The 56,541-nt window shown below is 74.8% G+C and carries 52 protein-coding genes (1 of these 52 only partly in view); 27 read left to right on the top strand and 25 right to left on the bottom strand.

Annotated elements, in window-relative coordinates:
* Positions 1-722: 722 nt before the first annotated feature.
* Entirely contained in the window at positions 723-1,061 is a 339-nt protein-coding gene (locus EV189_RS17795; RefSeq protein WP_130494339.1) for an ArsR/SmtB family transcription factor, read from the bottom strand.
* Positions 1,062-1,157: 96 nt separating this feature from the next.
* On the opposite strand from EV189_RS17795, the gene arsM reads away from it, so the two are divergent.
* Genes arsM through EV189_RS17780 form a run of 3 tightly spaced genes read left to right on the top strand, consistent with a single transcriptional unit; the run spans position 1,158 to position 3,210 of the window.
* A complete protein-coding gene (arsM, locus tag EV189_RS17790; RefSeq protein ID WP_130494338.1) occupies positions 1,158-2,069 on the top strand; it encodes an arsenite methyltransferase in 912 nt (303 codons plus the stop codon).
* Positions 2,066-2,806, top strand: a complete 741-nt coding sequence (locus EV189_RS17785) for an aquaporin (RefSeq protein ID WP_231116535.1) — start codon at positions 2,066-2,068, stop codon at positions 2,804-2,806. Before arsM ends, EV189_RS17785 begins: the two co-directional genes overlap by 4 nt.
* A complete protein-coding gene (locus tag EV189_RS17780) occupies positions 2,803-3,210 on the top strand; it encodes an arsenate reductase ArsC (protein ID WP_130494337.1) in 408 nt (135 codons plus the stop codon). Before EV189_RS17785 ends, EV189_RS17780 begins: the two co-directional genes overlap by 4 nt.
* Positions 3,211-3,216: 6 nt before the next feature.
* Here the strand turns inward: EV189_RS17780 and EV189_RS17775 are convergent, their stop codons facing one another.
* A complete protein-coding gene (locus tag EV189_RS17775; protein WP_130494336.1) occupies positions 3,217-3,978 on the bottom strand; it encodes a phosphotransferase in 762 nt (253 codons plus the stop codon).
* Between the two features lie 85 nt (positions 3,979-4,063).
* Between EV189_RS17775 and EV189_RS17770 the strand changes: the two genes are divergently transcribed.
* Positions 4,064-4,459 carry a hypothetical protein gene (locus EV189_RS17770; RefSeq protein WP_130494335.1) on the top strand — a complete coding sequence of 132 codons (396 nt, stop codon included), beginning with the start codon at positions 4,064-4,066 and terminating at the stop codon, positions 4,457-4,459.
* 1 nt (position 4,460) lies between these two features.
* On the top strand, positions 4,461-5,330 hold the full coding sequence (locus EV189_RS17765; RefSeq protein ID WP_130494334.1) for a fructosamine kinase family protein: 870 nt from the start codon (positions 4,461-4,463) through the stop codon (positions 5,328-5,330).
* Positions 5,331-5,533: 203 nt separating this feature from the next.
* On the opposite strand, the gene EV189_RS17760 is transcribed toward EV189_RS17765, so the two are convergent.
* On the bottom strand, positions 5,534-6,022 hold the full coding sequence (locus EV189_RS17760; protein ID WP_165400370.1) for a signal peptidase II: 489 nt from the start codon (positions 6,020-6,022) through the stop codon (positions 5,534-5,536).
* A 117-nt stretch (positions 6,023-6,139) separates the two neighbouring features.
* On the opposite strand from EV189_RS17760, the gene EV189_RS17755 reads away from it, so the two are divergent.
* Complete coding sequence (locus tag EV189_RS17755; protein ID WP_130494332.1) at positions 6,140-6,880, top strand: VOC family protein; 741 nt, start codon at positions 6,140-6,142, stop codon at positions 6,878-6,880.
* Here the strand turns inward: EV189_RS17755 and EV189_RS17750 are convergent.
* On the bottom strand, positions 6,838-7,353 hold the full coding sequence (locus EV189_RS17750; protein ID WP_130494331.1) for a GNAT family N-acetyltransferase: 516 nt from the start codon (positions 7,351-7,353) through the stop codon (positions 6,838-6,840). The genes EV189_RS17755 and EV189_RS17750 overlap by 43 nt on opposite strands.
* 58 nt (positions 7,354-7,411) lie before the next feature.
* Complete coding sequence (locus tag EV189_RS17745; protein WP_165400369.1) at positions 7,412-7,744, bottom strand: DUF2568 domain-containing protein; 333 nt, start codon at positions 7,742-7,744, stop codon at positions 7,412-7,414.
* A gap of 124 nt (positions 7,745-7,868) precedes the next feature.
* On the opposite strand from EV189_RS17745, the gene argG reads away from it, so the two are divergent.
* The gene (argG, locus tag EV189_RS17740; RefSeq protein ID WP_130494329.1) at positions 7,869-9,308 is read left to right on the top strand and encodes an argininosuccinate synthase; all 1,440 of its coding nucleotides are present in this window, start codon (positions 7,869-7,871) and stop codon (positions 9,306-9,308) included.
* A 16-nt stretch (positions 9,309-9,324) separates the two neighbouring features.
* On the opposite strand, the gene EV189_RS17735 is transcribed toward argG, so the two are convergent.
* Positions 9,325-9,753 (bottom strand): helix-turn-helix transcriptional regulator, encoded by a 429-nt coding sequence (locus EV189_RS17735; protein WP_130494328.1) that lies wholly within the window; start codon positions 9,751-9,753, stop codon positions 9,325-9,327.
* A gap of 99 nt (positions 9,754-9,852) precedes the next feature.
* On the opposite strand from EV189_RS17735, the gene EV189_RS17730 reads away from it, so the two are divergent.
* Positions 9,853-10,338 carry a pyridoxamine 5'-phosphate oxidase family protein gene (locus tag EV189_RS17730; RefSeq protein WP_130494327.1) on the top strand — a complete coding sequence of 162 codons (486 nt, stop codon included), beginning with the start codon at positions 9,853-9,855 and terminating at the stop codon, positions 10,336-10,338.
* Positions 10,339-10,350: 12 nt separating this feature from the next.
* Here EV189_RS17730 and EV189_RS17725 read toward each other — a convergent pair whose 3' ends face one another.
* Together EV189_RS17725 and EV189_RS17720 are read right to left on the bottom strand one after the other, a co-directional pair.
* Positions 10,351-12,705: an ATP-binding cassette domain-containing protein gene (locus EV189_RS17725; protein ID WP_130494326.1), complete on the bottom strand. Its 2,355-nt coding sequence runs from the start codon at positions 12,703-12,705 to the stop codon at positions 10,351-10,353.
* Between the two features lie 3 nt (positions 12,706-12,708).
* On the bottom strand, positions 12,709-13,149 hold the full coding sequence (locus EV189_RS17720) for a VOC family protein (protein WP_130494325.1): 441 nt from the start codon (positions 13,147-13,149) through the stop codon (positions 12,709-12,711).
* A 140-nt stretch (positions 13,150-13,289) separates the two neighbouring features.
* Here EV189_RS17720 and EV189_RS17715 point away from each other — a divergent pair, with 140 nt between their 5' ends.
* Positions 13,290-15,071, top strand: a complete 1,782-nt coding sequence (locus tag EV189_RS17715; protein ID WP_231116534.1) for a peroxidase family protein — start codon at positions 13,290-13,292, stop codon at positions 15,069-15,071.
* Between the two features lie 122 nt (positions 15,072-15,193).
* On the opposite strand, the gene EV189_RS17710 is transcribed toward EV189_RS17715, so the two are convergent.
* The gene (locus tag EV189_RS17710; RefSeq protein ID WP_231116533.1) at positions 15,194-15,565 is read right to left on the bottom strand and encodes a hypothetical protein; all 372 of its coding nucleotides are present in this window, start codon (positions 15,563-15,565) and stop codon (positions 15,194-15,196) included.
* 102 nt (positions 15,566-15,667) lie between these two features.
* Here EV189_RS17710 and EV189_RS17705 point away from each other — a divergent pair, with 102 nt between their 5' ends.
* The 4 genes from EV189_RS17705 to EV189_RS17690 are packed head-to-tail and all read left to right on the top strand — an operon-like array spanning position 15,668 to position 20,214.
* A complete protein-coding gene (locus EV189_RS17705; RefSeq protein WP_231116532.1) occupies positions 15,668-17,146 on the top strand; it encodes an FAD-binding oxidoreductase in 1,479 nt (492 codons plus the stop codon).
* A complete protein-coding gene (locus EV189_RS17700) occupies positions 17,133-17,564 on the top strand; it encodes an ester cyclase (RefSeq protein ID WP_130494324.1) in 432 nt (143 codons plus the stop codon). Before EV189_RS17705 ends, EV189_RS17700 begins: the two co-directional genes overlap by 14 nt.
* Before the next feature lie 8 nt (positions 17,565-17,572).
* Entirely contained in the window at positions 17,573-18,814 is a 1,242-nt protein-coding gene (locus tag EV189_RS17695) for a hypothetical protein (protein ID WP_130494323.1), read from the top strand.
* Entirely contained in the window at positions 18,796-20,214 is a 1,419-nt protein-coding gene (locus tag EV189_RS17690; RefSeq protein WP_231116531.1) for a Dyp-type peroxidase, read from the top strand. The genes EV189_RS17695 and EV189_RS17690 overlap by 19 nt, the downstream gene beginning before the upstream one ends.
* Here the strand turns inward: EV189_RS17690 and EV189_RS17685 are convergent.
* From EV189_RS17685 to ligD, 3 genes are all read right to left on the bottom strand, one after another.
* On the bottom strand, positions 20,186-21,016 hold the full coding sequence (locus tag EV189_RS17685; RefSeq protein WP_130494321.1) for an oxidoreductase: 831 nt from the start codon (positions 21,014-21,016) through the stop codon (positions 20,186-20,188). The genes EV189_RS17690 and EV189_RS17685 overlap by 29 nt on opposite strands.
* 102 nt (positions 21,017-21,118) lie before the next feature.
* The gene (locus EV189_RS17680; RefSeq protein ID WP_130494320.1) at positions 21,119-22,468 is read right to left on the bottom strand and encodes an HNH endonuclease signature motif containing protein; all 1,350 of its coding nucleotides are present in this window, start codon (positions 22,466-22,468) and stop codon (positions 21,119-21,121) included.
* A 226-nt stretch (positions 22,469-22,694) separates the two neighbouring features.
* Positions 22,695-24,281 (bottom strand): non-homologous end-joining DNA ligase LigD, encoded by a 1,587-nt coding sequence (ligD, locus tag EV189_RS17675; RefSeq protein WP_130494319.1) that lies wholly within the window; start codon positions 24,279-24,281, stop codon positions 22,695-22,697.
* A 96-nt stretch (positions 24,282-24,377) separates the two neighbouring features.
* On the opposite strand from ligD, the gene EV189_RS17670 reads away from it, so the two are divergent.
* The 4 genes from EV189_RS17670 to EV189_RS17655 all read left to right on the top strand — a co-directional run bounded on the left by EV189_RS17670 (position 24,378) and on the right by EV189_RS17655 (position 31,445).
* The gene (locus EV189_RS17670; RefSeq protein ID WP_130494318.1) at positions 24,378-25,367 is read left to right on the top strand and encodes a PP2C family protein-serine/threonine phosphatase; all 990 of its coding nucleotides are present in this window, start codon (positions 24,378-24,380) and stop codon (positions 25,365-25,367) included.
* The gene (locus EV189_RS17665; protein ID WP_165400368.1) at positions 25,325-26,464 is read left to right on the top strand and encodes an amidohydrolase family protein; all 1,140 of its coding nucleotides are present in this window, start codon (positions 25,325-25,327) and stop codon (positions 26,462-26,464) included. Before EV189_RS17670 ends, EV189_RS17665 begins: the two co-directional genes overlap by 43 nt.
* A 94-nt stretch (positions 26,465-26,558) precedes the next feature.
* Positions 26,559-29,507, top strand: a complete 2,949-nt coding sequence (locus EV189_RS17660) for a S8 family serine peptidase (RefSeq protein ID WP_130494316.1) — start codon at positions 26,559-26,561, stop codon at positions 29,505-29,507.
* 24 nt (positions 29,508-29,531) lie between these two features.
* A complete protein-coding gene (locus EV189_RS17655; RefSeq protein ID WP_231116530.1) occupies positions 29,532-31,445 on the top strand; it encodes an alpha-amylase family protein in 1,914 nt (637 codons plus the stop codon).
* A gap of 4 nt (positions 31,446-31,449) precedes the next feature.
* On the opposite strand, the gene EV189_RS17650 is transcribed toward EV189_RS17655, so the two are convergent.
* The gene (locus tag EV189_RS17650) at positions 31,450-32,697 is read right to left on the bottom strand and encodes an EAL and HDOD domain-containing protein (protein ID WP_130494315.1); all 1,248 of its coding nucleotides are present in this window, start codon (positions 32,695-32,697) and stop codon (positions 31,450-31,452) included.
* 165 nt (positions 32,698-32,862) lie between these two features.
* Between EV189_RS17650 and EV189_RS17645 the strand changes: the two genes are divergently transcribed.
* From EV189_RS17645 to EV189_RS17635, 3 genes are read left to right on the top strand one after another with little or no spacing between them, the layout of a single operon-like run.
* Positions 32,863-33,915, top strand: a complete 1,053-nt coding sequence (locus EV189_RS17645) for an aldo/keto reductase (protein WP_130494314.1) — start codon at positions 32,863-32,865, stop codon at positions 33,913-33,915.
* Positions 33,916-33,933: 18 nt separating this feature from the next.
* The gene (gene gndA / locus EV189_RS17640) at positions 33,934-35,400 is read left to right on the top strand and encodes an NADP-dependent phosphogluconate dehydrogenase (protein ID WP_130494313.1); all 1,467 of its coding nucleotides are present in this window, start codon (positions 33,934-33,936) and stop codon (positions 35,398-35,400) included.
* The gene (locus EV189_RS17635) at positions 35,349-35,933 is read left to right on the top strand and encodes an arsinothricin resistance N-acetyltransferase ArsN1 family B (RefSeq protein ID WP_231116553.1); all 585 of its coding nucleotides are present in this window, start codon (positions 35,349-35,351) and stop codon (positions 35,931-35,933) included. Before gndA ends, EV189_RS17635 begins: the two co-directional genes overlap by 52 nt.
* Here EV189_RS17635 and EV189_RS17630 read toward each other — a convergent pair.
* Complete coding sequence (locus EV189_RS17630) at positions 35,930-36,421, bottom strand: DUF4395 domain-containing protein (protein WP_130494312.1); 492 nt, start codon at positions 36,419-36,421, stop codon at positions 35,930-35,932. The genes EV189_RS17635 and EV189_RS17630 overlap by 4 nt on opposite strands.
* An 87-nt stretch (positions 36,422-36,508) precedes the next feature.
* Between EV189_RS17630 and EV189_RS17625 the strand changes: the two genes are divergently transcribed.
* Positions 36,509-36,718 (top strand): hypervirulence associated TUDOR domain-containing protein, encoded by a 210-nt coding sequence (locus EV189_RS17625; protein ID WP_130494311.1) that lies wholly within the window; start codon positions 36,509-36,511, stop codon positions 36,716-36,718.
* Between the two features lie 41 nt (positions 36,719-36,759).
* Here the strand turns inward: EV189_RS17625 and EV189_RS17620 are convergent, their stop codons facing one another.
* The gene (locus EV189_RS17620; protein WP_130494310.1) at positions 36,760-37,551 is read right to left on the bottom strand and encodes an SDR family NAD(P)-dependent oxidoreductase; all 792 of its coding nucleotides are present in this window, start codon (positions 37,549-37,551) and stop codon (positions 36,760-36,762) included.
* Between the two features lie 107 nt (positions 37,552-37,658).
* On the opposite strand from EV189_RS17620, the gene EV189_RS17615 reads away from it, so the two are divergent.
* Positions 37,659-38,129, top strand: a complete 471-nt coding sequence (locus EV189_RS17615; RefSeq protein WP_130494309.1) for a MarR family winged helix-turn-helix transcriptional regulator — start codon at positions 37,659-37,661, stop codon at positions 38,127-38,129.
* Here the strand turns inward: EV189_RS17615 and EV189_RS17610 are convergent.
* A complete protein-coding gene (locus EV189_RS17610) occupies positions 38,083-39,603 on the bottom strand; it encodes an MFS transporter (RefSeq protein ID WP_231116529.1) in 1,521 nt (506 codons plus the stop codon). The genes EV189_RS17615 and EV189_RS17610 overlap by 47 nt on opposite strands.
* 81 nt (positions 39,604-39,684) lie before the next feature.
* Between EV189_RS17610 and EV189_RS17605 the strand changes: the two genes are divergently transcribed.
* The gene (locus tag EV189_RS17605) at positions 39,685-40,422 is read left to right on the top strand and encodes a TetR/AcrR family transcriptional regulator (RefSeq protein ID WP_165400367.1); all 738 of its coding nucleotides are present in this window, start codon (positions 39,685-39,687) and stop codon (positions 40,420-40,422) included.
* Here the strand turns inward: EV189_RS17605 and EV189_RS17600 are convergent.
* The gene (locus EV189_RS17600; protein WP_130494306.1) at positions 40,419-41,888 is read right to left on the bottom strand and encodes an NAD-dependent succinate-semialdehyde dehydrogenase; all 1,470 of its coding nucleotides are present in this window, start codon (positions 41,886-41,888) and stop codon (positions 40,419-40,421) included. The genes EV189_RS17605 and EV189_RS17600 overlap by 4 nt on opposite strands.
* A complete protein-coding gene (locus EV189_RS17595; protein ID WP_130494305.1) occupies positions 41,885-43,102 on the bottom strand; it encodes a saccharopine dehydrogenase family protein in 1,218 nt (405 codons plus the stop codon). The genes EV189_RS17600 and EV189_RS17595 overlap by 4 nt, the downstream gene beginning before the upstream one ends.
* A gap of 181 nt (positions 43,103-43,283) precedes the next feature.
* On the opposite strand from EV189_RS17595, the gene EV189_RS17590 reads away from it, so the two are divergent.
* Both EV189_RS17590 and EV189_RS17585 read left to right on the top strand, forming a co-directional pair.
* The gene (locus EV189_RS17590) at positions 43,284-44,465 is read left to right on the top strand and encodes a lycopene cyclase family protein (protein ID WP_130494304.1); all 1,182 of its coding nucleotides are present in this window, start codon (positions 43,284-43,286) and stop codon (positions 44,463-44,465) included.
* A 123-nt stretch (positions 44,466-44,588) separates the two neighbouring features.
* Complete coding sequence (locus EV189_RS17585) at positions 44,589-44,945, top strand: RNA polymerase-binding protein RbpA (protein ID WP_130494303.1); 357 nt, start codon at positions 44,589-44,591, stop codon at positions 44,943-44,945.
* 60 nt (positions 44,946-45,005) lie between these two features.
* Here the strand turns inward: EV189_RS17585 and EV189_RS17580 are convergent, their stop codons facing one another.
* The 3 genes from EV189_RS17580 to lnt are packed head-to-tail and all read right to left on the bottom strand — an operon-like array spanning position 45,006 to position 47,871.
* Positions 45,006-45,527: an FxsA family protein gene (locus tag EV189_RS17580; RefSeq protein ID WP_130494302.1), complete on the bottom strand. Its 522-nt coding sequence runs from the start codon at positions 45,525-45,527 to the stop codon at positions 45,006-45,008.
* Complete coding sequence (locus tag EV189_RS17575) at positions 45,527-46,297, bottom strand: polyprenol monophosphomannose synthase (protein ID WP_130494301.1); 771 nt, start codon at positions 46,295-46,297, stop codon at positions 45,527-45,529. Before EV189_RS17575 ends, EV189_RS17580 begins: the two co-directional genes overlap by 1 nt.
* Entirely contained in the window at positions 46,294-47,871 is a 1,578-nt protein-coding gene (lnt, locus tag EV189_RS17570; protein WP_130494300.1) for an apolipoprotein N-acyltransferase, read from the bottom strand. Before lnt ends, EV189_RS17575 begins: the two co-directional genes overlap by 4 nt.
* A 570-nt stretch (positions 47,872-48,441) precedes the next feature.
* Between lnt and EV189_RS17565 the strand changes: the two genes are divergently transcribed.
* Positions 48,442-51,012, top strand: a complete 2,571-nt coding sequence (locus EV189_RS17565; protein ID WP_130494299.1) for an FG-GAP repeat domain-containing protein — start codon at positions 48,442-48,444, stop codon at positions 51,010-51,012.
* A gap of 7 nt (positions 51,013-51,019) precedes the next feature.
* On the opposite strand, the gene EV189_RS17560 is transcribed toward EV189_RS17565, so the two are convergent.
* The 3 genes from EV189_RS17560 to EV189_RS17550 form a co-directional block, all read right to left on the bottom strand.
* The gene (locus EV189_RS17560; protein WP_130494298.1) at positions 51,020-52,630 is read right to left on the bottom strand and encodes an amidohydrolase; all 1,611 of its coding nucleotides are present in this window, start codon (positions 52,628-52,630) and stop codon (positions 51,020-51,022) included.
* Between the two features lie 36 nt (positions 52,631-52,666).
* Positions 52,667-53,218 carry a CAP domain-containing protein gene (locus EV189_RS17555; RefSeq protein WP_130494297.1) on the bottom strand — a complete coding sequence of 184 codons (552 nt, stop codon included), beginning with the start codon at positions 53,216-53,218 and terminating at the stop codon, positions 52,667-52,669.
* A gap of 176 nt (positions 53,219-53,394) precedes the next feature.
* Positions 53,395-54,513, bottom strand: a complete 1,119-nt coding sequence (locus tag EV189_RS17550) for a M24 family metallopeptidase (protein WP_231116528.1) — start codon at positions 54,511-54,513, stop codon at positions 53,395-53,397.
* Here EV189_RS17550 and EV189_RS17545 point away from each other — a divergent pair.
* Positions 54,494-55,471 carry a 5'-3' exonuclease gene (locus tag EV189_RS17545; protein WP_130494296.1) on the top strand — a complete coding sequence of 326 codons (978 nt, stop codon included), beginning with the start codon at positions 54,494-54,496 and terminating at the stop codon, positions 55,469-55,471. The two genes, EV189_RS17550 and EV189_RS17545, sit on opposite strands and share 20 nt — an antisense overlap.
* Here the strand turns inward: EV189_RS17545 and EV189_RS17540 are convergent.
* Positions 55,468-56,541, bottom strand: the final stretch of a protein-coding gene (locus EV189_RS17540) for a DEAD/DEAH box helicase (protein ID WP_130494295.1). It continues 1,641 nt past the right edge of the window; only the last 1,074 of its 2,715 coding nucleotides appear in the window; its start codon lies off the right edge, out of view; the stop codon is at positions 55,468-55,470. The two genes, EV189_RS17545 and EV189_RS17540, sit on opposite strands and share 4 nt — an antisense overlap.

The raw sequence follows: 56,541 nt of genomic DNA, 5'->3' as shown, positions 1-56,541 counted from the left end.
CGTACAGATCACCAGCGCAGTCCCCGACACTCGTCACTTCGCCGCGCACGCGGATAGCTACCGGCGGGCCGCAGGTGCTGTACGCCCCTGGTGACACGCCGGGCAAGCTGCTCAGCCACCACGGCTGGGCGACTCGCGACGGTGAGGAGGTGGACGACGAACTCGGGTGCAGGTGCTGTGCATGTGAGCACCCTGCGGACCCCAGGAGTGCAGCTGCTGCGACTGCCACCGGGACGACCCTGAGCCCATCCTTCACGACCATCAGACGCAGCCGGCCTCGTGCTGGTTCCATCGCGTCAGAGTACGAACCTGTGACGTCGGGACCGACGCCTCCCTGCCCAGAGGAGACCCCGGCCACGGCTGGAGCCTCTCCGAGGGGACACCAGAGGCTCCCTTTCGATGTCGACTACCGGAGCACACGGTGCAAGGCACCGCGGGAAGCTCTGCCAGGCCTGCGCGCGGCCCCATAGCCGAGACCACTGTCCAACCGCGCCAACCAGTGGCGCCCGTCAAGCGCGACCGGCACGGAGGGCAGCATGTCTCGGTCCTCGACGAGCTCGACGCCCCTCGGGGATGGGGGCGTGCAGCCAAAGCAGAGTGCTCCTGGGCGCCGACGCGAGACGCGCTGGACCCGCTGCGGGCTCCGGGCAGTGCCCACCGGCCACGGACACGACATAATGCACATTATCGGCGCTTCACAGCGGAGCAGAGAGGGGCTGAGCTCACCCAAGCAGCAGCGCCCGCGCGACGTCCTCGAGCCGCCCCGGCACCAGTCGGTAGTAGGCCCACACCCCGCGCTTCTCGCGCTCGAGCAGCCCGGCGTCGACGAGCACCTTCAGGTGGTGCGACACCGTGGGCTGGGACAGTCCGACGGGCTCGGTGAGGTCGCACACGCACGCCTCCTGGCCCTCATGAGCAGCGACGAGCGAGATCAGTCGCAGCCGCGTGGGCTCGGCCACCGCCTTGAGCAGGACCGCCAGCCGTTCTGCCTCCTCGGCCGACAGCGCCGCCGCGGTCAGTGGGGCCGTCGCATCGTCGGCCAGTGGCAGGACGGTCGTCATGAGGTCAGCATGCACGGGATATTGACGAGTGTCGATCCGTAGGCCACAGTCTGAGCAGGCATCGACGGTCGTCGATGCCCCAAGGAGGGAGCCGGCATGGACCAGGACGTGCGGGAGCAGGTGCGCGAGCGCTACGCCGCAGCGGCTCGCGTGGTCGCCGCGGGTGGGCACGGGTCTTGCGGCAGCGCGGATGCTCTCGACCAGACGGACGCCTTCGGCGCTGCGCGCTACGCGACCGACGAGCTCGACGGGCTGCCCGCGGAGGCTGTCGCGGCCTCCCTCGGCTGTGGCAACCCGCTCGTGGTCGCTGACCTGCAGCCTGGCGAGCGTGTCCTCGACCTCGGCTCGGGCGGCGGGATCGACGTGCTGCTGTCGGCGAAGCGGGTCGGTGCCACCGGCAAGGCGTACGGCCTGGACATGACAGACGAGATGCTGGCTCTCGCCCTGGCCAACAAGGAGAAGGCCGGCGCCACGAACGTCGAGTTCCTCAAGGGCCATATCGAGGAGATCCCGCTGCCCGCGGGGACAATCGACGTCATCATCTCCAACTGCGTCATCAACCTCTCTACCGACAAGACCGCTGTCCTCGCGGAGATGTTCAGGGTCCTCGCCCCCGGCGGTCGCATCGGGATCTCGGACGTCGTCGCCGAGGACCACGTCACTCCGGCTCAGCGCGCCGAGCGGGGCAGCTACGCCGGATGCATCGCCGGAGCCCTGTCCCGCAGGGAGTACCTCGAGGGCCTCGCCGCCGCCGGGTTCGTCGACGCGACCGTCGAGTTCACCCACGAAGCCGCCGAGGGCCTGCACGGCGCGATCGTCCGTGCCACGAAGCCCACCGCAGCCACCACCGAGGCGAGGGCGACGGCTCCCGCGTCCGGGCTGACGTCCGCCGGCGACGTGGAGGGAGCCTGCTGCTCCACCGGGGCCGAGGCTTCGTGCTGCGCGCCAGCGGCGAAGGCGGAGTGCTGCAGCGCCGGGCACCCGTCCGGGTCGTGCGGCTGCCGGTGAGAGTCCCGCTCCCCCGGAGGCTGCTCGCGGAAGGGCTCGGCAGTTGCCTGCTCGTCGCCGTCGTGGTCGGGTCCGGCATCGCCGCGCAGCAGCTCTCGCCGAACGACATCGGCCTGCAGCTGCTGGAGAACTCCACGGCCACCGTCCTGGGGCTCACCGTGCTGATCCTGCTGGTCGGACCCGTCTCCGGCGCTCATCTCAACCCCGTCGTCAGCATCGTCGACTGGGCTCTTGGCCGCCGTACGCGCACGGGGATAGCTGCCCGCGACCTCCTGCCCTACGTCGGGGCGCAGGCTGTCGGGGCGGTCGCGGGCAGCCTGCTCGCCAATGCCATGTACGGGCTGCGGGCGCTGGAGATCTCGCACACCCACCGCGCGACGGGTGGGCACCTGCTCGGCGAGGCCGTCGCCACCTGCGTGCTCGTCACGCTCGTCTTCGCCCTCGCCCGCACCGGGCGTGGGGCCCTGGCCGCTCCGGTGGTCGCCGCGTACGTCGGTGCGGCCTACTGGTTCACCAGCTCAACCTCGTTCGCCAACCCCGCTGTCACCCTCGGCCGGGTCTTCACCGACACGTTCGCAGGCATCGCCCCCGCGTCCACGCCACCCTTCATCGCCGCACAGCTGGTCGGCGGACTGCTCGGAACCGCCCTCGTCCTCGCTCTCTACCCTGACGCCGGCAGCACCGCCGACGACGTCCTCGTCCCCCACCCCGCTACGCCGTTGGAGATCCCGCGATGACCGGCAGCAAGCCCAGCGTCCTGTTCGTCTGCGTGCACAACGCCGGCCGCTCCCAGATGGCCGCCGGGTGGCTCACCGCCCTCGCCGGCGACACCGTCGAGGTCCGCTCCGCGGGCTCGGCACCCAAGGACGCCGTGAACCCCTCCGCGGTCCAGGCCATGGCCGAGGTCGGGATCGACATCTCCACGCAGGTCCCGAAGGTCCTGACGACCGACGCGGTCCAGGCCTCCGACGTCGTCATCACGATGGGCTGCGGCGACGCCTGCCCCGTCTTCCCCGGCAAGCGCTACCTCGACTGGGAGCTCGAGGATCCTGTCGGCAAGGGCGTCGACGCCGTACGCCCGATCCGCGACGAGATCAAGCGCCGTGTCCAGACGCTGCTCGGCGAGCTGGGCGCCGGCTGAGCGTCGTCAGTCCATCCTGCGCAGGAGCTCGGCCTCCGGGAGGCTCGCGGGGTCGCCGTACCCGTTCTCGCTCAACCAGCGGATCGCCGTGAGGCAGCGGTAGGCCCACCAGCCACGCACGACGTCCAAGTCGACGTCCCGACCGTATCCGGACAGGAGGTCGTCGAGGTGCTGCTCCTGCGACAGCGTCAGCGTCGCGATGTCCTGCAGCGCATCTCCCTGCCCCGCTTCGGACCAGTCGAGGATGCCCGTCACCTCGTCGCCGTCGACGAACACGTGCGAGACGTGCAGGTCCCCGTGGACGAAGACCGGCTCCCACGGTCGCAGGACGCTCTCCGCCTGCCGGCGCCGACGGGCGAGCAGGTCGTACGGCAGCGCCGCTTCCGCGCGCAGCCAGTCGCACTCAGCGGCCAGCCGCCTCGCGAGGTCCTCCGCACTCGGCCCCGTACGCGGTGGCAGCGGCGCGTCGTGGAGCCGGCGGACTGCAGCGCCGGCAGCCGTCCAGGCGCGCGCGGACGCGGTCGAGGGGTGTCCCACGCGCCCGAGCGGTGTCCCGCGTACGGCGGCGAGCGCGAGGACCGGAGGCTCGTGCCAGAGCACCTGCGGTGTGGGCACGGGCGCCAGGCGCATCGCGGCGACCTCGGCCTCCGCCCGCGCCCGATCCGAGTCGATCTTGACGAACGTGCTGCCACAGCGCACCGTCGCTCGGTCCGCGGACGCGGCGACGACCTCGACCTCCTGCGCCGGCGCAGGATCTGGCGCGCTCATGCCCCCAGGATCGCAGCAGGTCCCCCGGACACGTCCAGCCGCTAGCCTCGGGGCGCCAGCTGCCGTTCGCCCGCCGGAGGTCCTCGTGCCACTGCCCGAGCTCACACCCGGCGGCGCGCTCTGCGGGGCAGCAGCGGGCAGTGTGCTCCTCGGCGTCGCCGCCTCCCCGTTCTTGGGCGTCTTCGGCCCCGCGCTGGGCATGGGCGCGTTCCTCGTCAGCGCGCTCGTCGGCGTCCCCGTCGCGCTGCTGATCGAGCGCGTCGTCCCGCGCCGTCACGCACTTCCGGTCCTGGCGGCGTACGCGCTCGCCGGCACGCTCCTGGGACTGCTGCTCTTCCGGCTCTGGTCCGGGTCCTGGTCCTGGTCCTGGTCCTCCGCTGCGGTCGTGTGCGCACCGCTCGCCGTCACCTGCCGGCTCACCGGTCCGTACGTCGCGGCAGTCGTCGCCCGGCGCACCGGTGGTCTCGGGCAGGGGGTCTGACGTGTCGACAGACCTGCTGCTGGCACGGCTGTCCGCGGCCGGCCTCTCCCCCGCAGCCGTCCGTACGGCCGATGAGGGCTTCGCCGCCGTCTCCGGCTTCGCCACGCTGGCCGACGGCCGCGAGGTCTTCGCGAAGACCTTGCCGGAGCCGGCGTCAGGACTCTTCGCCAGCGAGGCGGAGGGTCTCGGTGCGCTGCGTGGCGCCGCCCTGGGGACCCCCGACGTGCTGCACGTCAGCGACGAGCTGCTGGTGCTGTCCCTGCTCGCCCCGCGCCCCGACACGACGGCGTTCTGGGAACGCCTCGCCGGGGATGTGGCATCCCTGCACACCTCGACGACGCACGAGCGCTTCGGCTGGCCCCACGACGGCTGGCTGGGCGCGGAGCGGCAGGACAACGCCTGGCACGACGACGGTTTCGCGTTCTTCGCGGAGTGCCGCGTGCTGCGCTGGCTGCCGGAGCCCCGTGTGCAGGCCAAGCTCGAGCCCGTCGACCAGGACGCGCTGGAGCGGCTCTGCGCCGCTCTCCCCCAGCTGCTGCCGGTACGGCCCGCCTGCCTCACGCACGGCGACTTCTGGATGCAGAACATCCTCGCCACAGCAGCCGGTCTGCCGGCGGTCATCGACCCCGCCGTGTCGTACGCCTGGGCGGACGTCGACCTCGCCCACCTGTGGTCCACGCCCCGACCGCCTGCGGCCGAGCGCTTCTTCGCGGTCTACGCGGAGATCACCGGGGAGCAGCCCGGCTGGACGGACCGCCTCGCGTACGTGCAGCTGCGCCAGCACCTGGCGCTCATGGCGATGTTCGACGACGACTGGGGCTCCACCGACGCCGTACGCGACCTGGTGCGTTCGTTCCGACGGCGCCCCTGACGTCGCGAGGACCCCAACTCAGCCCAGGCGGGAGCGTCGCCCCGGGATGAGCGCGGCGCCGGCGAGGCACGCCAGCTCCAGGGCGTACTCAGCGGTGAGGACGGCGGTGCGCGTGGCAGTCGAGCGGGTCATGGCACCGCTATCGACCGGCCAGGACCTGGCCTGAGCACTTCGGCAGGACGACTCGTCCGGCCTCCGGGACGTCAGGCCTGGTGCCCGCTCAGCGCCCGGCCGTCGCGCGCCCCTCGCGACGATGCCACGACCGCGACCGCGACCGCGGTCATGAGTGCGGAATCGGCGAGGTTGAAGGTGGGCCACGACCCGATGTCGATCCAGTCGACGACGTGCCCGCGCAGCGGCCCGGGCGCACGGAAGAGCCGGTCCCCCGCGTTGCCCGCGGCGCCACCGATGCCGAGACCGAGCGCGACCGCGACGGGGAGCGCCTGCGGGCGGCGGGCGGCGTACGCCATGGCGAGGACCGCGGCGATCGCGAGCACGGCCAGCAGCGGGGTCAGCGAGGTCCCGACCTCGAACGCGGCGCCCGCGTTGCGCCCCTCGGTCAGCACCACGTCGTCCCCGACCAGGCGGACCGGGTGCGCGGCCAGGACCTGTGTGGCCCACACCTTCGTCGCGAGGTCGGCGGCGATGACGGCGACGGCGATCCCCGCGACGAGGCCCCGGCGACGCTGCACCCGTCCCCGACCGTCCACTGCCACCCTCGACTCCCCTCCGTAGGTCCGCCGGCGACGCTACCGGACAGCACCCGTTGCTCGTGGCGCAGCAGGGCCGGGAGTGCCTAGCGTGGAGCCATGCCGCTGCGCCTGTCCGCCCTGGCCCTGGACTCGCGGGACCCCGTGCTGCGCGCCCGGTTCTGGGGCGCGCTGCTCCCCCGCGAGGTCGTCCGTGAGAGGACGACAGCGCTCCTGCCGGGGACCGAGCGCCAGGTGGGCCTGCGCTTCGTGCCCGGTGACGCCCCTGCACCGGAACCGGCGCGCGTGCACCTGCATGTGACGAGCACCAGCGAGGAGCAGCGCGACGTGCTGGTCACCACGGCGCTCGACCTCGGTGGCCGCCACCTCGACGTGGGCCAGCTCCCCGAGGAGCGGCACATCGTCCTCGCGGACCCGGAGGGCGCGGCCTTCTGCGTCATCGAGCCGGAGAACTCCTTCCTCGCCGGCTGCGGCCCGCTGGGCGAGCTCGCCTGCGACGGGACGCGCGAGGTGGGCGTCTTCTGGTCCCGCGCGCTGAACTGGCCGCTCGTGTGGGACTCCGACGGCGAGACCGCGGTGCAGTCGCCGGCGGGCGGCACGAAGGTCGCGTGGGGAGGCCCGCCGGTGGCGCCGAAGCACGGCCGCAGCCGCCAGCGCCTCGAGCTCGTCGCGGACGACCTGGCCGGGGAGGTCGAGCGGCTGGTCGCGGACGGTGCCGTACGCCTCGGGACCCTCCCCGGTGGTGCCGTCGAGCTGGCCGACCCCGACGGCAACGAGTTCGTCGTGGCCGACGAGGACTACTGGGCCGCCGGGTCGAGCCGCTCGAACGCCGGGGCGTAGCGGAACGCTCCCCTGAGCGTGCCGTCCCACCCGGACAGCGGGCGGAGCTGGAAGTACCTGCCCCACGAGGGAACCGGAGGGTCCACGCCGTACGCCGCGGCGGGCTCGAAGCCGAAGCGGGCGTAGAGGTCGGGACTGCCGAGCAGCACCACCGCCTGCAGGTCCAGGGCGTCCGCCGCGCCGAGCACGTCGTGCACGAGCGCGTTGCCGATGCCGCGGCCCTGCCGGTCGGGCAGCACTGCCACCGGACCCAGCCCGACCACGCGGTCAGCCCCGGCGATGGTGGCGCGGCTGCACACGACCGAGCCGACGACCAGCCCGGCGGCGACGGCGACGCGGCACAGCGGCCGCACGAGGTCGCCCTCCGCGCGGAGTGCGGCGAGCAGGTCGGCCTCCGCGTCGCGGTCGAAGGCGGCGCGGTGGAGCGCGTCGACGGCAGTGACGTCGGCATGGGCCTCGCGGCGTACCAGCACGTCCACGCACGCTAGCGGCGGACCGCGACTCGCGGCACGCGGCACGCGGCACGCGGTATCAGACGGCGGCCTCGACGGCGGCGCAGGCGACCCAGCCGACGACCAGGGCCACGGCGAGGGAGGGCCATCCGCTCACGGCGCCCCCGAGCGCGGCCGCGCCGACCATCGCAGCCCGGCCGGCGGTCGCCGCCGCGCGAGGGATCGCGACCTGGGCGCGGGGCGAGAGGAACGTGCCCCACACGCCTGCCCAGACGAGGACCGCGACGACGGCGAGGACGGCTCCGGGGGCGCTCCCGGGCGCGAGGTGCCAGCCCCAGCGGCCCACGCACGCCAGCGCCAGCAGCTCCAGGCCGAAGATCGCGGCCAGCACGCCGGCGCGGACCACCTGCACGTCGCTCTCCTCCCCTCGTCGAGCCCCTGCCCGAGCATGCCGTGCCGACCTGCTCGGCGGGGCGCTCCGCTCATGATCAACCCGCTTTGCATGACCATGCAGGGTTGCGCATAGGATGTGGGCCATGTCCAAGGTGCTCGCCTCGCTCCCCGTCGGCTCCCGCGTCGGCATCGCCTTCTCCGGTGGTCTCGACACCTCCGTCGCAGTGGCGTGGATGCGCGAGAAGGGCGCGGTGCCCTGCACCTACACCGCCGACCTCGGGCAGTACGACGAGCCGGACATCGGCTCGGTCCCGGGCCGCGCCCACGCGTACGGTGCGGAGGTCGCGCGGCTCGTCGACTGCCGTGCCGCGCTCGTCGAGGAGGGCCTGGCGGCGCTGGCGTGCGGCGCGTTCCACATCAAGTCGGGCGGCCGGGCGTACTTCAACACCACGCCGCTCGGCCGCGCCGTCACCGGCACCCTGCTCGTCCGCGCGATGCTCGAGGACGACGTGCAGATCTGGGGCGACGGGTCGACCTTCAAGGGCAACGACATCGAGCGCTTCTACCGCTACGGCCTGCTGGCCAACCCGGCGCTGCGCATCTACAAGCCCTGGCTGGACGCGCAGTTCGTCTCCGAGCTCGGTGGGCGCACGGAGATGTCGCAGTGGCTCGCCGCGCGCGACCTGCCCTACCGCGACAGCGTCGAGAAGGCCTACTCGACCGACGCCAACATCTGGGGCGCTACGCACGAGGCGAAGTCCCTGGAGCACCTCAGCACCGGCATCGAGATCGTCGAGCCCATCATGGGCGTCCGCTTCTGGGACCCGGCCGTCGAGGTGGCGACCGAGGACGTCACCATCGCCTTCGAGCAGGGCCGACCGGTGAGCATCAACGGCCGGACCTTCGACACCGCCGTGGACCTCGTGCTCGAGGCCAACGCGATCGGCGGGCGGCACGGGCTCGGCATGTCCGACCAGATCGAGAACCGCATCATCGAGGCCAAGAGCCGCGGGATCTACGAGGCGCCGGGCATGGCGCTGCTGCACGCAGCCTACGAGCGGCTCGTCAACGCCATCCACAACGAGGACACGATCGCGATCTACCACGCGGAGGGGCGCCGCCTCGGGCGGCTGCTCTACGAGGGCCGCTGGCTCGACCCGCAGTCCCTCATGCTGCGCGAGTCGCTGCAGCGCTGGGTCTCCGCCGCCGTCACGGGCACGGTGACCCTGCGGCTGCGCCGCGGAGAGGACTACTCGCTGCTCGACACCACGGGCCCGGCGCTGAGCTACCACCCCGACAAGCTGTCGATGGAGCGCACCGAGGACGCGGCGTTCGGCCCGGTCGACCGCATCGGCCAGCTGACGATGCGCAACCTCGACATCGCCGACTCGCGCGCCAAGCTCGAGCAGTACGCCCGCATCGGGCTCGTCGGGGGCGGCCAGGCCGCGCTCGTCGGCGGCGCGTCGACGGACCTCATCGGCCCGCTGGCCGAGGGCGGCGCGACCGCCATCGCCGCCGGCTCCCCCGAGTCGCCGGCCGCCGGTCTGCTCGACGCCGCGGCGATCGAGTCGGGCACCGACTGAGCGACCGGCTGGTCGGCTACCTGCCGCGGACGGGCCGGGTCACCTGCTTCGCGACGCACGCAGGCAGTCCGACCGTCGCGTCCGCGGCGAGCGTGCGGTAGGTGCTCGGCGGCATCCCGACCAGCTCGGTGAACCGCGTGCTGAACGTCCCGAGCGACGAGCAGCCCACCGCGAAGCAGACCTCGGTGACGCTGAGGTCGCCGCGGCGCAGCAGGGCCATCGCGCGCTCGACCCGCCGGGTCATGAGGTACGCGTACGGCGACTCCCCGAACGCCTGCCGGAACTCCCGGCTGAGGTAGCCCGCCGACATGTGCACCCCGCGGGCGAGCGCCTCGACGTCGAGCGGCTCCGCGTAGTCGCGGTCGATCCGGTCGCGCACCTTGCGCAGCAGGGCGAGGTGGCGCAGTCGCTGGGGCGCCACGGTCTCCGCAGCCTGCGTCGTCACGCGTCCATCCTCCCCCGCGCGCTCCGGCGCCGTCGAGTCATCGCGCCGGTGGCGGGTAGGCAGGGGGGGACGGATGGTCCCAACGGGAAAGGCACGGAGATGGCGGACGAGCAGACGGGCGCGGACAAGGTCACCGAGCTCGCGAAGGACATCCGGGTCGGGATGCTGACGACGGTCGACCCGTCCGGCACGCTCGTCGCCCGGCCGATGGCGCAGCAGGACATCGAGTCCGCCGGCGAGCTGTGGTTCTTCGCCGAGCGGGACTCCCGCAAGGTCGCGCACCTCACGGCCAACCCGACGGCGATGGTGACGCTGACCTCCTCGGACGCGTGGATCTCGCTCACCGGCACGGGCTCCGTCGTCGACGACGTGGCGAAGAAGCGCGAGCTGTGGAACCCGTACGCGGCGGCGTGGCTCCCGCAGGGCCCCGAGGACGACAGCGTCGTGCTCATCCGCTTCGACGCCGACACCGCGGAGTACTGGGACACGCCCGGCGGCCGGATCGCGTCGGTGCTGAGCTTCGCGAAGGCGAAGGTGACCGGGCAGCGCTACGAGGGCGGCGAGAACGAGAGGGTCGAGCTCTAGCCACGGCGGCCCTCACCGGGCGAGGTACGCCGCGAGGTGCTGCCCCGTCAGCGTCCCTGCGGCCACGAGCTCGGCCGGCGTCCCCTCGAACACGACGCGCCCCCCGTCGTGCCCGGCGCCCGGCCCGAGGTCGACGACCCAGTCGGCGTGGGCGACGACGGCCTGGTGGTGCTCCACGACGATCACGCTCGTGCCCGAGTCGACGAGGCGGTCGAGCAGGCCGAGCAGCTGCGCGACGTCGGCGAGGTGGAGCCCGGCCGTCGGCTCGTCCAGCACGTAGGTCCCGCCCTCCTCCGCCATGTGCGTCGCCAGCTTGAGCCGCTGGCGCTCGCCGCCGGACAGCGTCGTGAGCGGCTGGCCGACGGTGAGGTAGCCGAGCCCGACGTCGGCGAGGCGGCGCAGGACCGTCGCAGCGGCGGGCGTCCGTGCCTCGCCGGCGCTGAAGAACGCGAGCGCCTCGTCGACCGGGAGGGCGAGCACCTCGCTGATGTCCTTGCCCCCGAGGTGGTACTCGAGCACCGCGGGCTGGAACCGCTTGCCCTCGCAGTCCTCGCACACCGTGGAGACGCCGGCCATCATCGCCAGGTCGGTGTAGATCACGCCGGCGCCGTTGCACGTGGGGCAGGCACCCTCGGAGTTGGCGCTGAACAGCGCCGGCTTCACGCCGTTCGCCTTGGCGAACGCCTTGCGCACCGGCTCGAGCAGGCCGGTGTACGTCGCCGGGTTGCTGCGCCGCGAGCCGCGGATCGGGCTCTGGTCGACCGCGATGACGCCGGCCTCCGCCGGCATGCAGCCGTGCACCAGCGAGCTCTTCCCCGACCCGGCCACCCCGGTCACGACCGTGAGCACGCCGAGCGGCAGGTCGACGTCGACGTCGCGGAGGTTGTGCTCGCGGGCGCCGCGGATCTCGATGCGGCCGGTCGGGGTGCGTACCGACTCCTTGAGGCCGACCCTGTCTCCGAGGTGCCGCCCGGTGACCGTCCCGCTCGCCAGCAGCCCCTCGACCGTGCCCGCGAAGCAGACCGTCCCGCCCGCCGCGCCGGCCCCCGGACCGAGGTCGACGACGTGGTCGGCCACCGCGATCGTCTCGGGCTTGTGCTCGACGACGAGGACGGTGTTCCCCTTGTCCCGCAGGCGGACCAGCAGGTCGTTCATCCGGGCGATGTCGTGCGGGTGCAGGCCGGTCGTGGGCTCGTCGAAGACGTACGTCACGTCCGTGAGCGACGACCCGAGCTGCCGGATCATCTTGACCCGCTGCGCCTCGCCGCCCGAGAGCGTGCCGGACGGCCGGTCGAGCGAGAGGTAGCCGAGCCCGATCTCGACGAACGAGTCCAGCGTCTGGCGGAGCGCGGCGAGCAGCGGAGCGACCGACGGCTCGTCGAGCTCGCCCAGCCAGCTGGCGAGGTCGCTCACCTGCATCGCGGAGACCTCGGCGATGTTGAGCCCGCGGATGCGCGAGCTCCGCGCGCCCTCCGCCAGCCGCGTGCCGTCGCACTCCGGGCAGGTCTGGTAGGTCACCGCCCGGTCCACGAAGGCCCGGACGTGCGGCTGCAGCGACTCCTTGTCCTTGCCGAGGATCGACCCGCGGACGCGCTCCACGAGGCCCTCGTAGGTCATCGTGATGCCCGCGATCCTCATCCGCACCGGCTCGTGGTGCAGGAAGTCCTGCCGCTCGCGCTCCGTGTAGTCGCGGATGGGCTTGGCGGGGTCCACGAAGCCGGACGCGGCGTAGAGCCGGTGGTTCCAGCCGCCCGGCTGGTAGCCCGGGATCGTCAGCGCGCCCTCGTCGAGCGACTTGGTGTCGTCGAAGAGCTGGTCGAGCGCGAGGTCGGTGACCGTGCCGAGCCCCTCGCAGCGCGGGCACATCCCTCCGGTGCGGCTGTAGGTCACCCGCGTCGCCTTGGCCGCACGCTTCTCGACGGTCATCGCGCCGCTCGCGCGCACCGACGGCACGTTGGCGGAGTACGCGCCGGGCGGCCCGATCTGCGGGTCGCCCAGCCGGCTGAAGACGATGCGCAGCATGGCGTTCGCATCGGTGACGGTGCCCACGGTGGAGCGGGCGTCACCGCCGAGCCGGCTCTGGTCCACGACGATCGCCGTCGTGAGGCCCTCGAGCAGGTCGACGTCGGGGCGCGCCAGCGTCGGCATGAAGCCCTGAACGAAGGCGCTGTAGGTCTCGTTGATGAGCCGCTGGGACTCCGCCGCGACCGTGCCGAACACCAGCGAGCTCTTGCCCGAGCCGGAGACGCCGGTGAACACCGTGAGGCGGCGCTTCGGGATCTCGACGCTCACGTCGCGCAGGTTGTTCTCGCGCGCCCCCTGCACGCGGATCACCTCGTGGCGGTCGGCCGCCGGCGGAGTCCCCACCCGCTAGCCCACCCGGTCCGACGGCGTGCGGTCGGTCGGCACGTGGTTGATCCGGACCAGATTGCCGGCGGGGTCGCGCACCGCGGCGTCGCGGATGCCGTACGGCTGGTCGGTCGGCTCCTGCACCACGTCCGCGCCGGCGGCCTGGAGCTGGTCGAAGGTCTTCTCGAGGTCCGGGGTCGCGAGCACGACGATGGCGTAGGTCCCCTTCGCCATCATCTCGGCGATGGTGCGCTGCTCGTCCTCGGTGAGCCCGGGGTACGCCATCGGCGGGTGCAGCACGATCGAGGTGCCCGGCTGCTCGGGCGAGCCGACGGTGATCCAGCGCATGTCGCCGTAGCCGACGTCGCCGCGGACCTCGAAGCCGAGGACGTCGCGGTAGAACGCGAGGGAGGCCTCCGGGTCGGAGTGCGGGAGGAAGCTGGAGGCGATGGTGAGGTCCATGCCGCTCACGCTAGGACGCGCGGGACCCGTACGGCTTCTCGGATCCTGACCAGCTCGCCGGCCTGTCGCCGCCGCACCTTCGGGCAGGGCTCGGCACCTCCCCCTGCCGCCCGGGCGTGCGCCTCCCTAGCGTCGGGCGGGTGGCGTACCGCTCGGGGATCGGCTGGCGACTGTTCGACGCGGCATCGACGCGGCTGGACCGCCGCTACGGCTGGGACCGGCTGCCGCGACCAGTCGCGCTCGGCGTGCTCATCGGCCTGCGCAACGAGCTGCGCCGGCACAACCTCCACGACACCGGCATCGTGCCCCAGCTGCCGCGCCCGGTGCCGCCTCCGGGCGACCCGGAGGCGCGCTCGGCGGACGGGACGCGCAACGACCCCTCCGACCCGTGGATGGGAGCGGCGGGTACGCGGTTCGGCCGCAACGTCCCGCTCGCCGCAGTGGACCCCCGGCCCGAGGACCACCTGCTGCACCCGAACCCGCGCGAGGTGTCGCGCCGGCTGCTGACCCGCACGGAGTTCCAGCCCGCTACGACGGTCAACGTCCTGGTCGCCGCGTGGCTGCAGTTCATGGTCAAGGACTGGTTCAGCCACGGCAGCGGGGACGCCGACGCGGGCTACCGCGTCCCCCTCTCGGCGGACGACCCCTTCCCGCAGCAGCCGATGGTCGTGCCGCGCACGATCCCCGACCCGACCCGTCCGCCCGGCACCGAGGGGACGCCGACCTTCGTCAACACGCTCACGCACTGGTGGGACCTCTCCTCGGTCTACGGCACGACCGAAGCGCAGCAGCAGCGGATCCGCACTCACCAGGGCGGCCGGCTCGCCATCGCGCCCGGATCGGTGATGCCGCTGCCCGACGACGATCCGGAGGCGGACGTCACCCGGGTCCCCGGCTGGTGGGTCGGCCTCGGGATGATGGCCAGCCTGTTCGCCCTGGAGCACAACGCCATCTGCGACGGCCTGCGGGCCGAGCACCCGTCGTGGACCGACCAGCAGCTGTTCGACAAGGCCCGGCTCATCAACGCGGCCGTCGCCGCCAAGATCCACACCATCGAGTGGACGCCGGCCGTCATCGCGCACCCCACGACGGAGTACGCCATGCGCGCCAACTGGTTCGGCGTGGCGGGCGAGCGCCTGCACCGGGCGGTCGGCCGCCTCGGCCGCAGCGAGGTGGTCTCGGGCATCCCCGGCTCCCCCACCGACCACTACGGCGTTCCCTACTCGCTGACCGAGGAGTTCGCCGCGGTCTACCGGATGCACCCGCTGGTCCCCGACGACTACCTCCTGCGGTCGGTCGCCGGCGCACCCGAGCGGGCAGTCGACTTCGCCGAGCTCGCCGGGCCGGCCAGCCGGGCCGTCTTCGCCGAGCGCTCGCTCGCGGACCTCTTCTACAGCTTCGGCACGGCGTACGCCGGCGCGATCGTCCTGCACAACTACCCCCGCGGGCTCCAGCAGTTCACCCGTCCTGACAACGGGCTGCCCATGGACATCGCCGCGGTCGACCTGCTGCGGATCCGGGAGTTCGGCGTCCCGCGCTACAACGAGTTCCGCCGGCTGCTCCGGCTCCACCCCGTACGCGACTTCGCGGAGCTGTCCGACCACCCGCAGACCGTGCGCGACCTGCGCGAGCTCTACGACGACGACGTCGAGCAGCTCGACCTCATGATCGGCATGTTCGCGGAGGAGCGGCCGACGGGCTTCGCCTTCAGCGACACGGCGTTCCGCATCTTCATCCTCATGGCAAGCCGCCGGCTCAACAGCGACCGCTTCTTCACCCGTGACTACGACGCCCGCGTCTACACCCGCTTCGGCACGCGGTGGATCGACGACGCCACGATGAGCGGGGTGCTCCTGCGCCACCTGCCGGCGCTCGCGCCGCACCTGCCGGCGACCAGCAACGCGTTCAAGCCCTGGGGTTGAGCGGGCGTCGTCGCACGCCGTCCCGCACTCGCGGCGCTCCCGGGGTGCCTTCTCGCGGAGCGGAGCGCTCCGTACGCGTGGGCGGAGCGGAGCGCTCCGCTCCCCGACGAGGCACCAGCTGCTCAGGCGTCCCGGTTGGCCAGCAGCGCCAGCACGGTGTTGCCCGTCGACAGCGTGGTCGTCATCAGCGCGGCGCGCCGCGGCAGGTCGCCGCGCAGCCCCGACACCGCGGCGATGACCGCGTCGCTGCCGTGGATGAGCACCGCTCGACGGCGTACGTCGCGGCCGGCGGCACCACGCTGCGTCCACAGGTCGACGCCGAGGACGACGGTCCGGATCCCGAACATGCGGAAGGGGTAGACGCCGCTGCGGTCGGCCCGCGCATCGGTCCCGAGCCCGTGCAGGAGGACCGCGGGGGCGACGAGCCCCAGGGCGCCGTTGACGAGGCGAACCGCGGCGAGGGCCCGGGCGGCGGTGTCGGGACGCATCTCCATGCCATGACGCTGGCTCCCGCGCTCCAGCCGTGTCAATGGCGTCGCCTGCACCTTCGTGCACGCCGACCGCCCGGCCCTCCCCCGCCGCGGACCGCCCTGCGCATGCTGGTCCTGGCCGTCGACGAGGACGAGGAGCACGCCGTGCAGACGATCTCGGTCACCAACTGGTTCGGGAGCATCACGTCCTCGCCACAGGTCGTGGTCGAGGTGCAGAGCGTCGACGAGATCGTCGCCGTGATGAAGGACAAGGAGCGCTACCCGAGCCCGGTGCGCGCGGTCGGCTCGAACCACTCGACGACCCCGTGCGGCGTCGCGGAGGGCGGGACGCTGCTGGTGATGCGGAAGATGGACCGCATCGTGGAGATCCGTGACGACACGGTCACCGCCCAGGCCGGCGCCCTCTACCTGGACGTCAACCTCGAGCTCGCGAAGCGGGGTCTGCAGTTCTTCGTCAACGTCGAGCTCGGCAACCTCACCATCGGCAGCGCCTGCACCGGGGGCACGAAGGACGCCTCCATGGAGGGCGAGTTCGGGCAGGTCGCGTCGTACGCGATGGTGCTCAAGATGGTCACGCCCGACGGGGAGCTCGTCGAGATCGACGGCAGCGACCCCGACCTGCTCCAGGTCGCGCGCTCGAGCTACGGGCTGTTCGGCGTCGTCTACGAGGCGACCTTCCGCGTGCGGCGGCTGGCGGCGCTCGACGTCCACCACGAGCGCTTCACCCTCGAGGAGTTCGCCGCCGCGCTGCCGGCGCTGCGCGAGAGCGGCGCCGGGATGATGCTCTACATCAACCCGTTCAAGGACCTCATCACCGTCGAGCTGCGCCGCTACGGCGAGCCGACGCCCGCCCGCGAGCTCAGCACCTGGCAGTGGAGGCTGCGCGACGCGGTGTGGAGCCACTACGCGCCGCTGTTCGGCCACCGGGTCACGACGATGGTGCCGAGCCGCCGGCTGCGCGGGATGCTCATCGACGGCTACAACCGGCTCATCAGCGCCGCGCTGACGAACCTCGTCCGCGGCAAGCACACCCTGCCGCAGGCGCAGCAGATCCGCTACCCCGAGGTGTCCGGGAGCAGCCGCTACACCTTCAGCATCTGGGCCTTCCCGGAGGACCGCTACATCGACTGCCTGACGCGGTACTTCGAGTTCACCAAGGAGCACTACCGCCGCACCGGCTACCGCGTCGACCTCATGAGCGTCGGCTACCGGATCCTCTCCGACCGCAGCTCGCTGTTCTCCTACAGCTACGACGGCACCATCATCACCTTCGACCCGGTCTCCACCGGCAGCGAAGGGTGGGAGCAGTTCCTGCGGGAGTACAACGAGCTGTGCAGCCAGATGGGCGGGGTGCCGCTGTTCAACCAGACGAACTTCCTCACCCGCCCCCAGGTCGACAAGGCGTTCGGGGAGCGGGTCGCCCGCTTCGAGGGCTACCGCCGGCGCTTCGACCCCGAGGACCGGCTGCTCAACGCGTACTTCCGCGAGCTGCTCGCCTCGCCCGCCGGCGGGACGGTCCCCACCCAGCCCGGCACCCAGCGCGACGCGTCCATCGACCTGGCAGGCAAGCGTGTCCGCCTCTGACGCCCGGTCGCTGGCGCAGAGCTACTTCGACCTGCTCACCAACAAGCAGGACCTCAGCCGGATCGACGAGCTCTTCTCCCCCGACATCGCCTTCCACGACCCGGCGATCGTCGGCAGCGGCCGAGCCGACGGGCTCGAGGAGGTACGCGGCTTCTTCACGATCTTCTTCCGCGCCTTCCCCGACGTCCACTTCAGCGTCGACGACATCCTCGCGGAGGACGACCGCGCGGCGGTGCGCTTCACCTGGACGGGCACGCACAAGGCGACGTTCCTCGGCCACACGGTGAGCGAGCGGCACGTCTCCGTCCCGGGCATCGACATCTTCCACGTCGCCGACGGCAAGATCACCGAGGTACGCGTCGCCTTCGACCGCCTCGAGCTGGTCGAGCAGCTCGGCGGCCTGCGCCACCCGCTCTAGGGAGTCCCGTGCCGCACCAGGTGCTGCTGACGTTCTCCGCGCCGGTGGCGCCTGGTCGGCTGCCCGCGCTCCGCGAGGTGCTGGCGGGGATGCAGGCGGCGGGGGCGCAGAACGACGTCCTCCCCCTGGAGGCACTGCCCGGCACGCACTTCCTGCGGCTGCTCCTGCTCGACGACGACACGCCCGCGCCGTCGCTCGTGCTCATGCTGGACTGCGACGCGCCGACCCGCCTCCGCGTACGCGCCCTCGCCGGAGCGTGCGGCGCGGGCCTCGACCGGCTCTTCGGACACTGCGCGGGCTACCCCGCCGAGCCGCGGTCACGGACGCGCCGGGCCTTCCTGCGCCGCTGCGCCCAGCGCTCCTCGGTGCCCTACGTCCACGTGCTGGGGCGCACGGTGGACCAGGTCACCGGTGAGGTCCGGCTGGTGCGGGAGATCGAGGACTTCCTCGACCGCCAGGACTTCTCGGGCTCGACCGCGCGCGCCGTGCGGGAGGAGGTACGCCGCTTCGTGGCCTCCCGCCCAGACCTGGCGTGGGCTCTGGAGCCGCCCGAGCGCCCCGGGCTGCTGTTCCGGCTGCGCGAGGGTGCTCACGCGGTCGCGGTCCCCGCGCTGCTGCTCGTGTCCGCCCCCGTGGTCGTGCCCGCGCTGCTGGCCTGGGTGGTCGCGCTCCGGGTGACCGAGCTGCGACAGCACGTGGTGCCGCCCGTGCTCGAGCCCGAGCGGATGACGCTGCTCGGCGACGCGGAGGACGTCGGCGCGCAGAACGCCTTCACCAGCATCGCGGAGGTGAAGCCCGGGCGCTTCTGGGCACTGAGCGCGCGGATGTCGCAGCTCGTCGGGAACTACACCGCCCGGCACGTCTTCACCCACGGCAGCCTCTCCGGCCTGCGGACGGTGCACTTCGCGCGGTTCCAGCGGGTCGGGTCGCGGCTGCTGTTCACCAGCTACTACGACGGCAGCCTCGAGAGCTACAACAACGACTTCGTGGACCAGGTCGCCTGGGTGCTCAACACCGTCTTCGGCTACCAGCAGGGCTTCCCGCGTACGCGGTGGCTCGTCCTCGCCGGCGCGCGCGACGAGCGGGGCTTCAAGGCGTTCATCCGCGGCTCGCAGATCCCCACCGCCGTCTGGTACTCCGCCTACCCCGACCAGCCCGCCGCGACGATCGACCGGCGGGCGCGGGCGCGGCTCGGGCTGTCGGGCCCGATGAGCGAGCAGGAGGCGCAGGAGTGGCTGCAGCTGCTGTGACACTCGAGAGCGACGACATCCAGGCGATCGTCTTCCAGGGGTACGGGCGGCTGCGCGCCGCGGCGTACATCCTGCTGGAGCTGGGTGACGACACGTCTCGCGCGCGGACGTGGCTCGCCGGTCTGGAGCCGTCGCTCTCCTACGGCGAGGACAGGCCCGGCGCGTACGCCGTCAACCTCGCGCTCACACCCCGCGGACTGCGCCGGCTCGGTGTCCCGGAGGAGGTGCTCCGGCAGTTCTCGCTGGAGTTCCAGGAGGGCATGACGAGCCCGCACCGCCGCCGGCTGCTGGGCGACGAGGGCGCGGCTGCGCCCGAGCAGTGGGCCTGGGGCGGCCCGGGGCAGCCTGCCCCTGATGCCGTGCTGCTCGTCTACGCCCCCGGGGTCGAGGAGCTGGCCGAGCGGATCGCGGAGCTGCGCGCGGGCATCGCATTTGCGGGGCTCGGCGTGCTCGCGGTGCTCGACACCGAGGACATCGGGTCCGTGGAGCACTTCGGCTTCACCGACGGTGTTTCGCAACCGGTGCCCGCCGGAACGGCGCGGACGTCGACGCCCCTGCACACCATCGCGCCGGGTGAGTTCGTGCTCGGCTACGACAACGAGCACGGCCAGCGTCCGGCGAGCCCGCTGCTCCCCGACGCGCTGGACCCGCGAGGCCTGCTGCCGCGCTCCTCCCGGGGCTCAGGGCTGCGCGACCTCGGGCGCAACGGGTCGTACCTCGTGCTGCGCCAGCTGCGCCAGGACGTGCGGGCCTTCTGGTCCTGGGTGGACTCCGCCGCCGGTGGCGACGACGCGGGGTCGGTGCGGCTCGCCGCTCGCATGGTCGGCCGCTGGCCCAGCGGGGCCGCGCTCGCCGTCTCACCCGACCGCGACGACCCGGAGGCGGCCGGCAGCAACGACTTCGGCTACGCCTCCGACGCCCAGGGCCTGCGCTGCCCGCTGGGTGCCCACGTCCGGCGCACCAACCCGCGGGAATCCCTGCCCCCGAAGCCGGGGACACCGACGTCGGTCGCCGTCGGGAAGCGCCACCGCCTGCTGCGCCGCGGGAGGGAGTACGGCCCCTTCCTCGACCGGGCCGCCGCGCTCGGGCCCGCCGGTCCGGACGAGCCGGAGCGGGGGCTGCACTTCGTCTGCCTGTGCGCCGACCTCGCGCGGCAGTTCGAGTTCGTCCAGCACACGTGGGCGATGAACCCGAACTTCTCCGCGCTGTACGCCGATCCCGACCCGCTGCTCGGCGGCCACACCAGCGGAAGGCACGACTTCACCGTGCAGCGCGTGCCGGTGCGGACCCGCTACCGCGACCTGCCGTCGTTCGTCACGCCGCGGGGCGGCGCGTACTTCTTCCTGCCGGGGCGGCGGGCCGTGCGCTGGCTCAGCTCGGGAAGTCCGTCGACGCGCTGAGCCCGCGCCACGCCTCCAGCTCCGCGCGCTGCGCGTCGAGCACCGCGGCGTACGCGGTGAGCGCGTCGCTCCCCAGCACGAGCATGGCGGGCGGCTCGGGCGACGTGACGGCCGTGATGATCGCCTGCGCGGCGCGCGCGGGGTCGCCCGGCTGCGTCCCGTGCACGGTGTCGTTCTCCTTGCGCCGCTTGCCCGCGGTCTCCGCGTAGTCGGCGATGGGCGTCGCCGCCTGGGTCAGCGAGCGGCCGGAGAAGTCGGTGCGGAAGCCGCCGGGCTCGACCGCGACCACGGCGATGCCGAGGGGCTGGAGCTCCTTGCGCAAGGAGCTCGAGATGCCCTCGAGCGCGGCCTTGGACGCGGCGTAGTAGCCCGAGCCCGGCGGGCAGACCATCGCACCGATGGACGAGATGTTGACCACGGCGCCGCTGCGGCGCGCGCGCATGCCGGGCAGCACGGCCTTGACCATGGCGACGGCGCCGAACAGGTTGGTGGCGAACAGCCGCTGCACCGCCTCGTCCTCGCCCTCCTCCACGGCCGCGCGGTAGCCGTAGCCCGCGTTGTTGACGAGCACGTCGATCCCGCCGAACCGCGCCTCGGCCTCCCGGACCGCCGCCGCGACCTGCTCGGGGTCGGTCACGTCCAGCGGGAGCGCCAGAGCACGCTCCGGGTACGCGTCGGCCAGGTCCCGCACGGTGCCCGGGTCGCGTGCCGTCACGACGGCGGACTCGCCCCGCTCGAGGACCGCCTCGGCGAGCGCGCGGCCGAGGCCGGTGGAGCAGCCGGTGAGCAGCCAGGTCGTCATGCGGGTCCTTCCGTCGGCGGGCGGGTGGGGCGTACCCGGGCAGCGTGGGACGTACGCGGAGCCGGGCAGCACCCCAGAGCTGCGCGCCCCCGGACCGCGGACTCACCACAGCCTCGTGGTGGCGCCGGGGCCGCGGTCCACCGCGTGCATCGCCGGCACCGGTGGGCCGCCGTCCGGGCGCAGCCACTGGAAGAGCCCCGGCCTGCCCGGGTCCGGACCGAGCCGCCAGCTCCCGAGGTGCAGCAGCCGGTGGTGGCGCGGGCAGAGCAGCACGAGGTTGTCGAGGTCGGTCGCCCCTCCCTCCGCCCAGTGGACGATGTGGTGGGCGTGGACCGCGCGCCGGTCGCAGTCGGGGGCGACGCAGCCCCCGTCCCGGGCGTACAGCGCGCGGAGCTGCTTCTTGGAGGCGAGGCGGACCGTGCGCCCGAGGGCCAGCGGCACCCCGGTCTGCCCGAGCAGGACGGGGGTCACGTGCGCCGTGCACGTCGCGTGCTGCAGCCCGGCGGTCGGGAACGCCTGCCCGAGCAGCGCGGCGGTGCCGGTGAGCGGCTGACCGGGCTCGAGCTCCCCGCGCAGGGTGGCGAGGTCGAGCACAAGCGTGACGTCGGCGGCGGGAGCGATGACGACCTGCGCGGCGATGACCGGCTCCCCGTCCGAGCGCTCCTCGCTGCCCGCTGGAGTCCCGCCGCTGACGGCCATCGCGAGCTGGGCGACGTCGACGAGGGCGTCCGCGCGACGCTGGGCCGGAGTGCGCGGATCGCGGGAGCCGTCGGGCTCGGGCTGCGGGGCGAGGAACGGGGCGAGCGCGGCCTGCACGACGCGCCCCTGCTCGGGGTCGAGCAAGCCGGCGAGGTTCCAGCCGTCGAGGCCCTTCGTCACCGCGAACCAGCGGGACTGGTGGATGCGCTCAGCCGCCTGCTCCACGGACTCGTCGGCCTCGACCGCCGTCGCCACCCGGTCCACGACGACCTGCACGTCAGCAGGTCGGGTGCGCACCGCCGTGGCGACGAGCACGCCCTCGGCGTGGGACAGCACCTGTCCTCCGAGGCGCTTGCCGGCCCTCGCGAGGACCGAGACGTGCCGTGCGGACACGGCGCCCTCCGCGTAGGCCTCCTCGGCCAGCGGCAGGTCGCGCAGCACGCGCGCCGCCGCCACCTGACCGGCAGCCTCGGTGGCGTCGAGGCGCAGCTCGTGCCGCAGCCACGACGCCGCCGTCACCGCGTTGTCGACCTCGTAGCCGCCGAGAGCGTCGAAGGCGGCCAGCACTCGCGCGGCCTCCGCGTCGAGCTGGCAGCGCCACCGGTGCAGCACCCGCAGCCGCTCCCCCAGCTCGGCCGCCGGCACACCGGAGAGGTCACCTCCCAGGTCGAGCAGCTCACGCACGTCGGGCCCGTGCAGCTCCGGAGCCGGGGGCAGAGCGGGCTGCTCCGGCTGCGGCTCGGGCGGGGTCATGCACTCAACCTAGCCGCCACCACTGACAGAGCTCGCGCCGCAGAACCTCCGCAGCAGCAGACACTCCTACCCATCACGGCCGTCGCCTCGGGTGCTCCGCTCGGCAGCACCAGATGTGCACCAGCAGCACGCAATGCCGTGCTGTCGGGCACCAGTTCGTGCGGCAGCCTGATCAACTCCAGACGCTGGCACCAGCGCCAACGCCGGACAGAGGGCGGGCTGCAACTCACCCCAGCGCCGGCAGCACCTGCTCCCCCGCCAGCACGGGCCGGAACAGGTCGCCCCTCCGCTCGACGCGCTCCACCACGTCCTCCAGCCCGAACCCGTCGGGCCGCAGGGCGGGGTCGTCCAGCTCCTCCCACGCGATCGGCGCCGACACCGACGCCCCCGGCATCGCCCGCGGGCTGTACGGCGCGACCAGCGTCTTGTTGATCGCGTTCTGCGTGTAGTCCAGCCGGGCGAGCCCGCCGCGCGAGCTCACCGTCCACTTCCAGCTGACCAGGTCCGGCACCACCGCGCCCACCGCGTGCGACAGCTGCTCCACCCACGCGCGGGTCTCGTCGAAGCCGGGCCCGCGCGCGATCGGCACCCAGATCTGGATGCCGCGCCGGCCGGTCACCTTCGGCTGCGCCCGCACCCCGAGGTGCTCCAGCGCCGTGCGGTGCAACCGGGCCAGCACCAGCACGTCCTCCCACGACGTGCTCGTCCCCGGGTCCAGGTCGATCAGCGCGTACGTCGGCAGGCGCGGCTCGTCGGCCTTCGACGTCCAGGCGTGCCACTCGAGGGCGCCGTAGTTCGCCGCCCACACCAGCGTCGCCGGCTCGTCCACCACGACGTACGTGGTGGTCTCCCCGTCGTCGGCCTCCGGGTTCTCCCAGCGCGCCAGCCACTCCGGCGCGTGCGCGGGCAGCTGCTTGTGCCAGAAGCCCTTCGTACCAGCACCGTTCGGGTAGCGGTGCATGTTCAGCGGTCGCCCCTGGAGGTACGGCACGGCGACGGGCGCGATCCGCGCCGCGTAGCGCACAAGGTCTCGCTTCGTCACCGGTGCACCCCCGGGCCGCGGCGGGAACAGCACCTTGTCGAGGTTGGTCACACGCTGCCGGCGCCCGAAGACCTCCCACGTCCCCGACTCCCCCAGGTCGTCTAGAGCGGCGAGCTCGTCCGCGGTCGCGCGCACCACCGGCGGCCGCAGCACGACGGCGGCTTCCGCGGCGGGCAGGTCCGAGCGCCAGAGCCGGTCGGGGTCGGCCTTCACCTCGTCGTTGGTCCGCCCGGTCAGGGCGGAGCGCGGGTGCTCCTCCGGGTCCCACCCGGGCACCGCGGACTCGTCGTGCTTGTGCACCAGCAGCCAGTCCTCGCGGCCCGCGCGAGCGGACGAGGGACCGCGGCGTACCAGCACGAAGCGGCCCCGCAGCTTCTCCCCCCTCACGTCCGCGTGCAGCTCGCCGCCGGCAACCGCGGCCGCCGGGTCGTCCGTCCCGTGCGGCTCCCACGTCCCGATGTCCCAGACGATGACGTCGCCGCCGCCGTACTCTCCGTGCGGGATGACCCCCTCGAAGTCGAGGTACTCCAGCGGGTGGTCCTCGACGTGCACCGCCGTGCGGCGCACGTCCGGATCGAGCGTCGGCCCCCGGGGCACCGCCCAGGACACGAGCACGCCGTCGATCTCGAGGCGCAGGTCGTAGTGCAGCCGGCGGGCGCGGTGCCGCTGCACCACGAAGCGCCGCACGGGTCCGCCCGCAGCCGCGCCCGACCCCGCCGGCTCCGGCGTGCGCCCGAAGTCCCGCATCTCGCGGTAGCGCTCCAACGCCATGCCCCCACCCTGCCCCAGCAGGCCGAGCGCCAGACGCACAGCACCCCCACAGGCAGAGCACACGTCTCACCCAGACAGCCGGACGAGGGTTCCAGCATGAGCACGACCGCCACCGCCCGGCGCAGCCGCGTCGCGGGGGGCGCGGCTGCGGGCGGCGACGTCTCCGTGGTCCGTACGCTGCGCGACGGCCGCGTCGTGCTCGCCGTCGTCGACGTGAGCGGCCACGGCGAGGACGCCGCCCCCCTGGCGGCACGGCTGGAGCGCCGCCTGCGCGCCCTCGCCGCCGTCGGCACGACGCCCGCCTGCGCGCTCGCGGCCCTGGACGCCGAGCTGCGGGACGCGGACGACGAGGCCCTCGCCACCGCGGCGTACGCGGTCGTGGACCCGGTCGCGGGCACGGCCGTCTGCGCCAGCGCCGGGCACCCGCCGCTCGTGGTGGTCGACGCGGCGGGCGCGACCCTGCTCCCGGTGCCGCCCGGGCCGCCGCTCGGGCTCGCCAGCGCGTACGACGACGTCGTGCTGCCGGTGGGCGGGCTCCTGCTGGCCTACACCGACGGCCTGGTCGAGCGCCGCGGCGAGGACCTCGACTCCGGCCTCGACCGCCTCCTCGCGACGCTCGAGGCCGGCGACGCGCAGGACGTCGGCGGCCTCGTCGACGGCGTCTTCAGCGCGCTCGCGGTCGGCTCCGACGACGACGTCCTGCTCGCCGCGGTGACGATCCCGGAGCCCGACCTGCCCGGAAGGGCGCCGGTCCGGCAGGATCGTCCCGCTAGCGCCCGGTACGCGGTGGACTGGGAGCCCGCGACCGAGGAGGAGCCGTGGCGGAGGACCTGTTCCTGCGCACCTACCTGGACCTCGACGCGCCGCGGGGCCGGCGCGCGAGCGTCGCCCGCCCGGCCGAGCTCGTGCGCCGCGCCTCCCCGCCCGAGGCGTACGCGCTGGCCGGCTGCGTCCTCACGCCGACCGAGCGGCTCGACGACGGGTGGGTCGTCGTCGAGGGCGCGCGCATCTCCGCGGTGGGCACCGGGGCACCGCCGAGCGGGGTGCGCGTCGTCGAGACCGGCGGGGTCGTCCTGCCGGGCCTGATCGACCTGCACGGCCACCCGGAGTTCAACGTCTTCGCGGCCTGGGAGCCGTCGTCGACCTACCGCAACCGCTACCAGTGGCGGGCGAGCGAGGCGTACCACGCCCTCGTCCGCGACCCGCAGAACAAGCTGCTCGTGGACCCGGGCGCGCCCGTCGAGCTGGCCTACGCCGAGGTGCGCGCCCTCGTCGGCGGCGTCACCGCGATCCAGGGTGCCGGCGGGGCGACCCGGCACCAGGAGTCGCTGGTGCGCAACGTCGACGGCTGGGTCTTCGGCCAGCGCCGCGCCCGCGCGATGATCGACCTGCCGGACTCGCTCAGCGGCCGCGGCGGCGACCAGCTCGCGGCCGACCTCCGGGCGATCGCCGCCGGTGAGGTCGACGTGCTCTACCTCCACCTCGCCGAGGGCCTGCCCAGCGACGCGCGGTCCGCCGCGGAGTTCCCGCGCCTCGTCGAGCTCGGCGCGCTCACCCCGGCGACGCTGCTCATCCACGGCACGGCGCTCACGCCCCCGCAGTTCGAGCAGCTCGCCGCGGAGGGTCGCGGACTGGTCTGGTCGCCGCAGAGCCACCTGCGCCTCTACGGCACCACCACCGACGCCGCGGCCGCGCGCGCCGCCGGGGTGCGCCTCGGCCTGGGTGCGGACTGGCTCCCCTCGGGCAGCACGAGCCTGCTGGCGGAGATGAAGGTCGCCCGCCGCGAGCTGGCGCAGCAGGGGTCGCCGATCGAGCCGGCGGACCTCGTGCGGATGGTCACCTCCGGCGCCGCAGCGCTCGCGGGGCTCGACGCGCACCTCGGCACGCTGGCGGCCGGCAGGGCCGCGGACGTGCTCGTGCTCGAGCGCCACCACGACGACCCGTGGGAGGACGTCTGCGAGGCGGACCCGAGCTGGGTCGAGCTGGTCGTGCTGGACGGCGCCCCCGCGTACGGCCGCGCGGACTGGATGGCCTCCCTGCGCCCGGCCGGCGCGCCACCGGCCGACCCGCTCATCGCGTGGGGCAAGCCGGTCGCGCTCGACACGGGCACCAGCGCTCCGCTGCCGCAGACGCGGGCCGCGCTCATCGCGCAGTACCCCGCCATCGGCCCGATCTTCGCCTGACCCACCCGGCCGGCCCTGCGGACGGGCCCTCCCCCTGCCGAAGCGGGGGATTGAGGCGCACCAGGACGGAGCGCGCGGACGGGAGGGGGCCGACGTGCGACTGCCTGCCCTGCTCCGGCGCAAGCCCGTCGCCGCGCTCGCCGCCGCCGCCCTGGTCGGCACCACCGGCGCGGGGTACGCGCTGGAGCGCCGGTCCTCGGCGCCCCCGGCGACCACCGCGTGGAGCGGGATGCCCGACGGCGACGGGCTGCACCGCTACGTCGTCACCCTCGGCGCGTCCCGCAGCAGCGCCGGCAGCGCTACCACCACCACCGCCACCAGCACGACCACCAGCAGTGTCGACCCCGCGGCGTACCGCGCTGCCGTCGCGGCCCTCGGCGCCGGCGGCGCCCTGACCCGGCGCAGCGGCGTCCTCGTCTACGCCCGCGGCGACCGCGCCGTGCCGGTCGGCGTCCGGACGAGCACGCACGCGGCACCGCCCGCGCCCGTCGCCCGGCCCGTGGACGTCAGCGACAGCCTCCAGGCCCTCGCCGCCGTCCCCGGCGTGGTGTCGGCGCAGCGCGTCTCTCCGACGACCGCGCTCGTCGCGACCTCGGGCGGTGCCGGCGCGCTGGAGGCCGTGCCCGGTGTCGGCCGGGTGTCCCCCTCGCCGCGCGGCACCGTCGCCTTCGTCCCGCCGAGCGACCCGGGCTACGCGTACTCCTGGCACTTCAGCAACAACGGCGACGCCTACCAGCAGTCGAGCGTCGCCGGCGCCGACGTCCACGCCCCGCGGGCCTGGGACTCGACCCTCGGCCAGGGGCAGGTGGTCGCCGTCATCGACACCGGCTGGGCCAGCGCCAACGCCGATCTCGCCGGTGCCCTGTGGAGCAACCCGGGCGAGGTGTGCGGCGGCGGGCTCGACACCGACGGCGACGGCCTGGTCGGCGACTGCCACGGCTGGAACTTCTACACCGGCTCGGCGCAGCTGGACCAGGGGTTCTACGGCCAGCACGGCGGCTGGGTGGCGGGCGCCGTGGCCGCGCGCATCGGCAACGCGGTGGGCAGCGCCGGCATCGCGCCTGCCGCGACCGTCATGCCGCTGGTCGCCGGGAACGGGACCTACATCGACATCACGGCCGCGACCGCGGCGCTTCGCTACGCCGTCGACCACGGAGCGAAGACCGTCGTCTGCTCGTTCGACTCGCCCGCGGACGACCTCTCCTTCCACCAGGCCGTCGCGTACGCCGCCGCCCACGACGTGCTCGTCGTCGCCGCGGCGGGCAACGACGGCCAGAGCCGGGACGGCGTGCTCAGCTTCCCGGCCAGCTGGAGCGACGCGAACATCGTCACGGTCGCCGCGTCGGACGCGCTGGACCGGCCGGTCCTCCAGGAGCAGAACGGCGCCACCTGGTCCTCGGCGTTCGGCGCCACCTCCGTCGACCTGTACGCGCCGGGCCGGCTCGTCTACACCACCGGCTACGACGGCGGCTTCCGCCTCGTCGACGGCACGTCCATGGCCGCGCCTCTCGTGGCCGGCGCCGCCGCGCTCTACCGCAGCCTCAACCCTGGGGCGACGGCGGCGCAGGTCAAGGCCGCCCTGCTCGCGCACGTGCGCCAGGTCCCCGCGCTGGCCGGGCTCTGCGTCAGCGGCGGGGTCCTCGACGTCTCGTTCCTCGGCCCGGCGTCGGGGTCGGCGTACGCGTACCAGTTCTCCGGTGCGGGCGACCAGCCCAGCGGCACCGTCCACCCCGTCGTCACGATCAGCGGCGGGACCACGGCCCCGGACGCCGTGCGCCTCACCCTCGCGGTCAAGCAGGGCCCCGACGTGCTCGCCGTGGCCGGCGCCGGCATCTCCGTCGGCGGGACGACGTGGAACACCGCCGCCGACGGGTCGGTGACCGTCCCCGTCTCCTACGCCGACGGCACCACGCTCCGGCTGGGGATCCCGCTGCCCGACGGGCAGTACGCCCTGCTCGCCCAGCTGCAGAGCGGCGGCGTCGCCCTCACCCGGCCGTACGCCGCGCCGGTCACGGTCGGCGCGGTGCACGTCGCCCCCACTCCCACGCCCGCGGCCTCCGGGACGGCTCCGTCGTCCGCGAGCGGGTCGGCCTCCGCCTCGGCGTCCGCGACCTCGAGCCCGGGGCACACCTCGCCGCCCGCGCCCAGCCTGCCGAGCCCCACCTCGACCGGCGCGAGTGCCGGCGCCACCGCGGGGCCGCCCAGCACAGGCAGCGCCTCCGCGTCGAGCTCGGCGAGCGCCACCAGCAGCGCCACCTCCTCCGCCAGCGCGACGACGTCCGCGGCCGCCACAGCCACGGCGACGGCGTCGTCGACCGCCTCCGCCTCGGGCGGCGCGACCAGCAGCGCCTCCGCGAGCAGCTCGACCGGCGCCACGGCCTCGGCCCACCCGACCGCCTCGACCCCGACCGGCAGTCCGGTGCTCATCTCGAGCGTCTCGCCGAACCACCTGCAGCTCAGCCAGGTGGGCACCTGGGTCACCATCGTCGGCAGCGCCTTCCCGACCGGGCCCACGGTCCTGCTGGGCACGAGCCCGGTCACGGTCATCAGCGCCTCGGACACCTCGATCACCTTCCGCTCGCCCGCGTTCGTCGCCGGCTCCTACGACGTGACGGTCTCCGGCGAGGGCCGGCAGGGCACGCTGGCGCACGGCTTCACGTACGCGACGACGGGCTCCGCGCCGCTGCCGAGCTTCGGCGCGCCCGGCGCTTCCGCCGGGAGCAGCACCTCTGCCTCCGCGACCGCCGCCCCGTCGTCGGGCTCGACCGCCGCCGCCTCGGCGAGCGCGACCGCGACGGCCGGGTCCTCGGCGACCGCGAGCGCCTCCGCGGGCGCGACCGGGACGGCCTCGGCCGCGCCGTCAGCGAGCGCCTCCGGCGGTGCGTCGGCCGGCCCCACTGCTGGCGCCACGTCCACCCCGGCCGCGACGCCCGGCACCGTCACGACCGTCCGCTTCGTGGCCTCGCCCGCGCTCGCCGGGCTGGACCAGAGCGTCTTCGCGAAGACCGGCTGCGACACCGGCTGCGCCGGCCTGCAGGTGTAGCCGCCGAGGGTGTAGAACCGCTCCGTGGACACGGCCGCCCGCTCCCTGCTGGAGGCGGCGCGAGCGGACGCCGCGGACGTCCTCGCCCCCGCGGCGGAGCACCGCCGCGAGCTGTTCGACCTGCGGCTGCAGCGGTGGTGGGGCGACCTGCACGACGGGCTGGCCGCGGTCTACCCCGACGCCGACGGGCTCGCGCGTCGGCTGGTGCGGGTGGCGGCCACCGCGTACCTCGAGCGCGACGAGGAGCTCCACCGGCTCGACCTCGTCCGCACGCTGGAGCCCGAGTGGTTCCAGTCGCCGCGCATGGTCGGCTACGCCGCCTACGCCGACCGCTTCGCCGGGGACCTCGCCGGCGTCGCGCGCCGCATCCCCTACCTGCGGGAGCTCGGCGTCACCTACCTGCACCTCATGCCGCTGCTGCTGCCGCGCGAGGGCGACAGCGACGGCGGGTACGCCGTGGCGGACTACCGCCGGGTCCGGCCCGACCTCGGCACGATGGACGACCTGCGGTCCTTGGCCGCCGCCCTCCGCAGCGAGGGCATCAGCCTCGTGCTCGACCTCGTGCTCAACCACGTGGCGCGCGAGCACCCGTGGGCGCAGGCCGCGCGGGCGGGCAGCGCCCACCACCGGGCGTACTTCCGCACGTTCCCGGACCGCAGGATGCCCGACGCCTACGAGCAGACGCTGCCCGAGGTGTTCCCGGACTTCGCCCCCGGCAGCTTCACCTGGGACGACGAGCTGGGCGCGTGGGTCTGGACGACGTTCAACTCCTTCCAGTGGGACGTCGACTGGTCCAACCCGGAGGTGCTGCTGGAGTACGTCGGCATCGTCCTCGAGCTCGCCAACGCCGGGGTGGAGGTGCTGCGCCTCGACGCGGTGGCGTTCCTGTGGAAGCGGCTGGGCACGGACTGCCAGAACCAGCCCGAGGTCCACGCCATCACGCAGGCGCTGCGGGCGACGGCGCGGATCGCCTGCCCGGCACTGGCTTTCAAGGCCGAGGCGATCGTCGGCCCGGCCGACCTCGTGCACTACCTCGGCCAGGGCGCGCACCACGGCAAGGTCAGCGACCTCGCCTACCACAACAGCCTCATGGTGCAGGTCTGGTCGATGCTCGCGGCCCGCGACGCGCGGCTCGCGGTGACCGCGCTGCGCGCCCTCCCGCCGGTGCCGGCGACGACCGCGTGGATCACCTACGTCCGCTGCCACGACGACATCGGCTGGGCGATCGACGACGGCGACGCGGCGCGTACGGGCCTGTCGGGGCCGGCGCACCGTGCCTTCCTCAGCGACTGGTACTCCGGCGAGTTCCCGGGCTCCGACGCGGACGGCCTGGTGTTCCAGCACAACCCGGCGACGGGCGACCGGCGCATCAGCGGCACGACCGCCAGCCTGCTCGGGGTGAGATCGGACGAAAGCGCTGCTGCAGCGCGGATCCTGCTCGCGCACACCATCGCGTACGGGTGGGGCGGGATCCCGGTGCTGTGGTCCGGCGACGAGCTGGCGCTGCCCAACGACCCGCACTGGGCCGACGAGCCGGGCCATGAGGGCGACAACCGGTGGGCGCACCGGCCACGACTGCCGTGGGAGCTCGCCGAGCAGCGGCATGACGAGGACACGCTGCAGGGCAGGGTGTTCTGTGGGCTCCAGCAGCTCGCACGCACGCGCGCCGCGCTCCCGCACCTCGACGCGTCGGTCGCCGCGGAGGTGCTCGAGCTCTCCGACCCAGGCGTGCTGCCCGTGCTGCGCCGGCACCCGCTCGGGCCGCTGCTCGAGCTGGCCAACGTGACCGGCGACTGGCGCCCCTGGCCCGGTCCCCGGCTCGCGGAGCTCGGGCTCGACGATGCGGTGGACGCGCTGACAGGCAGCGGGTGCGGCGCGGGCGAGGACGGCAACCTCTGGCTCGCCCCCTGGTCCGCCGTGTGGCTCGTCGCTCGCTAGACGCTCAGACGCCGGCCTTCTGCCGCGTGTCGAAGGACCACTGCAGCGCCGAGAGGTACGTCGAGGAGAGCGTCGCGATGTCGATGCCGCTGGCGGCAGCGATCTCGAGGTCGTTGCGCTGGTGGCCGAGGACCGCGTCGAGCACGCGGCGCTCGGGGGTGTCGAGGCCGCGGAGCCCGTCGGCCAGCGACCCGGTGAGCCCGATCTGGTCGAGCAGGGCGGCGCCGTCGACACCGAGCAGCCCGGCGACGCCCTCGAGCAGGCCGAGGGTGAACGCCGTGTCCGGCTGGGCGCGGGGCACCCGCTGGGCGAGCACCTGGCAGGACCGGGCGAGCGCAGTGACGGAGTCGAGACCGTCGCCCCTGTCGCCGGCGATGTCGGAGACCGTGAGGAGCATGACCCAGGCGCGCAGCTGGGCGAGGCCCACGAGCATGAGCGCGTCGCGCACGGACTGGATGGTCCGGGTCGACGACGACCCGGCCGAGTTGGCCATGCGCAGCAGCTTGTACGTCAGCGCCGGCTCCTGCATGACCAGCAGCTCGACCTCGGGGATGGCGACGTCCTCGTCGGCCAGGGCGCCGAGCAGCCGTACGGCGGCGAGCTGGGCGGGGGCGAGCGTCGTCGTCGTCATCGTCTGCGGGCGACCGAGGTGGTAGCCCTGGAACAGCTGGAACCCGAGCCCCCGGCAGCGCTCGAGCATCTCGGCGTCCTCGACCTTCTCGGCGAGGAGCACGGCACCGTAGGACTGCACGACGCCCGCCACCCGGACGACCTCGTCCCAGGGCGTGGCCAGCACGTCGAGCTTCACGTAGTCGGCGAACGGCAGCAGCGTCGCGGTCTCGTCGGTCAGCACGTAGTCGTCGAGCGCGATCGCGTACCCCTGGTCGCGCAGGCCGCGGACACCGGCGAGGAGCTCGTCGTCGACCGCGAGGTTCTCGAGCACCTCCAGCACGCCGTCGGAGGGCGAGAAGGGCACGGGGAGGGCGCCGGTGGCGAACGACCGGCTGAGGTTGACGAACCCGCGGCGGCCGCTGAGCAGCACCGAGGGGCTGAAGTCGGCGAAGGCGGCGAGCATCACCGCGGTGGTGGCCGCGTCCTCGTCCGCGACGCTGGCGCTGCTCGCGCCCGCGGCGGAGCGGAAGAGCAGCTCGTACGCGTGGAGGTCCCCGTCGGCGTCGTAGATCGGCTGACGACCCACGTGCACCGGCGTGACGGACGTCGTCGTCGTCAGGCCGTGCGCCGTACCCGGCATCGTCGCCTCCTCCGCGCCCCGTCGAGCCAGCCCCGTCGGAGGAGAAGATCGGCACGCGCGGCCCCCGACCGCGCTCCCGGACGTGGACCGTACGGGTGATCTCTGCGTCGCGACGGGGCATGCTGCCCCCGCACGCACCGCACCACCGCGACGAAGGGTCCTCGCATGCAGTACCGCACGCTCGGCAGCTCCGGCCTCAAGGTCTCGGCGCTCACGCTCGGCACGATGACGTTCGGCGGTGGCGGGAAGTTCGCCCTCGTCGGCTCGACCATGCACGAGGAGGCCACCCGCCAGGTCGACCTCGCGCTCGAGGCCGGCGTCAACCTCATCGACACCGCCGACGTCTACTCCGACGGCCTGAGCGAGGAGATCGTGGGCGCGGCGGTCAAGGGCCGGCGCGACGACCTGCTGCTCGCCTCCAAGGTCCGCTTCGCGATGGGGTCCGGCCCGAACGACGCCGGGCTCTCGCGCCACCACATCCTGCGCGGCGCGGAGGCGAGCCTGCGCCGGCTCGGCACGGACTACCTCGACCTCTACCAGCTCCACCAGTGGGACGGCGTGACCCCGGTCGAGGAGATCGTGGCCGCGCTCGACACGCTCGTCCAGCAGGGCAAGGCGCGCTACGTCGGCATCTCCAACTTCTCCGCCTGGCACGCGATGAAGCTGCTCGGCGTCGCGGAGCGCACGGGTGCCGTGCGCCCGGTCAGCCAGCAGATCCACTACACGCTGCAGGCCCGCGAGGCGGAGTACGAGCTCGTCCCCCTGTCGCTCGACCAGGGGCTCGGCATCCTCGTGTGGAGCCCGCTGGCCGGCGGCCTGCTGTCGGGCAAGTACCGCCGCGGACACCAGCCGCCCGAGGGCAGCCGCGGGCTCTCCGACTGGAACGAGCCGCCGGTCCGCGACCAGGAGAAGCTCTACGACATCGTCGAGGTCCTCGTCGAGATCGCGCAGGGCCACGGCGTCTCCGCCGCCCAGGTCGCGCTCGCCTGGCTGCTCACCCGGCCCGCCGTCTCGTCGGTCATCATCGGCGCGCGCACCACGGAGCAGCTGCAGGACAACCTCGCGAGCGCCTCGCTGGAGCTCGCGCCCGAGGAGGTGGCGCGCCTCGAGGAGGTCAGCCGCCCCGACCTGCTCTACCCGTACTGGCACCAGGCCGCCTCGGCGTCCGACCGGCTCAGTGCCGCGGACCTCAGCCTGCTCGCGCCGCACGTCGGTTGAGCGGTTAGGTTCGGGACCATGACGATCTCGGACGCGACTCCCCAGCAGGCCAGCATCGGCGTCGTCGGCCTCGCGGTGATGGGCAGCAACCTCGCCCGCAACCTGGCCCGGCACGGCAACACGGTGGCGGTCTTCAACCGCTCCCCCGAGAAGACGCGCAGCCTCATCGAGCAGCACGGCGGCGAGGGCACCTTCCTGCCGAGCGAGCGGATCGAGGACTTCGTCGCGTCGCTGGAGCGGCCGCGCACCGCGATCGTCATGGTCCAGGCCGGAGCCGGGACCGACGCCGTTATCGAGCAGCTCGCCGAGCACTTCGAGGAGGGCGACATCATCGTGGACGGCGGCAACGCCGACTTCCGCGACACCATTCGCCGGGAGCGGGACCTGGCGCGCAAGGGCCTCAACTTCGTCGGCACCGGGATCTCCGGCGGCGAGGAGGGGGCGCTCAACGGGCCGAGCATCATGCCCGGCGGCTCCGCACAGGCCTACGAGAAGCTCGGCCCGATCCTCGAGTCGATCGCCGCGCAGGCCGAGGGCGAGCCGTGCGTGGTGCACCTCGGGACCGACGGCGCGGGCCACTTCGTCAAGATGGTGCACAACGGCATCGAGTACGCCGACATGCAGCTCATCGCCGAGGCGTACGACCTGCTGCGCAAGGTCTCGGGGCTCGAGCCGCCCGCCATCGCCGACGTCGTCGAGCAGTGGAACGAGGGCGACCTCGAGTCGTTCCTCATCGAGATCACCGCCGAGGTGCTGCGGCACACCGACGCCGAGACGGGCAAGCCGTTCGTCGACGTCGTCCTCGACGCCGCCGGGCAGAAGGGCACCGGCACCTGGACGGTGCAGAACGCCCTGTCGCTCGGCATCCCCGTCGGCGGCATCGCCGAGGCGGTCTTCGCGCGGGCGGTCTCCAGCCTGCCGGGCCAGCGCGCGGCCGTCACCGCGGCCGCGGGCGAGCGCCCCTCCCCCGTCGCCGCGCCCGACGGCTTCGCCGACGACGTGCGCGCCGCGCTCTACGCCTCGAAGGTCGTGGCGTACGCGCAGGGCTTCGACCTGCTGGTGGCGGGTGCGAAGGAGTTCGACTGGGACCTCGACCTCGGCGCCGTGGCGAAGATCTGGCGCGCCGGCTGCATCATCCGGGCGCGGTTCCTCGACCGCATCGTCGAGGCGTACGCCCGCGACCCGCAGCTGCCGAGCCTGCTCGCCGACCCGTACTTCGCCGACGCCGTGGCGAAGGGCGCGGCCGCGTGGCGGCGGGTGGTCTCGACCGCGGCGCTGTCCGCGGTGCCCGCGCCGGGGTTCTCCGCGGCGCTCGCCTACTACGACTCGCTGACCTCGGAGCGGCTGCCCGCCGCGCTCATCCAGGGCCAGCGCGACTTCTTCGGTGCCCACACGTACAAGCGCGTGGACAAGGACGGCATCTTCCACACGCTCTGGAGCGCCGACCGCAGCGAGGAGCTGCGCGAGGGCGGGAGCGGGCACTGAGCGCGGCGACGGTCCGCGCGGCCGCACCTGCCGACGCGGCGGCGATCGCCGCCGTCTACGCGCCGCACGTCACGGACTCCGCCGCGTCGTTCGAGGCCGAACCCCCCGCTGCTGAGGAGGTCCTGCGCCGGATGACCGCGGAGCCGCGGCTGCCGTGGCTCGTCGCGGAGCGCGAGGGCGAGGTCGTCGGCTTCGCGTACGCCGCGGCGCACCGGGCGCGTGCGGCGTACCGGTGGTCGGTCGACGTCTCGGTCTACCTGCACGACAGCGAGCGGCGGCGCGGGACGGGGCGGGCCCTCTACACCCGGCTGCTCCCCGAGGTCCGAGCCCTCCGCTACGTCTCGGTCTACGCGGGGATCGCGCTGCCGAACCCCGGCAGCGTCGGCCTGCACGAGTCCTTCGGGTTCGTCCCCGTCGGGGTCTACCGCAACGTCGGCTGGAAGCACGGCCAGTGGCGCGACGTCGGCTGGTGGCAGCTCGTGCCCGAGGACCCGCCGGTCGAGCCGGCCGAGCCGCTGGCCTGGACGCCCTAGGCCGCCACGGGCTCCTCGTCCACGGAGCCGACGCAGCGGGCGCACACGTCCGCCGGCACGATCCCGGCCTTCATGAGGTACGGGAACGCCTTGCACGCCAGGCAGATCCCGGCGAACGCCTCCAGCCCGGACGCGACGACCAGCCCGGCCAGCACGGCGTTCGAGGTGCGACGGCGGCCGGACAGGCGCAGCGCGACCGCGGTGCCGGTGACGGCGAGGCCGACGCCCTGGGCCAGCCGCTTCGGCGGGCTCGGCACGTGCTTCGGCGCGACGGGCAGCCGCGGCCGCACGACCTGCGTCGCGACCCGCCCGAGCGGGCTGAGCGTCGGCCCGGTGGCGACGCGGGCGGCGAACCCGTAGGTCAGCGGCCCGAGCAGCCACGGCTGGTCGAGCAGGACGGTCGTCGTCGCCATGGTGAACACCCCGCCGGCGACCAGCCGGGCCGAGACCTCGTCGACGGGGTCGGGGAAGCCGAAGATGCGCGCCATGCTCCCATCCTGCGTGGCGGTCCTGCGCTGCGCGAAGGAGGGCCCGCCCCGGGTCTCAGCATGCGGTCTCGCGGGTAGGACGCCGCCATGACAGAGAAGTTCGAGAAGGGCGACCACGTCTCCTGGAAGTCGCACGGCGGCACCGCCGAGGGCGTCGTCGAGAAGGAGATCACCAAGGACACCGAGGCCGCGGGGCGGACCGTCCGCGCGAGCGAGGACGACCCGCAGTACCTCGTCAAGAGCGAGAAGTCCGGGGGCGAGGCGGTGCACAAGCCGGGCGCCCTGAAGAAGGACTGACCCTCCCCCGTGATCATGCACATCGTGGGGGCCGGGGCGGCTCACACCAGCGTCGTCAGCACTCCCCCGTCCGCCCGGACGGCCGCGCCGTTGGTCGCCGAGGAGAGCGGGCTCGCGAGGTAGACGGCGAGGTGCGCGATCTCGGCCGGGTCGAGGAAGCGCTGGACCAGCGAGGTCGGGCGTCCCGCGACGAGCGCGGCGCGCAGTTCGTCGCTCCCCACGCCCCGCGCCTCGGCGATCTGTCCCACCGTCCCCGCGACCCCGTCGGACCAGGTGGGGCCGCCCAGCACGGTCGTGACGGTGACGCCGGTGCCGCGGGTCAGCTTGGCGAGCCCGTTGGCGAGGGCGAGCGCGGCAGCCTTGCTGACGCCGTACGGCAGCATGTCGCCCGGGACGTCGACCCCGGACTCGCTGCCGACGAAGACCACCCGGCCCCAGCCGCGCGCGAGCATGCCGCCGAGCAGTGCGCGTGACAGGCGGACCGCGCTCATGAGGTTGACCTCGAGGTAGCGCTGCCACTCCTCGTCAGGCACGCGCTCGAACTCCGCGAGGCCGAAGACGCCCACGTTGTTGACGAGGATGTCGACCTCGCCGAGCCGCGCGAGCAGTGCCTGCACCGCGGCCGGTGAGGCGAAGTCGGCCGCCAGGCCGGAGACGGCCGCTCCCGGCACGGCCGCGGCGAGGCGCTCGACCGCGGCCTCCACCCGCGCCTCGTCCCGCCCGTTGAGCACGACCTCGGCCCCCTCGGCGGCCAGCCCCGCGGCCACGGCGTAGCCGATCCCCTGCGTCGACCCGCTGACGAACGCCCTCCGGCCCTCCAGCTGCAGATCCACCGAACGCTCCACCTCTCGACCGCGATGACTTTCTTGAGCAAGCGACGCTACGGAGGATCGCGTGCTCAGTCAAGTGATCGGACACGGAGACCGCCTATGCTCGAGGCATGTCCGCACTCGACGACGACGAGATCCGCACCTGGTCGGCGCTCGCCACGGTGCTGGAGTGGCTGCCTCCGGTGCTGGACGCGCAGCTGCAGCAGGACGCCGGACTGACCCACTTCGAGTACGGCGTCCTCTGGGCGCTGTCCGACGCCGAGGACCGGACCCTGCGGATGAGCGTGCTGGCGGGCTACTCCAATAGCACGCTGTCCCGGCTCTCGCGCGCCGTGACGCGGCTCGAGGCGCGCCGGCTCGTGCGCCGCGCCCCCGACCCGACCGACGGCCGCTACACCCTCGCGACGCTGACGGCGCAGGGTCAGCGCACGGTGGACGGGGCGGCGCCCGGCCACGCCGAGCTCGTCCGCCGCCTGGTCCTCGACCCGCTGACGGCGGCGCAGGTGCGCCAGCTGCGCGAGATCAGCCGTCGGATCATGGGCGCGGTGCGCGCGGAGGACGGCTGGCAGCCCTCCCGCTGAGCGCGACGCCCGCCGCACCGACGAGAAGCGCGCCGGCGCCGCCCCAGGACGCGGCGTGCACGCCCCCGACGTACGCGTCGCGCGCCGCCTCGAGCAGCACCCGCGAGCGGGGCCCGGGGAGCCCGGCCGCGGCGACGACGGCTCCGGCCAGCCCGCCGACCGGGCGCGGGGCGGGAACGCGGTCGGCGAGCCCGTGCCGGTACGCCGCGGCCGCCACGCTGCCGAGCAGGGCGATGCCCAGCGCCCCGCCCAGCTCGCTCGACGTCTCCGACAGTGCGGTCACCCGGCCAGCCTCGGCTGCGGACACGCCCCCGACGACCGCCTCGGTGGCGACAGCGGCGACCGCGACCAGCCCGCTGGCGAGCACCCCTGCCCCGACGACCAGCAGGGCGAGGTCGTGGCGGCCGACCAGCGCGAGCAGCACGAACCCCGCCGCGCCCGTCGCCAGTCCCGTCGCGACGACGGCCCGCCGCCCGACCCGCTGCGCGAGCACGGTGGCGAGCGGAGCCGCGGCACCGACCACGAGCGAGGGCGCGAGGCTCCACAGCGCCGCGCGCAGCGGCGACATCCCCAGCACCAGCTGGAGGTACGCCGTCAGCAGCACCCCGTTGCCCACGAGCGCGCCCATGGCCAGCGCGTTGGCGAGCACGGGCCCGCGCACCGCCGGCGCCCGGAGCAGCGCTGGGTCGACGAGCGGGTGCCGCGTCGTGCGCAGCCGCTGCACCAGGGCGGCGCCGGCCGTGAGCGCGAGCAGGGCCGCGGCCAGGCAGGCGGTGCCCACCCCGTCGGCGGCCGCCCGCTTCACCGCCCAGACCGCCGACAGCACGGTGAGCAGGGACAGGGCCGCGCCCGGGACGTCGAACGGCGTACGCCGGGGCTCCGACTCCGGCAGGAGCACCGGGCCGACCACGAGGAGCAGCGCCATCGCCGGCAGGCTGAGGAGGAAGACCGAGCCCCACCACGCGTGCTCGAGCAGGACCCCCGAGATCACCGGCCCCAGCGCCACTCCCCCGGTCATCACCCCGCTCCAGATCCCGATGGCCCGCGCCCGGTCGCGCTCGTCGGGGAACAGCTGCCGGACCAGCGCGAGCGTCGACGGCATCAGCGTGGCTCCCGCGACGCCGAGCACGGCGCGCGCAGCGACGAGCGCCGCCGCGCTCGGCGCGTACGCCGCGGCGAGCGACGCCGCACCGAAGCCCGCCGCTCCGCACAGCAGCAGCCGCCGCCGCCCGACGCGGTCGCCGAGCGCCCCCATCGGCAGCAGCAGCCCGGCGAGCACGAGGCCGTAGACGTCGAGCATCCACAGCTGCTGGGTCGCGCTGGCGTGGAGGTCCCGCGCGATGTCGGGGACCGCGAAGTAGAGCACCGAGACGTCCATCGAGACGAGCAGCAGGGGCAGCGCGAGCACGGCGAGGGCCAGCCACGGTCGCCCGGCGCGCGAAGGTGCTGCTGGCAGAGTAGGGGCGAGGATCATGTCGGCCTCCGCGTACGGCATAAGCAGTTGCCGTTGACGGTAGGGCACGACCGCGTACGTTGTAAACAGTTGGGAGGGGACGTGGACGAGCCGCTGCCGCCCGTGCTTCAGGCGCTCTGGGGCATCGAGCGCGGCGCCAGGCGCGGGCCGCGCCCCCAGCTCACCGTGACGGGCGTCGCCCGCGCCGGCATCGAGCTCGCGGACGCCGAGGGGCTCGCCGCCGTGTCCATGGCGCGCGTCGCCAAGCAGCTCGGCGTCACGCCCATGGCGCTCTACCGCTACGTCGCGAGCAAGGACGAGCTCGTCCTCGCCATGGTCGACGAGGCGTACGGGCCCTGCCCCGTCCCCGCCGAGCCCGCGGACGACTGGCGCGCCGCGCTCGCCGCGTGGTGCCGCGCGATGCGCCGTGGCCTGCTCCGGCACCCGTGGGTGCTGCAGATCCCGGTGACCGAGCCGCCGCTCACGCCGTACGCGCTGGGCTGGATGGAGGCCGGCCTCGCCGCGCTCGCCCGCACCCCGCTCACCCAGCAGCAGCGGCTCGACACCATCCTGCTCGGCGACGTCTACACGCGCGGGCAGACGCTGCTCGGCCTGCAGGTGCAATCGGCCGACAGCCCCGAGGCGGCGCTGCGCTACGTCCTGCACCTGCGGGCCCTGGTCAGCCCCGAGTCCCATCCGCACGTGTGGGCCGCGCAGGCCAGCGGCGCGCTCGAGGACGAGCCGCAGGAGGTCGACTTCGCCGAGGCGAGCTACGAGTTCGGGCTGGGTCGCATCCTCGACGGCGTCGCCGAGCTCATCGGCGCCACCGGCGCGGACTAGCGGGGCGCGAGCGGGATGGCGACGTACTTCGTCTCGAGGTACTCGTCGATCCCCTCGAAGCCGCCCTCGCGCCCGAACCCGCTCTGCTTCACCCCGCCGAACGGCGCGGCGGGGTTGGAGACGATGCCGGTGTTGAGGCCGACCATGCCGCTCTCCAGCGCCTCGGACACCCGGAGGGCGCGGTCGAGGTCCTTCGTGAACGCGTAGGCGACCAAGCCGTACTCGGTGTCGTTGGCGAGCGCCACGCCCTCGTCGTCCGTGCCGAACGGGATGACGGGCGCGACGGGCCCGAAGATCTCCTCGCGGAAGAGCTGCGCGCTCGTCGGCACGCCCGCGAGCACGGTCGGCGAGTAGAACCACCCGCGCTCCCCCGTGCGCGACCCGCCGGTCAGCACGTCGGCGCCGGCCGAGACGGCGTCGTCGACGAGCCGCTCGACCTTGTCGCGGGACTTCTCGTCGACCAGCGGACCGACGTCGACGCCGTCCTCGGTGCCGCGCCCGACGCGCAGCCCGCCCATCCGCTCGGAGAGCCGGCGGGCGAACTCGTCGGCGACGGACTCGTGGACGAGGAAGCGGTTGGCCGCCGTGCAGGCCTCGCCCATGTTGCGCATCTTGGCCAGCATCGCGCCCTCGACGGCCGCGTCGAGGTCGGCGTCGCCGAAGACGAGGAACGGCGCGTTGCCGCCGAGCTCCATCGAGACGCGGAGCAGCTGCTCGGCGGACTGCTCGACGAGCTTCTTGCCGACCGCCGTGGAGCCGGTGAAGGAGAGCTTGCGCAGCCGCGGGTCGCGGATGAGCGGCTCCATGACCTCGGCGGTGCTCGTCGTCGTGACGACGTTGAGCACGCCGTCGGGCAGGCCGACCTCGGCGAGGATCTGCGCCAGGGCCAGCATCGAGAGCGGCGTCTGCGTCGCGGGCTTGACGACCATCGTGCAGCCCGCGGCGATCGCCGGGCCGATCTTGCGGGTGCCCATCGCCAGCGGGAAGTTCCACGGCGTGATGAACAGGCACGGACCCACCGGCTGCTTCATCGTGAGCAGCCGGGTCTGGCCGTTCGGGTTGGCCGACCAGCGGCCGTGCACGCGCACGGCCTCCTCGGAGAACCAGCGGAAGAACTCCGCAGCGTAGGTGATCTCGCCCAGCGACTCCTTGACGGGCTTGCCCATCTCCAGGGTCATGAGGAGGGCCAGCTCCTCGGCGCGCGCCGTGATGGTCTCGAAGGCCCGGCGCAGGATCTCGGCGCGGTCGCGGGGGGCCGTGCCCGCCCAGGACGCCTGAGCCGCGACCGCGGCGTCGAGCGCGGCGCGCCCGTCCGCGACGCTCGCGTCGGCGACCTCGACGAGCACCTCCTGCGTGGCGGGGTCGTCGACCGGGACCGTACGGGCCCCCTCCGCGTCCCGCCACTGCCCGCCGATGAACAGCTGCGTCGGGACCCTCCGCAGCAGCTCGCGCTCGCGCTCGCTCATGCCCGCTCCTCCATCTGCCACGAGGGGCCGTACCCCGCCAGCCGCTCGAGGAACGGCAGCGGCGGGAAGGCCTCCGGCCCCAGGACGCCACTGCCCTCCCAGGTGCCCTCCGCCAGCAGCTCGAGGGCGACGACGGGGTTGACCGCGGTCTGCCAGACGACGCACTGGCTGGCGTACTCCGCCATCGACCAGGCGTTGTCGACCACGTGGTAGAGGTAGACCTCGCGCGGCCGGCCGTCCTTGCCTGTGCCGGTGACCCAGAGCCCCGCGCAGGTCTTGCCCGACATGCGGTCGCCCAGCGTCGCGGGGTCGGGCAGGCAGGCGGCGACGACGTCGCGCGGGGAGACGAGCGCGGTGCCGCCGGCGCTGCGGACCGGGACCGGGGTCGTGCTGTCCAGGCCGAGCTTGTGCAGGGTGCGCAGGACGTCGATGAACTCGCTGCCGAGGCCGTACTTGAACGTCACGCGCTCCGCGTCGACCCAGCGCGGCATGAGGAGGACCTCCTCGTGCTCGACGTTGACGCACTCGACCGGCCCGATGCCCTCGGGGAAGTCGAACACCTCGGGCTCGCTGAACGGCGGCGTCGTGGTCCAGCCCGTGCCCCGCTCCCACACGACCGGCGGGTTGAGGCACTCCTCGATCGTCGTCCAGATCGAGAACGACGGGGCGAACTCGTAGCCGTCCACCACGAGGTTCGCGCCGTCGCGCGTGCCGAGCTCGTCGATGCTGCTGAACAGCTCGTCGGCGGCGTAGCGCGCGAACACGTCGGAGAGCCCCGGCTCGACGCCCATGCCGACGAGCGCGAGCCGTCCGGCCCGCTCCCAGCGCTCGGCCTGGGCGAACTGCTCGTCACCGAGCTTCACCCCCGGCAGCTCGTACGGCTGATCCGGGTGCGGGCGAGAGAGGCTCATCGCCATGTCGAGGTAGTCGGCGCCCGCCGCGAGCGTCCCCTCGAAGACCGGCATGACGAAGCGGGGGTCGACGGCGTTGAGGACGTGCGTCGCCCCGTGCGCGCGGGCGAGGGCGGTGACCGCGGCCGCGTCCGACGCGTCGACCTGAGCCGCGACGAAGCGCCCGCCGAGCCCGTCGACCGCGGCTCCTGCGCGCGCCGCGTCGTAGTCGGCGACGACGCAGGTGTCGTAGAAGTCGCGGCGCGCCAGGGTGCGGGCGACCGCGGTCCCCACGCCTCCGGCCCCGAGCACGAGGATCCGCACGACTGCACCTTCCGACGACGACGGGACGAGCAGCAACCTAGCCCGTGGACGAGGGATCCGGAAGCGCAGTCGACACCAGACGCACGAACCGCTCGCGGGCAGCAGCACATCTCCTCGGGACCAGCCCCACCTCCTCCCCCTGGTGTGGCGCCGGCCGACCGGGCATGGTCGGCTAGCCCGCATGCGCGCGTGGGACGTGGTCGTCGCCGGCGGCGGCCCCGCGGGCACGGCCGCCGCCGCGGCGTGCGCCTCGCGCGGACTGCGGGTGCTCCACCTCAGCGACGGGACGCCGTGGCGGCCGACGTACTGCCTGTGGTGGGACGAGCTGGTCGAGGCCGCCCACGGGCTCGGGCTTCCCGACCCCGCGGCGCTCGCCACGCGCTACGCGGCCCCGCTCGTGCGCACCCGGGCGCGCGGCACGCGGGTGCTCGCCCCGGCGTACGCACGGCTGGACAACGCCCGCCTGCAGGACGCGCTCGCCCCGCCCGCCGTGACCCGCCAGCCGGGCCGGCTGGAGGGGGTCGAGGCGGAGGGCACCACGGCGTACGCGGTGGTGCGCCGCGACGGCCGGACCGAGCGCGTCCCCGCCGGCACCGTCGTCGTCGCGACGGGGGCGACCGGCCGCGGGCGCGCCCAGCAGCGCGCCTGGGGCGAGGTCGTGTCGGGGGCGGAGGCGCTCGTGCCGCCGGGAGGCGCGGTGTTCATGGACTGGGTGTCGCCGCGCGGCGACACCCCGGTCTTCCTGTACGCCCTCGACCTGGGCGGCGGCCGGGCCCTCGTGGAGCTCACCTCGCTGGCCGCGGACCCGCCCGTCGACCTGCGCGTGCTGGCCGAGGAGCTCGCCCTGCTGCTGCGCGACGCCGGGGCCGTCCGCTGCGGCGAGCCCGAGCGCGTGGCGATCCCGCTGGGGCCGCGGCCCTGGTCGGAGGGGCCCGGGGTCCCGTTCGGCGCGGCTGCCGGGCTCGTCCACCCGGCGACGGGCTACAGCGTCTCGACCGCCCTGCGCGCGGCACCCGGCCTCGCCGACGCGGTGGTGCGGGCGCTCGGGACGCCCCTCGCCGCTCGCCGAGCCGCGGCCGCGTCCCGCGCGGTCCGCTCCCCCTCGCGCCGCGCCACCGGTGCCCTGCTCGACCGCGGGCTCGAGGTCCTGCTGCCGCTCGACCGCGCGGGCTGCGACGCCTTCTTCGCGGCGTTCCTCGACCTGCCCGACCCGCTGTGGCGCGCGTACCTCGACCCGCTGGCCCCGCCGTGGCGGGTGGTGTCCGCCATGGGCGCGACCCTCGCCGCGCTCCCCGGGCCGCTGCGCGCCGCCACCCTGCGCGGCTCGCTGCTCCCCCGCACCCGTCCGGCCCTGCCCCGGTGACGAACCCCGGACGACGCATGAGGGAGCCCCCGGCCGGGGATCCTGCGAGGGCTCCCTCCGCGCCGGCGCCGGGAATCCGTACGGCGTCCCGGGCGTTGGGCATGACGATGGAAGGAGGCTCTCATGGCTGAGCGCGCACTGCGTGGCTCCCGACTGGGGGCGCAGAGCTACGAGACGGACGAGGGTGTCGACCGGGCACCCCGCCAGGACATCTCCTACGACTGCAGCAACGGTCACCGCACCACCGTCCCGATGTCGGTCGAGGCCGACGTCCCGCTCGTGTGGGAGTGCCGGGTGTGCGGGGCGGAGGCGCTGCGCTCCGACGCGGAGCGGCCCGAGCCGAAGAAGACGAAGCCGCCGCGCACCCACTGGGACATGCTGCTCGAGCGGCGCTCGATCCCGGAGCTCGAGGAGCTCCTGGAGGAGCGGCTCGCCCTCCTCCGCGCCTCGCGCGGGGAGACGGCGCGCAAGTCCGCCTAGCGCGGGCACGCGAGCACCGGCACGGACACGGGGCCCCTGGCAGCACTGCTGCCGGGGGCCTCAGCGCGTCCGGCCCCGGCCGCCGTCCCGCCCGTCGCGGGAGTCGTCGACCACGTGCCCCTCGACGACCTGCCCCTCGATGACGTCGCCCGGCACGACGCGCCCGTCGCGCGGCGCGCCCGGCCGTCCCCAGCCGGCCACGGTCCGCTCCGCGCGCCGCGCGACTCGCCGCGTGATCGTGCGCATGGCCAGCCGCCGGGCGAGCGGCCGCGTCGGCGGGAGCACGAGGAAGAACCCGACGACGTCGGTGAGGAACCCCGGCGTCAGCAGCAGCGTCCCGCCGATGAGGACGAGCGCCGCGTCCAGCAGCTCCGTGGTGGGCAGCCCGCCGCGGGCCAGCGAGGCGCGCAGCTCGCGCCACGCCCGGCGGCCCTCCCGCTTGACGATCCAGCCGCCGAGCAGGCTCTCCAGCACGAGCAGCCCGAAGGTCTGCCAGCCGCCGATGGCCTCGCCGACGCGGATGATGACCGCGATCTCGGCGATCGGGACGACGAGGAAGACGACGACCAGCAGCAGCGGCATCAGGCGGTCGCCCGTCCCGCCCGCGGGCGCCGGGCCGCGCGGAGCAGCCGCCGCGGGAGGTCGGCGGCCCCCCACAGCGTGACCCGCCACAGCGCCTCGAGCACGATCGACCGGCTCATCTTCGAGCTGCCCCGCTCACGCTCGGTGAACGTGATGGGGACCTCCGCGACCCGCAGCCCGGCGCGCACGGCGCGCCAGGCGAGGTCGACCTGGAAGCAGTAGCCCTGCGACGCGACCTCGCCGAGGTGGAGCGTCCGCAGCGTCCCGGCGCGGAAGGCCCGGTAGCCGCCCGTCGCGTCGCGCAGCGGCAGGCCGAGCGCCAGCCGGGTGTAGAGGTTGCCGCCGCGGCTGAGCACCTCGCGGGTCCGCGGCCAGTTGACGACCCGGCCGCCCTGGACCCACCGCGAGCCCAGCACGAGGTCCGCATCGGCCAAGGCCTGCAGCAGGTCCGGCAGCTGCTCCGGGGGGTGGCTGCCGTCGGCGTCCATCTCGACGACGACGTCGTAGCCGTGCTCGAGGGCCCAGGAGAAGCCGGCGAGGTACGCCGCCCCCAGTCCCTCCTTGCCGGTGCGGTGCAGCACCGAGACCCGCGGGTCCGCCGCGGCCATCCGGTCGGCGATCTCCCCCGTGCCGTCGGGGCTGGCGTCGTCGACCACGAGGGCCTCGGCGTCGGGCACGGCGGCGAGCAGCCGGCTCACCACCGGCTCGATGTTCTCGGCCTCGTCGTAGGTCGGCACCACCACCAGCACGCGTCCGAGCGCGTGGGTCACTGCTCCTCCTCCCGGCGCGCCCCGACCAGGACGAGGACGGCCGCGACGAGGCTAAGGGCCACCTCCGGCGCGACCCCCCAACGGATCGCGAGAGTCTGCTCACCCGCCCTCGCCAGCCGCACCCGCGCCTCGAGCACGTCCGGGGTGAACAACGCCGTGCGCTGCTCCACCGTGCCGTCGGGCGCGATCACCGCGCTGACGCCGGAGGTCGCGACGACGAGGGCCGCGCGCCCGCTCTCCTGCGCGCGCAACCGCGACATCTGCAGCTGCTGGACCGTCTGCGGCGTTCGCCCGAACGTCGCGTTGTTGGTCTGCGTGACGACGACGGAGCCCCCGGCCCGGACCGCGTCGCGGACCAGTCCGTCGTAGCCGATCTCGAAGCAGATGACGTCGCCGATGCGGACCGTGCCGCCCCCGACGGGCAGGTCGAGCGCTCCGATGGTCTTGCCGTGCGCGAAGTCGCGCGCGACGCGGTCGACGTCCGAGGAGAACAACCGGGCCACGCGGCGCATCGGGATGTACTCGGCGAACGGCACGGGGTGGCGCTTGACGTACTGCCCGTGAGGCCCGCTCACCGGGCCGCTGCCCGGCAGCCAGACGATCCCCGTGTTGGAGACGTCGCGGCCCGGCCCGTCGACCACCGCGCCGACCAGCACGGGCACGCCGATGTCGTCCACCGCTGCGGCGATCGTGGCGTAGGCCTGCGGGTCGCTGAAGGGGTCGAGGTCGGAGCTGTTCTCCGGCCACAGCACGAGGTCGGGCTTCGGTGCCGCGCCGCTGCGCACGCGGGCGGCGAGCTCGTGGGTGCGCTGCGCGTGGTTGTCGAGCACCGCGGCCCGCTGGGCGTTGAAGTCGAGCCCCATCCGCGGCACGTCGCCCTGCACCAGCGCCACCTGGACCGTGCGGCCGTGCGGCTGGGCGAAGGGCACGGCGAGCGGGCCGAGGACGGGGACGAGCCCCGCGAGGAGCGCGGCGGTGGCCGCGCGGGGGCGACGCGCGAGCAGCACGGCCACCGCGGCGAGCCCTCCCCCGGTCAGCGCCGCCGCCGCGGAGACCAGCGGGACGCCGCCGGTGCGGGCGAGGTGGGCGTACGGCGTGTCGGCGAGCGCGAAGCCGAGCCGCCCCCAGGGGAAGCCGCCGTAGGGCAGCCGGCCGCGCAGCGCCTCCTGCAGCGTCCACGAGGTCGCCGTCCCGAGCACCCACAGGGGCCACGGCAGCCGCGCGACGAGGGCGAGGGCGACGCCGAGCCCGGCGTACCAGGCCGCCTGGCTGGCGGCGAGCGCGAGCCAGGGCACCGGCCCGACGTAGATCCCGGTCCAGTGGAGCAGCGGGCCGAAGAACGCCGCGCCGCCGACGAGCCCGACGAGGGCGGCGCGGCGCAGCCCGAGCCCGCGGACGGCGAGCGCGAGCAGCGCGACGGAGACGGGGGCGAGCGCCTCGAGGGAGTACGGCGGGAACGCCAGCATCCCGGCGACGCCGGAGAGGACCGCGAGCAGCAGGCGGGGGGCCAGGCCGGGCGAGCGGCGGGCCGCAGCGGGGGCGGGCGCGGCAGGAGGAGCCGCGGTCGCGACCACTGCCCTCCCTCCGCCGGATGCGTTCCCGCCAGCGTAGCCGGAGGGGTGCGGGGTGCAGGACGACCGCGCGCTCAGGTGGGTCGACGGGCCGCGTCGTGCCACCGCGCGGGGCGGGGGGCGGGTCGGCCGGACGCGCCTTCGGACCGGTCGGGGGCTCGCTGGCGACGAGCCCGACGACCGTTGTCTACTGGGTGCCGGTCTTCCCGCCCCCCGCCCCGACGGAGCCTGCACCCCCGACGTGACAGCGGCGCCCGGACCTGGCGCGGAAGGGCGGCCGATGCTGGAGCCGTGCCCTGGCCCGGGTGGTCACGTCCGGTGCGTGCTGCTCCGTGCTCGCGGTGGACTGGACAGACCGTAGTCCCCCCGCTGGAAGGGCTGTCAATAGCCACCTGACCTGCACAGATGCGCCGGGGAGCGGCGTCCGCGCAGGTCACCGGTGGTGCGCTGGACATACCGGGTCCACCCGCCGTGCACCGGCGCGACACGGTGCCGACGGCGTGTCACGGCTGACACGCCGCGTAGCCTTCGGACGTCCTGCCGCCCGACCGCTGCCGTTCCGGGAGAGACCCCGTGCCCCACCGCTCCTCCTCGTCCACCCGCCGCGTCCCCCTCGCCACGCGCGCCGCCGCGCTCGGCGTGGGCATCGCCGCCGCGGCCGCCGGGCTCGGTGGCTCGCCCGCCGCCTCCGCCGCGACGACCGCGCGACCGGGCCTCGTCGCCCCGGCGCCCGAGGTCGGCCGGGTCCAGTCGGTCCCGGGCTACGCCTCGGCGACGGGCCTCGTCGCGCAGGTGGGCAGCCGCGCGGGCAGCCACTGGGACGTCACGGTCCACGTCCCCGTGCCCGCGGGCTCCACCGCGGTCTACGGCGACTGGGACGGCGACGGCGCGCAGACGCCGGGGCTGTTCGCCGGCGGGACCTGGACGCTGTGGAACGTCCTCATCGGCAAGCTGCCCTCCCCCGCCATGACCGTGGGCGGCTTCGGCGCAGCGGGCGACGTGCCGGTGGTGGGCGACTGGGACGGCGACGGTCGTACGGACCTGGGGGTCTTCCGCGCCGGCACGTTCTACCTCCGCACGCTGCGCCCCGGCGGCACCCTCGGCCCGACCCAGCGCCTCGCCTTCGGCGTCGCCGGCGACGTACCGGTGGTCGGCGACTGGGACGGCGACGGGCGTACGGACCTCGGGGTCCGCCGCGGCGCCGAGTTCTTCTTCCGCGGCAGGGCAGCGGTGCTGCAGCCCGCTCCGGTCGTGACGCCCTCCCCGAGCGGGACCCCCTCGCCGCGCCCGTCCGCGAGCGCGAGCAGGGCCGCGGTGGCGCGCCTCGCGAGCAGCTCCTCCCCCTCCGCCCCGACCTCGCCTCGCGGCAGCGCGTCCCCGTCGCCCGGCGCATCGGCCTCGCCCAGCCCCGCCCCGGTCGACCCCGCGCTCCCCGGCATCCCGGCCGGCACGCCGCGCCTCGCGTTCGGCACGGCCGGCGACAGCCCGGTCGCCGGCGACTGGGACGGCGACGGCAAGGACACCGTGGGCGTCGTGCGCGGCTCTTCGTGGCTGCTGCGCGACGACCTGCTGGCCGGACCGCCCACGCGCACCCGCGTCGTCGTCCGCTCGGCCGGCGACGCCCCGCTGCCCTGGCGCGCGCCGACCAGCGACGGGCAGTCCTGCCCGTTCGTCGCTGCGCGCACCGTGGCCGCGCGCCACGACGCCAACGCCGGCTACGTCGTCCCGCCGCGGGGCACCCACCAGCCGATGACCGACGAGGACGTCGAGGGCAAGGCCCGCGCCGCGGTCGGGAACGCCGAGCGCTTCTTCACCGGCGCGGGCTACACCTCGCAGGCGATCGTCCGGCGGCCGTACCCCGACCTGCTCGGCTACTGGGGCCCGCTGCAGACCGAGTACGCCATCCGCCTTCCCGCCATGCGCGCCGCCTCGCTGGCCGTCGGGCTCTCCACGCAGACGTGGGACACCGCGGCGCTCGGCGTCGACCCGCAGCGCGGCCGGGAGTACGTCGACTGGCTCGTCCGCACGCTGTCCTGCGAGCACGCGGCCTTCACGCCCGGCGGCTGGGGCTACGGCTGGCAGACGGCGCACTGGGCGATGTACGCCGGGCTCGCCGCCTGGCTCGACTGGGACCAGCTCGCGCCGCAGGAGCGCGAGTACGCCGCCACCATGGTCGTCGCCGAGGCGGACCACCAGCTCACCCTCGACGTGCCCTACCAGTTCGACCTCGCGGGCCAGGACCTCGCTCCCGGCGACACCAAGGCCGAGGAGGACTCGTGGAACGCCGCCGAGCTGGAGCTGGCGGTCGCGATGATGCCGCAGCACCCGCGCGCGGGGCTGTGGCGGCGCAAGGCCGTCGACTACGAGCTCGCGTCGTTCGCGACCCCCGGTGACGCGGCGTCCGGGCAGGTCGTCAACGGCCTGGCGCTCTCGCAGCGGCTGCGCGGCACCAACGCCGACGCCGACGGGGTCGTCATCAACCAGGGCGTGCACAACCCGGACTACTTCGAGACCGTGCAGCAGGACTGGTGGGCCGCGGCGTTCGCCCGACTGGCGGGCAAGGCGGCGCCCGAGGCGGCGACCTACGGCGCGCAGCGCCAGTGGGACGTCATGACGACCTACCAGTTCCCGCGCACGCTGCCCGACGGCACGTCCTCGCCGACGACCGTCTACCAGCCGGACGGGAGCGTGTTCTTCCCGGAGGGCACGCGCTGGGGGACGCTGCGCCGCGCGCAGTTCGCCTCGCTCGACGCCTTCCGCCTGCTGACCACCCGCGACCCGCTGCAGCGCGACCAGGCGTGGACGTACCTCGGCCAGCACCTCGACGGCGAGCTGGCGCTGCAGGCGCGGCAGGGCACCGGGCAGACCTACGAGCCGGGCGAGGACACCTACCCGGGCCGCGAGGAGTACGCCGCGGCGATGACCAGCATGGCGCTGCTCGCCGTCTACATCGACGCGTGGATGCCGGTCGACACGAAGGACACCGCGACGTACGCGCCGCTGCCGAAGGTGGCGGGGCTGCAGCCGGCGTCCGGCGTGCCGGCGCTCCCGGGCACCTCGACGCAGTCCGCGGGCACCTCCGCCGCCGGGCTCGTGGGGCCGGTGGGTGCGGTCGCCGCGTCGCCGGAGCTCGACTCGCCGTGACCCCGTCCTAGCCGGCGTCGGCGGCGTGCACCGTCACGCCGTCGACGACCGTGCGCAGGCAGCGCGGCGCGGGGGTCCCCGGGGTGAGGTCCGGGAGGCCGGGGACCCCGGAGCGCGGGTCGGTCGACCAGGCCGACACCCGCGGGTCGGGGGTCTGCACGACGAGGTCGGTGGGCTCCCACACGGCGAGCGTGGCCGGCGCGCCCGGAGCGAGGACCCCGCCCTCGTCGCGCCCCTCCGCGCGCCACCCGCCGCGGGTGGCGGCGGCGAAGGCGGCTCGCACGGACAGCGCGGCCCCGTCGGGGACGCCGAAGGCCGCGGCGCGCACGCCCTCCCAGGGGGCGAGCGGCGTGACGGGCGCGTCGCTGCCGAGCGCCAGCGCCACCCCGGCGGCGGCGAGCGCGGCGAGGGGGTGGAGCGCTCGGGCGCGCTCGCGCCCGAGCCGGTGCTCGTACATCCCGCCCGCTGCGCCCCAGGTGGCGGCGAAGGCCGGCTGCACCGAGGCGACGACCCCGAGCCGGGCGAGCTCGGCGACCGCGTCGGCGTCGGGCATGAGCACGTGCTCGAGGCGGGGGCGGGCGGCGCGCACGGCGAGCTCGCCCACGACACCCGCCGCCTCCCGCAGCCCCGCCAGCACGACGTCGAGGGCGCCGTCGCCGATGACGTGGAAGCCCGGCTGCGTCCCGGCCGCGACGCAGGCGAGGACGGCGTCGCGGACCTCCCCCGCCGAGACGTACGCGCTGCCGAGGTGCCCGGGCCGGTCGGCGTACGCGGAGCGCAGCGCCGCCGTGCGGGAGCCGAGCGACCCGTCGGCGAGCACGTCACCTGCCGGGCCGAGCGCGCCGAGCTCGGCCGCCCGTGCGGTGGCGCCGAGCTCTCCCCAGTAGCCGGCGACCCGCGGCAGCCCGGGGCGGGGCTGCAGCAGCGCGGCGAGGTCGTCGGGGCCGCCGAACCCCGGACCGCCCATCTCGTGGACGACGCCGATGCCGAGCGCAGCGGCGGCGCGCAGGGCGGCGAGCTGCGCGGCCTCGCGCCGCTGCGGGGAGAGGCTGGCGAGGGCGGCGGCGCTGGCGGTCGTGTGCGCCGCCCCCGCGAGCGGCGCGTCGTCGAGGGGCAGGCCCAGCTGCCGGCGCAGGGCCGTCGAGGCGAGCGAGGAGTGCGCGTCCACGCGGCCGACGAGGGCCGGGCGCGGCCCGACCGCGGCGTCGAGCTCGGCCAGCCCGGGGAGCCGCGGGTCGGCCCAGGAGGACTCGTCGAAGCCCTCGGCCAGGAGCAGCTCGCCCTCGGGCAGGGCGGCGGCGGCGGCGGTGAGGGCCGCGAGCAGGTCCCGGGCGCTGGTCGCCGGGCCCAGGTCGAGCACGGCGTGGGGACCGGGGAGCCGCAGGCCGGTGGCGGTGAGGTGGACGTGGGCGTCGACGAAGGCCGCGGTCACGAGGGCGCCGTCGAGCTCGACGACCTCGGCGCCGGGAGGAGCGCTGGCCGCCGCTGCCGCGTCCGAGCCCACCCAGGCCACCGTCCCGTCGACCACGAGCAGCGCGGTCGCGAAGGGGTCCGCGGGGCTGTGCACGACACCGCCGCGCAAGAGCAGGGGACGGGTCGGGTCGCCGGGCTCGCTCACCCGGCGGACCCTACCCGGCGCCCGCCGGACGGAGGACTAGCGGCGGGCGCGGAAGACCTCGGTGACCCAGATCCTGCCGCCGCTGCGGGCGACGCCGATCCCGATCTCGGTGAACTGCGGGGTGAGGATGTTGGCGCGGTGCGGCGGCGAGGCGAGCAGCGTCGCGCCCGCGATCTGGGGAGTGACGGCGTAGGCGACGTTCTCGCCGATCCGCGTCCAGCAGCACAGCGTCGAGAGGCCCGTGGAGTGGACGAGCCGGCGCGGGACGGCCATGTCGACCGAGTGGCGGCCGGCGTAGACGGTGAGGTCGCGGCTGAGGCGCAGGGGGCGCAGGTGGTGCGCGGCGCGCTCGCGGTTGATCTGCACGAGCAGGGTTCGCACGGCGGAGGCCCGGGCAGAGGCGCGGGAGGTCGTGCTCGACGTGACGGCGGGGGTGGCGGCGCTCGCGGTGCCCAGCGCCGCGGCGGCGGGCGAGGTGGCGGCGTGCGCGGGCAGGGCCTGGCCGAGCGGCAGCAGGGCGACCATGCCGACCATGCCGACCATGCCGGCGAGCAGGCGGCGGGACGGGCGGGAGCTCTCGGGACGCATGGCGAGTCCTTCCGTGGACGGTCCGCAGGCGCGGACCGGCGAGCGGACCGGTGGTCCGGGGGCGGAGGACGGGCGCGGCGCCGGTGGCGCGCTGTCCTGCGGTCCTTCTCCGGATCGGGACCGGGGAGCGACCGCTTGAACCGGACGGGGCGGGATGCCGCGTCCGGGTGACGGGATCAGCCGATGACGACCAGCTCCCGGGGTCTCCGGTTGAGCCGTTCTGCTCCGTCGTCCGTGCAGACGACGATGTCCTCGATGCGGGCGCCGCCGACGCCCTCGTCGTAGATCCCGGGCTCGACGGAGAAGGCCATGCCGGGCTCCAGCGGCAGGTCGTTGCCCGCCACGATGTACGGCTCCTCGTGCGTCTCCAGCCCGATGCCGTGGCCGGTGCGGTGCACGAACCGGTCACCGAGGCCGGCGTCCTCCAGCACCCGGCGCGCCGCGGCGTCCACCTCCGCGCACGTCACGCCGGGGCGGGCGGCTGCGCACGCGGCCTCCTGGGCGGCCTGCAGCGCGTCGTACGCCCAGCCGAACTCCGCCGGGACCCCTCCCACGGCGTAGGTCCGGGTGCTGTCGGAGCAGTAGCCGTCGGGCATGGCGCCGCCGATGTCGACGACGACGACGTCGCCGTCCTGGACCACCCGGTCGGACAGCTCGTGGTGCGGCGAGGCGCCGTTGGGCCCCGAGGCGACGATGACGAAGTCGACGGTCGCGTGGCCCTCAGCGAGGATCGCGTCGGCGATGTCGCGCCCGACCTCACGCTCGGTGCGGCCGGGGCGCAGCCACTCGGGCACCCGTGCGTGCACGCGGTCGATGGCCTCGCCCGCGCGTCGCAGCGCCTCGACCTCGGCGGCGTCCTTGCGCATGCGCAGCTCGCGCAGGACCACGCCTGCGGCGCTCTGCCGCGCCTGCGGGAGCGCCCCCTGCAGCGCCAGCGCCTTGACCGCCCACATGCGGTCGTCGACCGCGACCGAGCCCGCGCCGGGGAGCAGTGAGGCCACCAGGGCGTACGGGTCGTCGGTCTCGTCCCACGCCACGACCTCGAGCCCGAGCGCGCCGACGGGCGAGGCGAGGGCGGCGGGCCGCTCGAGCCGCGGGACGACCACGCGGGGGTCGCCGTCAGCGGGCAGCACGAGGCAGGTGAGCCGCTCGAGGGCGATCGCGTCGTAGCCGGTGAGGTAGCGCAGGTCCGGCCCCGGGGAGACCAGCAGGGCGTCCACCGACGCCCGCCCGGCGGCCGCCGCGGCGGCCGAGAGCCGTGCGCGCAGCGCCGCGATGTCGGGGCCGGCGATCACGCAGGCACCCTATCGGGTGGTGTGGCAGCCTGATCAAGTGGCAGACCGACTCCTCCTGCTGGACGCCCCCTCGCTCTACTTCCGGGCGTTCTTCGGCGTGCCGGACACCGTCCGCGCGCCCGACGGGACGCCGGTCAACGCCGTCCGCGGCTTCCTCGACTTCGTCGCCCGCCTCGTCACCGACCGGCAGCCGACCCGGCTGGTGGCCGCGATGGACGCCGACTGGCGGCCGGCCTTCCGGGTCGCGGCGCTGCCGTCCTACAAGGCGCACCGGGTCGCTCCCGCCGGCGACGGCGAGGTCGTGCCCGACGCGATCGTGCCCCAGGTCGCCGTCATCCAGGACTGCCTCGACGCGCTCGGGCTGTGCTGGTTCGGGGTGCCGGGCTACGAGGCCGACGACGTCCTCGGCACGCTCGCGACCGCCTCCCGCGTCCCCACCGAGGTGGTCACCGGCGACCGCGACCTCTTCCAGCTCGTCGACGACGCGCGCAAGGTGCGGGTCCTCTACGTCGCCGCCAAGGGCGTCGGCGCCGCCGAGGTCTACGACGAGGCCCGGCTGCGCGAGAAGTACGCCGTGGCCTCCGGTGAGGCGTACGCGGAGTTCGCGCTGCTGCGCGGCGACCCCTCCGACGGCCTGCCGGGCGTCCCGGGTGTCGGGGAGAAGACCGCCGCCGCCCTGCTCGCCCGCTACGGCACGCTCGCCGGGCTGCGCGCCGCGGTCGACGCCGGCGACAAGGGCCTCAGCGCCCCGCAGCTGCAGAGGCTGCGGGCGGCGTCGGCGTACCTCGACGCGGCGCCGGTCGTCGTGCGGGTCGCGCGCGACGCCCCCGTACCGGAGCACGACGACCGCCTCCCCCGCGAGCCGCGCGACACCGCGCGCTGGCAGGAGCTCGTCGAGCGCTGGGGGCTCGGTGGCGCCGCGGACCGGGTGACGGCGGCGCTGTCCGCGGCCCGCTAGGACACGCTGGAGTAGGCCACGACCCCGCGCTTGACGCGGGCGATCGCCTGCAGCGCGGTGCCACGGACGCGCGAGCCCTCGGGCGCGGCGTCGGCGAGCTGGCCGAGCAGGTCCATGACCTGCTTGCACCAGCGCACGAAGTCCCCGGCCGCCAGGCCGCTCTCGCGCAGCACGACGTCGAGGCGCGCGCCGCCGGCCCAGCGGTGGACGGGCCAGGCGAAGCCGAGGTCGGGCCGCGAGGTGAACTCCAGCCGGTGCTCGGACTCCAGCCCGGCGACCTCGCCCCACAGGCGCAGCGTGCGGTCGAGGGCCTCGGCGGTGCGGCCCGGCGGCAGGCGCGGGGTCGCGGCGTCGTCGCTCTGCCGCGCCTCGTAGACCAGCGCGGAGGCGCACGCCGCGAGCTCGGCGGGGTCGAGCTGCTCCCACACGCCCTCGCGCAGGCACTCCGCGGCGAGCAGGTCGAGCTCGGTGTAGAGCCGGGACAGCCGCTCCCCCGCGGGCGTCACGCGGTCGCCCTCGAGGTAGCCGAGCTGCTCGAGCAGCGCGGTCACGCGGTCGAAGGTGCGCGAGATCGTGCCGGTACGCGCGGCCACCCGCCGCTCGAGCGCCGCCGTCTCCCGCTCCAGCCGGATCGCGCGCTCCGCCCAGCGCGCGTGGTCCTCGCGGTCGGGGCAGCGGTGGCACGGGTGGTCGCGCACCGCCTGGCGCAGCCGCGCGATCTCGGGGTCGTCCGCCGCGCCGGAGCGCGCGCGCTTCGGCTTGCCGCCCTCGGCCCCGGTGTTGCGCAGGCTCGAGGCGAGGTCGCGGCGCATCTGCGGGTTGCGCGGGTTGAACCCGCGCGGGATGCGCACGGTGTCGAGCGCCTTCACCGGCACGGGGAAGTCGTGCACGGTGAGCTTGCGGACCTGCCGGTCCGCCGTGAGCACGGTGGGGCGCGGCCCGTCGAAGGACCCGGCGAGCCCCGGGTCCAGCACGACGGCGAGCCCGGCGCGGCGCCCGCTCGGCACCTCGATGACGTCGCCGGGCTTGAGCCGCTCCAACGACTGGGCGGCCTGCGCCCGCCGGTTGGC

This window comes from Motilibacter rhizosphaerae (assembly GCF_004216915.1).
Lineage (GTDB): Bacteria > Actinomycetota > Actinomycetes > Motilibacterales > Motilibacteraceae > Motilibacter > Motilibacter rhizosphaerae.
The sequence above is the reverse complement of the archived record's forward strand: the minus strand, read 5'-3'. Positions and strand labels throughout refer to the sequence as shown.

Bases quoted from the DNA above. Each gene is read 5' to 3' on its own strand.
- EV189_RS17730 (WP_130494327.1), top strand. From the start codon at position 9,853: ATGGCGGACGAGCAGACGGGCGCGGACAAGGTCACCGAGCTCGCGAAG.
- EV189_RS17795 (WP_130494339.1), bottom strand. From the start codon at position 1,061: ATGACGACCGTCCTGCCACTGGCCGACGATGCGACGGCCCCACTGACC.
- EV189_RS17580 (WP_130494302.1), bottom strand. From the start codon at position 45,527: ATGCCGCTGCTGCTGGTCGTCGTCTTCCTCGTCGTCCCGATCGCCGAG.
- EV189_RS17600 (WP_130494306.1), bottom strand. From the start codon at position 41,888: ATGAGCGAGCGCGAGCGCGAGCTGCTGCGGAGGGTCCCGACGCAGCTG.
- EV189_RS17615 (WP_130494309.1), top strand. From the start codon at position 37,659: ATGTCCGCACTCGACGACGACGAGATCCGCACCTGGTCGGCGCTCGCC.
- EV189_RS17720 (WP_130494325.1), bottom strand. From the start codon at position 13,149: ATGGACCTCACCATCGCCTCCAGCTTCCTCCCGCACTCCGACCCGGAG.
- EV189_RS17685 (WP_130494321.1), bottom strand. From the start codon at position 21,016: ATGACGACCTGGCTGCTCACCGGCTGCTCCACCGGCCTCGGCCGCGCG.
- EV189_RS17780 (WP_130494337.1), top strand. From the start codon at position 2,803: ATGACCGGCAGCAAGCCCAGCGTCCTGTTCGTCTGCGTGCACAACGCC.
- EV189_RS17585 (WP_130494303.1), top strand. From the start codon at position 44,589: ATGGCTGAGCGCGCACTGCGTGGCTCCCGACTGGGGGCGCAGAGCTAC.
- EV189_RS17670 (WP_130494318.1), top strand. From the start codon at position 24,378: ATGAGCACGACCGCCACCGCCCGGCGCAGCCGCGTCGCGGGGGGCGCG.
- EV189_RS17630 (WP_130494312.1), bottom strand. From the start codon at position 36,421: ATGGCGCGCATCTTCGGCTTCCCCGACCCCGTCGACGAGGTCTCGGCC.
- EV189_RS17625 (WP_130494311.1), top strand. From the start codon at position 36,509: ATGACAGAGAAGTTCGAGAAGGGCGACCACGTCTCCTGGAAGTCGCAC.
- EV189_RS17680 (WP_130494320.1), bottom strand. From the start codon at position 22,468: ATGACCCCGCCCGAGCCGCAGCCGGAGCAGCCCGCTCTGCCCCCGGCT.
- EV189_RS17755 (WP_130494332.1), top strand. From the start codon at position 6,140: ATGCCGCTGCGCCTGTCCGCCCTGGCCCTGGACTCGCGGGACCCCGTG.
- argG (WP_130494329.1), top strand. From the start codon at position 7,869: ATGTCCAAGGTGCTCGCCTCGCTCCCCGTCGGCTCCCGCGTCGGCATC.
- EV189_RS17645 (WP_130494314.1), top strand. From the start codon at position 32,863: ATGCAGTACCGCACGCTCGGCAGCTCCGGCCTCAAGGTCTCGGCGCTC.
- ligD (WP_130494319.1), bottom strand. From the start codon at position 24,281: ATGGCGTTGGAGCGCTACCGCGAGATGCGGGACTTCGGGCGCACGCCG.
- gndA (WP_130494313.1), top strand. From the start codon at position 33,934: ATGACGATCTCGGACGCGACTCCCCAGCAGGCCAGCATCGGCGTCGTC.
- EV189_RS17775 (WP_130494336.1), bottom strand. From the start codon at position 3,978: ATGAGCGCGCCAGATCCTGCGCCGGCGCAGGAGGTCGAGGTCGTCGCC.
- EV189_RS17590 (WP_130494304.1), top strand. From the start codon at position 43,284: ATGCGCGCGTGGGACGTGGTCGTCGCCGGCGGCGGCCCCGCGGGCACG.
- EV189_RS17610 (WP_231116529.1), bottom strand. From the start codon at position 39,603: ATGATCCTCGCCCCTACTCTGCCAGCAGCACCTTCGCGCGCCGGGCGA.
- EV189_RS17705 (WP_231116532.1), top strand. From the start codon at position 15,668: ATGCTGGTCCTGGCCGTCGACGAGGACGAGGAGCACGCCGTGCAGACG.
- EV189_RS17545 (WP_130494296.1), top strand. From the start codon at position 54,494: ATGTCGGGGCCGGCGATCACGCAGGCACCCTATCGGGTGGTGTGGCAG.
- EV189_RS17710 (WP_231116533.1), bottom strand. From the start codon at position 15,565: ATGGAGATGCGTCCCGACACCGCCGCCCGGGCCCTCGCCGCGGTTCGC.
- EV189_RS17555 (WP_130494297.1), bottom strand. From the start codon at position 53,218: ATGCGTCCCGAGAGCTCCCGCCCGTCCCGCCGCCTGCTCGCCGGCATG.
- EV189_RS17650 (WP_130494315.1), bottom strand. From the start codon at position 32,697: ATGCCGGGTACGGCGCACGGCCTGACGACGACGACGTCCGTCACGCCG.
- arsM (WP_130494338.1), top strand. From the start codon at position 1,158: ATGGACCAGGACGTGCGGGAGCAGGTGCGCGAGCGCTACGCCGCAGCG.